The sequence below is a fragment of the Nostoc sp. DedQUE09 genome (genome assembly GCF_034530915.1).
Classification (GTDB): domain Bacteria; phylum Cyanobacteriota; class Cyanobacteriia; order Cyanobacteriales; family Nostocaceae; genus Nostoc.
The window spans coordinates 57,672-114,974 of sequence record NZ_JAVRCE010000003.1 but is presented as its reverse complement, the minus strand read 5'-3'; the positions used below and the strand labels follow the sequence as shown (position 1 = coordinate 114,974).

The following is a 57,303-nucleotide window of genomic DNA, read 5'->3' as shown; positions in this document are numbered from 1 at the left end:
AACAGGCAGATATTGGTGTAGCAATGGGCATAGCCGGGGCAGAGGTTGCCAAAGAATCGGCGGATATGCTTCTAACTGACGATAACTTCGCCTCAATAGAAGCGGCTGTAGAGGAAGGGCGTGGTGTTTACCGCAACTTACGAAAAGCGATCGCCTTCTTGCTGCCGATTAACGTTGGCGAATCCATGACAATTTTGATTGCCATTCTCCTGGCAACTGTGCTTCCCATCTTACCAATCCAAATTCTTTGGTTGAACATGGTTAGTTCAGTAGGGTTGATTGTTCCCCTCGCTTTTGAGCCAAAATCTGGACAGGTGATGGAGCAACCACCACGCAACCCTAGAGAAAAGCTTTTATCAGGTAGTTTACTTAAGCGCATATTAGCGATTTCTGTTTTCAATTGGGTGGTAATTTTCGGGGTGTTTCAATGGATACTTCAAACTACAGGCAATGAAGCCTTAGCTCGCACGATGGCGATTAATGGATTGGTGGCAGCAGAAGTCTTTTACCTGTTAAGCATTACCCAGTTTTTACCATCTCTAGTCGTGAGAATCCAAGGTAAACGCACACCTGTAGCCTATGCACCTGCGATCGGAATTGTGGTTGTGGTGATTTTACAATGTCTGTTCAGTCAGTGGAGTATGATGAATCAAGTGTTTGACACCACACCTTTAACATTTATCCAAGCTCTTATTTGTATGGGTGTAGGTTTGCCAGTAGTGTTCATAGCTCTCATCTTGCAGCGTTTCGATCCACTTAACTAGGGATATAAGACTTTTTTAGTAGTTTCATCCAATGCCAGATGATTACGTTAGAGCTACACCCAAATAAATTAAAAACTCCATCAGTACATTTTGCTAGGTATGATATTTGATCTGAAAGCATTTACCTAGTAATAACCAGCTATGACCGAGAACTACCGCATTACTCTACTCCCCGGCGATGGCATTGGCCCTGAAATTATGGCAGTGGCGGTAGATGTGCTGAAAGTCGTAGGGAAGCAATTTGATCTGAAGTTTGAATTCCAAGAAGCCCTGATCGGTGGTGCAGCAATTGACGCTACAGGGGAACCTCTGCCCTCTCTCACTCTAGATACTTGCCGTAACAGTGATGCTGTATTACTCGCAGCCATTGGTGGTTATAAGTGGGATTCCCTACCATCCAATTTACGCCCAGAAGCAGGTTTGTTGGGATTACGTGCAGGTTTAGGATTATTTGCCAATTTGCGCCCAGCGAAAATTTTGCCCCAGCTAATCGATGCCTCGACTTTGAAGCGCGAAATTGTCGAAGGCGTGGATATTATGGTGGTGCGCGAACTCACTGGTGGGATTTACTTCGGTAAACCTAAAGGGATTTTTGCCACAGAAACTGGTGAAAAACGCGGTGTAAATACAATGGTTTACACCGAATCGGAAATTGAACGCATTGGACGAGTGGCGTTTGAAGCGGCAAAAAAACGCGGTGGAAAACTTTGCTCGGTGGATAAGGCAAACGTATTAGAAGTATCTCAGTTGTGGCGCGATCGCATCACCCAACTTTCTGCCGAATATCCAGATATCGAACTCTCTCATTTATATGTAGATAATGCAGCTATGCAGTTAGTACGCGCTCCCAAACAGTTCGACACTATTGTTACAGGCAATTTGTTTGGCGATATTCTCTCTGATGCTGCTGCCATGCTCACAGGTAGTATTGGGATGTTACCCTCAGCTAGTTTGGGTGCTTCTGGGCCTGGTGTGTTTGAACCAGTTCATGGTTCCGCCCCAGATATTGCCGGACTTGATAAGGCAAATCCTCTCGCACAGGTTTTGAGTGCGGCGATGATGTTACGCTACGGTTTAGACCAACCAGAAGCAGCAGATCGTATTGAGCAAGCCGTATTGCAAGTTTTAGAACAAGGCGATCGCACAGGCGATATAATTTCTCCAGGAAAAAATCTCCTTGGTTGCCGCGCTATGGGAGACTCACTCATCAAAGCGATCGAACAATAATAATTTTGTATAGCAACTTGGGCAATTTGGCAACCTTTGCTATAAGTTTCGGGTAGACTAAAGGGAAATCTAGCAATCAAATAACAGTCGATAGTGTACGCATTACGACAAGGTCAAGTAAATTTTACCGCCCCAAAGAACCAATCGCCTTTGATTGATCCCTCTGTAATTAGAGCTGCTGGGCAGATATACTATACTCACTGTGAAGTTCACCCCGAAATAGCTGGGCAACCTTCCGGTGTAGCAATTAATCGTGTGACTCATCGAGGTAAGGTTATTTTTACTAACCAACCAGTTCTTTTACCTCAAGAGTGTTTTGTGCCCTTAAGTCAAATTGAATCACATATGTATTAGTCATTAGTCATTAGTCATTAGTCACTTGTACTGAGCGTAGTCGTACCCATCCGGGGAAGCAAGCTACGCGTAGCGTCTCCCAGAGAAGTATTGGTCATTAGTTATTGACAAAGCACAAATGACAAAGCACAAATGACACAGGACAAATGACAAAGGACAAATGACTGTATGGACATTTTGTTCGCCATCCCGGCGAGTGTAATGGTCTTTGCTTTGGGTGCATCTATTGGCAGTTTTCTCAACGTTATTGTTTATCGGCTACCTGCTGGGTTGTCAATTCTTTGGCCGCCTTCTCGTTGTCCTAAATGCTTAAACCAGCTAAAAGCTTACGACAATGTACCAGTGTTCGGCTGGATTTCCTTAAGAGGGCGGTGTCGATATTGCAAAAGCAAAATTTCTGTCCGTTATCCCGTGGTAGAAGGGGTAACGGGCATAATTTTTTTACTAATTTTTTTGGTATTTCAAGTTTCGACTTTAACAATAGGCTATTGGGCTTTTTGCAGTTGGTTATTAGCGCTATCACTCATCGACTTAGATACAATGACCCTACCCAATCCACTTATTAAGTCGGGTTTAGTGGTGGGAATTTTGTTTCAAATGGTAGTTGGTTTTCTACCAGAGGGTAGTTTTGTGGCACTAGTAAATCACCTTATGATCGCTATAGTTGGCGCAGTATTAGGCTTATGGCTGTTTGAGGCGATCGCCCTATTGAGTTCAATTGCCTTTAGGAAAACTGCAATGGGTACAGGTGATCCCAAGTTAGCAGCCATGATGGGAGCTTGGTTAGGCTGGAAATATTTGCTCTTAGCTAGTTTTATTGCCTGTGCGTTGGGAGCATTAATTGGTATCGGTATTTTGATTATGCAGCGATCGCGACAAAAATTAGGACAAAAAATACCTTTCGGGCCTTTTCTGGCTTTAGGATCTGTGATTACGCTGTTTAGCGGCGAAGCCATTTTGTCTAGCTACCTGCGGTTATTTTTTCCAGCCTCTTGAATTGAAGTATCAAGCAGGGAGTGGGGAGCAGGGGAGCAGAGGAGCAGAGGAGCAGGCGTGCAGGGGTGCAGGGGTGCAGGGGAGCAGGGAGATGAGGGGACAAGGAGATAAACAAAACTCCTAACTCTTAACTCCTAACTCCTAACTCAGCACTCAGCACTCAGCACTCAGCACTCAGCACTCAGCACTCAGCACTCAGCACTCCCAATGCCCTTTCATAAGAAATATTTATAATTCGTGACTGTAACCAACATTACCCCATCTGCCCTTCACATTTTGATAATATTCAGCTTGTGACTTGTATTACCCTCTTAACGACGATTAACCGTTGGCAAGTACAACTAGTGCAACAGATGCTGATTGTTCAGAACCCAGCAATACAAATAATTGATTAGGGTGGGAGGGGGAGAGCATCTTATTTGGAGGTTGGTATTCTCATGGTTTTGTCACTACGTCCATATAATTAAGTCTGCTGAAAAAAAGAGCAAGAGACTTGTATTGGTATAAGTATTTTCGTTAAGCTGGCAACCAAAGACGAAAATTAAGGTCTGAATTGCTTAAAAACGTAGTTTAACGATGTATTCATCAGTCATTAGTAAAGACAAATGACTTATGACTAAGCACAACCCAATACGGTTTGACATGTTTTCGACCTCATACCCACTTAAAATAAAATAAAAAATGGCTAACAACGAAGAATCACGTGGTTTAAAGTCTCTATTTGATTGGTTTGCAAATCGGCGGAAGTCAGGATCTACCAGCCTCGAACGCCAAGAACGTGAAATTGCTGATGGTTTGTGGCATAAATGTTCCAAGTGCAGCGTGTTGGCATACACAAAAGACCTGAAAGCAAATCAGATGGTTTGTGCCGAATGTGGTCATCACAATCGGGTAGACAGTGATGAGCGCATCCGTCAATTGATAGATAATAATACCTGGAAACCGCTAGACGAGCATTTGCGTCCAACCGATCCGTTGGAATTTCGCGATCGCAAACCTTACAGCGATCGCTTGCGGGAAACACAAGATAAAATTGGCTTGATAGACGCAGTTAAAACTGGTTTAGGTCAAATCAATGGTTTGCCTATTGCCCTTGGAGTTATGGACTTCCGCTTCATGGGTGGCAGTATGGGTTCGGTCGTGGGAGAAAGACTCACCCGGATGATTGAGCAAGCCACTCAACGACGCTATCCTGTAGTTATCGTCTGTACCTCTGGTGGCGCGAGAATGCAAGAAGGTATGCTCTCTTTGATGCAGATGGCAAAAATATCCGCAGCCTTGCAGCGCCATAAAGACGCCCGACTATTATATATTCCAGTTTTGACCAATCCGACAACGGGCGGCGTTACCGCTAGTTTTGCAATGTTGGGCGATATAATTTTGGCAGAACCCAAAGCAACCATTGGTTTTGCCGGTCGGCGAGTGATTGAGCAAACCCTGCGGGAAAAACTACCTGAAAATTTCCAGACTGCTGAAGATTTGCTCCAGCATGGTTTTGTTGATGATATCGTACCCCGTACCCAATTAAAGAACACCTTAGCCCAGCTGATTGCCCTACACCAGCCTGTATTAACAACACCTCACATGGTTTTGTGGGAAACAATGTCCTTAACTTCTAGCGCAGCAGAATAAAGTATGGGGTATGGGGCACAGGAGGCAGAGGGGAAAAACTTACTGCAACTTCTCCCCGGTCACTGAGCGTAGTCGAAGTGCAAGCTCTCTCGTACAGAAGTGCTGCTCCCCTGCTCCCCTGCTCCTTCACCCTCTCCCCGGCTCTTGAAGAAACATGAGTGGAACAAGGGCTACTAGTCGGAATAGACCAGAGAGGGCAAACAAGCCTAGTAAGCCTCCAGACTGAGTAAATTGCACAAGAAAGCTGCCTATAGTTGTGCCCAAAGCACCACTTGCTCCAGCAACGGCAGCTGCGATCGCAAAATAGATAGACTGATTTTTAATTGGTGCAATGCCCAATTGGATATTGTTGCTGCATAAGTCAATCGCTGCCCAAGTCCCTCCAGTCAAGATGTGTAACAGTGGCAACCACAACCAGATGTCAAGGTAGCTAACACCAATCCCCAGCCAAAGCAGTGGTGTGGCTGCAACCAAAATTCCAACACAGATGAGGATGGGACGATTGCCTATCTTGTCTGCTAATTTTCCCCACAAGATGAGCATCAGCAAAGTCGCTCCCGCCTGAAGACTGTTGTAGATAGTCACGTAGCTCACATCCAAATTCAAGGTGTCGAGCATATAGAGGTTAAAAAAAGGACTGCTGAGGTTAACAGCAAGCGCCCAAAAGCTGAAATACAGCAGAAATCTCAAAAAGTTAGAGTTTTTCCAGATGCTGTCAGTTAACTGGTCTTGTGGCGGATGAATTGATTGAGATACTTCAGAAGATTCATCTTTTGCAACCTGTGCCTGAATCTCAGTTGTTTGTGATGAGTTGCCATAATAAGTATTTTGCAATTGCGGATTCATATCCACCTGGAAATACTGGCATCCTAATCCCACAATTCCAAAGACAATGCTTATCAGTAGAACTACTCCATAGCCTTGTATAGTTCCCCCATACCAATGTGATACAACTAGACCGGCCATTGGTACGCAAATCAAATTAGTTAGACTACCAGCACTATTGCGTGCCCCAAAATACCTGCCTCGTAATCGTCGGGGAACTATTATTGCCACCCAACTGAGCCACGATGCGCTTCCTAGTCCTCCCAAAAGATTGCTGAATAGAACAATCAAGAGTGTCAATATGACTAACTGGTGAGCATCAATCACTCCCAAGCTGGCGCTGACAATACCAATTACTAAAATCAGCCATATCAGGCGACCAATTCCGTGTGTCCGAAGCAAATATTGAAAGCGGCTGGTGCTGCGTTCCGACAAGTAAGCACCCAACGGCTGAATGAGATTGACCAACATGGGAATAGAAGACAGCATCCCAAATACCACTGGACTAGCATCCAATTCCACCAATAAATTGCTGAGTAAAATCCCGCCAGTTCCAAGAGAGTAAACCGATGCTAAGACACAATCCGCAGTGGAAGCTTTTAAACTGGTGCGAATAGCATCCTTGGAAATTCGAGAGTTTGAAGAGATTGCTGTTGGTGGTGAGGCAATCTGGGTAAATTCCAGAGTCAGTGGCGCAGTTGTTTCAATCTGAACAGAATCCATCAACATAAATTATGGGTGAAGTATCCTCAGATAAATCAGGTTGGAAAGAGACTCAATGCTTGAATTAGCATTGCTGATAACTGTTCGTTATTTTAGCTTGCAATTTTCAGCCAAAATTTCAAACAAGTAAAATATCATTCCTTAATAACACAAGTTATAAGCGAGGAAAGAGAATAGTATTTGTTTGTGAACAATAAAGGATTATTTAATTTTTTGGCATTGGTGATGGTAATCGCGATCGCTATTATTGCTTGTCACAGCCTACAATTGCCAAGCAAACCGTTAGCATCTACCGCAGTCACCATCAAACTTAGTGGTTGGGGAGGCTCTCCCGTTGAGCAAAAACTATTAAGACAAGTACTGCAAGACTTTGAAGCACAACATCCAACTATTAAGGTCAAATATGAGGTAATTTCCGACCAATACATGGATGTAATCAAAACTCGTTTAGTTGGGGAAGCTGCGCCCGATGTCTTTTATCTGGATGCTCTGGAAGCTCCTTTCTTAATGAATCAGAATGTCCTCGAACCGTTAGAAAGTTACATTACCCCCGAATTTGACCTCACGGATTTTGAGGATGCCCTACTTGACAGTTTCAAATACCAAAATCAGATTTACGGTCTTCCCAAAGACTATTCAACCCTGGCTCTGTTTTATAACAAAAAAGCCTTCGCCGCCGCAGGCTTAAGTAATCCGCCAGCAACTTGGGATGAATTACGTAACTACTCGCAACAATTAACAGGCAAACTTAACAAATACGGCTTTGGCGAAATTCCTGAATTGGCGCGTCAGGCTTATAAAATTAAAGCCTTTGGTGGACAACTCGTAGATAAAAATGGTTATGCTACCTTTGCGAGTGCAGCAGGTTTACAGGGTTTAGAGTTGGTAGTAAACCAGTATCAAAAAGATCGTTCCTCTGCCCAAAAATCTGATGTAGGAACAAACTCAGGTAGTGAAATGTTTGGTCAGAGTAAAGTAGCAATGGTGATTGAAGGTAACTGGGTAATTCCTTATCTAACTGAAACTTTTCCCCAAGTAGAATTTGCTACTGCACCAGTGCCTACGATTAATAATAAAAAAGGCACAATGGTGTTTACAGTTGCCTACGTGATGAATAAGCAAGCACAACACAAAGCCGAAGCTTGGGAGTTGATTTCTTATCTCACAGGTAAAGAAGGAATGCAAAAGTGGACAGGAACAGGGTTTGCTTTGCCAACACGTAAATCAGTGGCAAATAATTTGGGCTACGATCAAGACCCGTTGCGATCGCCATTAGTCGCGGGTGTGAGTTATGCTACACCGTGGCAGGTGGGTAAATATCCAGGTGCGATCGTCAATAACTTTGATAACCAGTTTGTCAGCGCCTTGTTGGGACAACAACCATTAAAGCAAGCGATGCTGAAGGCAGAGAATGAAGCTAATCAGCAAATTAGGGCGATGGAGTAAGCAATCTTTCTTACTTTCACCAAATTACTTCTGAGTAGAAATTTGCTATTTCCCGATCAGATGTAATTATTGCAGCTTGATTACTTCTGGCTAGTGCAACAACAACTCGATCTACTGGATCTCGATGACCCCATTCTAAATTGACACTTTCCATCCAAATATTTTCATCAATGGGTACAATCTGAACGGTACTAGACTTTTTCAGCCTTACTACGTAATCGTTAAGATTGACTCCTAAATCTAGTTTTTTATTTTTGATTTTTATCGCAATTTCCCATATAGCTATGGAAGGGACAAGACCATTTTTATCCCTTTCCATCTGGTTGCACGCTTCTTTAGCTTGTTCAGAAAGTTTGGCTGGATCTAAACTCCACCAGATTAGGGCACAAGTGTCAAGGACTATCTTCACAATTGTGTCCATTCCTCAGTGGTTGGTGTAGTTAAATCCTCAAAGTACTTGACTTTACCGCGTATTTCCCCAAATAACTCCTCTGTTGAAGGTGTTTGTGCGTATTTGGAAATTTTCACGACTGGCTTACCGCGATCGGTAACTACAATTTCTTCTCCTTCTGACTCTACAAGTCGTAAGAACTCAAGAAGTTGAGATTTGAGTTTACTTTTGGAAATGGATTTCATAATAACCGTAGTCATGACTATAGTCATATTCTAATAGGACATAGCATGAACTATTGCTCAATATTTATCGGCTATGACCAAGACCTACTGGGATCGCCATTAGTTGCGGGAGTTAATTACGCTACACCGTGGCAGGTGGGTAAATATCCAGGTGCGATCGTGAATAATTTTGATAACCAGTTTGTCAGCGCCTTACTTGGGCAACAACCATTAAAACAAGCAATGCTGAAGGCACAGAATGAAGCAAATCAGCAAATTAAAGCAATGAATTAAGCAATTAAAAATTCTCCTATTTCTCACTCTCCATTTTCTAGCGAGACTCCACATTTTCGATAAACTTTTGAATTGCTTGTAAATACGAATTTTTTCCAGTCTGATAAATTTGGAAATGTCCTGCTTTTGGAATTAATAAAAGTTGTTTGGGTTTAGGAGCAGCATCATATAACTGCTGACTCATATATGATGGGACAACAATATCAGCAGTTCCATGAATAAACAAGACAGGAATACGTAGAGAACCAACTTTCGAGATGGAATCAAACTTTTGCGTCAGTAGTAAATCGACGGGGAACATCCAGAGCCAATCTCTGTGCTTGACTTCCTCTGCCATTGATGTAAACGAGCTTTGCATAATCAAGGCGTTGGCTTTTGGTTGTTTGATGGCCAAATCTAAAGCGATCGCTCCCCCAAGTGATTCGCCGTAAATGACAATTTGCTCTGGGGGAATTCGGCGGACTTTTACTAAATAATTCCAGGCTATTTGACTATCTTGATAAAGCTGAGACTCACTGGGAAAATTCCCCTGACTGCTGCCAAAACCTCGGTAGTCAATCACCAATACTGAAAAGCCCAACTGCCGCATTCCCTGAAGTCTTGCTACATGATTGTAGTAACCTTTATTACCAGCAGCTCCACAAAAATATAAAATGACCTTTGGCGATTTAAGAATTCTTACAGGCTCATTTGGGATAGCAAAGAGTTTCTCTTGGGCTGATGGCTCTTGAATCCACCAGCCGTGGATGTATTCATCAGAATTAGTAATGGGTAAGCGTTCATCCTTGTAGGGAAGTTTGAAGTCAGGGTAACTCGGTAGTGTTAAAAATTGCGAAGTAGGACGAAAGATAAAATAACGCTGGCGAAAAAATAGTAATAGACAAGTTGAAATGTAGGCGATCGCTACTACTCCTATACTTCTTATCAGCAGTTTTCGAGGATTAAAATATAGCATCTTCACTTTCCTGTTGCCATTTTAAATTGTAAAAATGTTCGGTCTTCATATTTAGCAATAACTGTGACTCAGCCTGAATTTGAGCCTTTTGTACAGGAGTACGATAAATAATCATGCACAACCCATCGCTACAGTCGGGTTAGTGCGGGATTAAGCGGAGGTTTAGTAGTGTTTGAAATTAACCGACGGCGGAGTAACCCCAGGCAGAACATCACAGAAGACTTGGCTGGGTATATGTTCATGATGCCCACCATTCTAGTTTTGGGAACTTTTGTAGTCTTACCCATTCTCTACGCCGTTTTTCTTTCCCTGCAAAAAGTCCAACTTCTCGGCGGTATTGAGTACGAGTTCATCGGTTTTCGGAACTTCACGCGATTAGCTGAAGATGAAAGAGTTTGGATTGCTTTGAGAAACACAGCCGAATATGTATCTATTGTTGTGCCAACTCAAACTATCCTGGCTTTAATTTTGGCGGTAACTCTGAATTCTGGGATTCGAGGTAAAAACTGGTGGCGCATCCTCTATTTTTTGCCGACAGTCACTTCTTCAGCTGTGCTGACACTCATCTTTATGTGGATTTATAACACTGATGGGCTACTAAACGATTTTCTCGCTTTTGTAAGGCTACCTATTTATAACTGGTTGGGCGATCCAGCAGTTGCGCTCAAAGGAATTATGATCATGAACATTTGGTCAACTGCGCCGTTTTTTATGGTGATTTATCTGGCGGCGTTGCAAGATATACCCCAAACACTTTACGAGGCCGCAGAACTTGATGGCGCAAATGGAGGGCAGCAATTTATCCACATTACTCTTCCCTTGCTTAAGCCTGTAACCTTCTTTGTGGCGACTGTGGGGGTAATTGGGACTTTTCAACTTTTTGACCAGTCTTACATCTTTTCTGGCGGTACTGGCGGGCCAAATAACGCTACCTTAACTGTGGTACTGCTGATTTATCAAGCTGTATTTCGGAATTTACAAATGGGATATGCAGCTGCGATCGCATTTCTGTTAGCAGCAGTGATCATTGCCATCACTTTGATTCAGCGGCGACTTTTCGGAGGCGAACGGATTTGACTAACTCCTCTGGCTTATCCTGGCTCAAAGCCCTGTTGTACGTCTTGCTGACACTTTATGCCATCATTACTCTAATTCCCTTTCTCTGGGCATTTTCAGCATCATTTAAGCCCCTAACAGAGATTGTCAGTGGTGAACCCAACTTTCTCCCCAAGAATTTTACTCTTGACAACTACAGGCAAATCTTTCTCCAAGAACCGCTATTTTGGCGCTGGTTGTTCAACAGTGTAGCGATCGCCGTCAGCGTTACGCTTTTAAACTTATTGTTAAATTCTATGGCTGGTTATGCCTTGGCAAGATTGCGCTTTGTGGGCAAGCGCTTTTGGTTCTTCCTAATTTTGGCTGTGCTGGCAGTACCGACGCAAATTACCCTAATTCCGACATTTTTGATTTTAAAAGCGATCGGCTGGCTGAATTCTTACCAAGGCATGATTGTTCCTAGCATGGTTAATGCGACTTTTATCTTCATGATGCGGCAGTTTTTCGTTAATTTTCCTAAAGAACTAGAAGAAGCAGCCCAACTCGATGGCTTAAATACTTTTGGAATTTTTCAACACATTGTCTTACCTTTGGCAAAACCAGCACTAGCAGCACAGGCAGTTTTTGTGTTCATGGGGAGTTGGAATAATTTTTTACTGCCTATAGTTATCCTATTTGACCCAGAAATGTTTACCCTCCCCTTAGGGCTGAACACCTTCAAAGGTCAATACATCAGCTATTGGAACTACATTATGGCGGCTTCTATGGTCTTTACCCTGCCAGCTTTAGGCATTTATGCCTTTTTTAATCGTTACTTTATTCAAAGCGTCACTTTTACCGGGGGAAAAGGTTAATAGGCATTAGTCATTAGTCATTAGTCAAAAATTCTTCCCCTGCTTCCCTTGCCCCCTCCCATTCCCCAAACAGTATTTTGGGCAACAAATTGCACTCCTAACGTGATATTGGTATTACAGCGACTCAATCTCTATCTATCAGTAAACAAGCATTATGGGTTTTGCAGACCTATCGATCGCAGAGATAGCAGCTGACTACAGCATTCCTGTAGAACAAGTGTTTTCTCTGTGCAACCAACTGGGAATCGCCTACAAACACCAAAAGACCCGTTTGGCGTTAGAAGATGCAAGGGCAATTATTTCCCAAATATCGTCTGAAATACGTCCCAAAGGTACTAACGACTTGGTGGGTGATCACGAAGTCCCCTGAAGGGTTATCTCAGAACTTTGGCTAATAACTGATAGCTAATGATAAAAAACAATAAGTCATTAGCAATTAGCAGCTTGGAGATTGAGAATCGCGTTCTTAGCTGTGTTGAGCGTCAAAATCTTTAAGGGGAAACATGTTTATAAGACTAATTGGCGTTGTTGTGGCTACTGTTTTACTCTCGTTTCAGTTGATTGTCGGTAGCGCGACAGCAGTGGAACTAGACGAAGCTACCCGAACAGTGCCATTAAATACTCAGGGTGATACCGTTGTACTCAGCCTTAAACAAGTCAAAGAAGGCAAACGCTTATTTAATTACGCTTGCGCCCAATGTCATGCTGGGGGAGTTACCAAGACAAACCAAAACGTCGGACTCACTCCAGAGGACTTGGCACTAGCAACACCTAACCGTAACAACATTGAAGGTTTAGTAGATTACCTAAAAAATCCCACTACTTACGACGGGGAAGAAGAGATTTCCGAAATACACCCCAGTCTCAAAAGTGCAGATATTTTCACAGCAGTGCGAAATCTGACGGATGATGACTTGGAAGCGATCGCCGGTCATATTCTCTTACAACCCAAAATCGTTGGTACTAAGTGGGGAGGCGGAAAAATCTATTACTAAATCCTGGGGTTGAGTCATTGGGAATAGGGTATTGGGCATTGGGAATAGGGCATTGGGGAGAATTCAGTCCCTACTCCTAATTCCCCGTTCCCCATTCCCCATTTACTACTTATTGGACAGCTTTTTGCAATAAATTGCTCTCCATTATTAAAAAAAAAATTGATCTATGACAGATTGTCATATTTGGTGTTGATTTTATTTAAAATGAGAAAGGGAAAAAAATTGTTTGTTAGGAGAGAGCTATGAAATTAATTTCGGCAAGCTGGCGGCGCCTTAGTTTAGCTGTGTTGACAATCCTTTTAGTTGTTAGCAGCTTTGCTGTTTTTACTCCCAGTGCTTCGGCTGAAACCTACCAGGTGAAATTGGGTAGTGATAAAGGACTGCTAGCATTTGAACCGAAAAAGTTGACCATTAAACCAGGTGACACTATTGAATGGGTGAACAATAAAGTTCCTCCCCATAATGTTGTGTTTGATGCTGCCAAAAACCCCACTAAGAGCGCCGATTTAGCTAAATCTCTATCTCATAAGAAGTTGCTCATGAGTCCTGGTCAAAAGGAAACGACCACCTTTGCAGCAGACGCGCCTGCTGGTGACTACACCTTCTACTGTGAACCTCATCGTGGTGCTGGCATGGTTGGTACAATTACTGTCCAAAGCTAGAAACACCAGCGTTTGACACGAGATGATTACTCAGTGAAATTAGCTCATCGCCACACGCTACACTCCTAGAGTGACGCACAAAATGTAGAAATGGCGGTAACGAGTTCTATCTTTCCCTAAGACGCTAAACAATGTGTAGCGATCGAGGAGTGAACTTGTTACCGCCAATTTTGATCAAATTTGACTTAATCAGGGATTAATCGCGTTTATACTCTTGCTGGAGGCTTGTTGCGAGGAAATACTGTTGAGAATACTTTTATTAATTTTACTGTCGGCGATCGCCCTATTCAAATTTACATTCATTAGTCCAGCACTAGCTGCCGAAACATCTAACGGTGCTAAAATTTTCGAGGCTAACTGCGCTTCTTGCCATATAGGTGGCGGTAACATCCTTATCAGCCAGAAAACCTTGAAAAAGGAAGCATTGTCAAAGTACCTAGAAAATTACAATCAAGACTCAATCGAGGCGATTATCCATCAAGTGCAAAATGGTAAAAATGCCATGCCTGCTTTTAAAGCCAAGTTAAGTTCTGAGGAGATTCTGGAGGTAGCTGCTTACGTTTTTCAAAATGCAGAACAAGGTTGGTAAAGTAGCTATACAGTATAGTTTTTTTGGGGTGAGCGTTTGCCTATCTTTAGTTAATAGCCAGCTAGACGCTCACCCCAAAATATTGGAGAATTTATTTGTTGGAAATCCCTCAGTGCATTTCCTTCTTAGAAGCTTTTAACGAACTTCTAAGTTAAGTATTATGTATGACAAATTAGCGATCGCTAATTTGCCAACTACTAGAAACAATATTTTAAACCCAAAACCCTGATATAGAGACGCAATAAATCACGTCTCTACATCAGTAACTCTTAACCCAAACAAATTGTATTTTAAACGGGACTTACGCAAAAAATAGTCAAAAACAATGATTTTCAGGCAGAACAACACCTTCCGGTTACTCCAGTGGAGAAATCGTAGAGTAGCCGCTTCTTTATCAGACGCTGCAAATGCGTCTAGATAAATCACCGCTACCTGAATCCATCATCAACGGGCGATTATTTTTCTGGATTAGACTTTTGTCTGTTTTCCTTGACTTCACGCAACCGTTCTACTAATTTTTTATCCGATTGAGCAGCAGATGTAGACTGAACTTGATTGATTTTTGGCAACAATAAAGGTTCAGAAGTAGCTGCCGATGAAGACGTAGGCTGGTTATTTTTAATTTGCAGTTCAGATAATGGTTTGGGAGTAGCTGTTGGTACAATTAATGGTTTGAGAGTACCTGTTGGTGAAGATGTAGGTGGGTTATTTCTGATTTGTAAATCAGGTAATGGTTTAAAAGTAGCTGCTGGTGAGGGGGTAATCTGATTGTTATTGATGCCCGGTGCAGATAATGACGAGGGGTTTTGCTCTTGAGTAGTCCCAGTAAGATTGCTCGTGCTGTTTTGGAAACGTAGATTAAATGGATAGGAACTAATCTGTTTATCTCCCTTGGGGGATTGCTTGTTGAAGTATTGCCTTGCTTTTAATTGCAATTCCGGGGAAATTAACTTGTCTTGAAATTTGATATCTAAGACCTTACCATCAGGATCTACCACCAATACTCCCAAAACAGCACCTTCAAGATTTGACTTATTCGTGGATAATGTTTGGCGGATGACTGGTTTTTGTTCAGCGTTGGGGTATTGTCGCTGGACTTCCTTTCTCAGGTTTGCGTAGGAGTCTAGCTGTGCAATGGACTGTTGAGTTCCCTTCGTCGATAAATCCGCTGTTTGTAGCGTGCTTCCCCTAGTTCCAATTAAAGTATCCCCATTCCTTGGAGCTTGTTTTAAAGAATTTATCAGCGGGTTTTGAGCAATTGTAGACGACGCATTCGGAACTGGTTGCGTCATTGGCTGCGAAGTCGTATTTACCTGTGCTGTTGCAACGGGTGCGGTATCAGATAAGATTGGAGGCTGGGGATTGCGCAGAAGATCAGCAGGTATTTGCTGCGATTGCAATTCTGGCAACCTATTTACAGATAGCGGCTTAGGTGGCTCGTATTTGGCGACGCTCTCACTCACATTCGCACGAGGAACTGGTCGAGAGAATCTGGCGCTGGTATTAAATTTAGAACTATCAAATTTGGAAGCGTCGAACCGCAAATTATCACTCGGAATCATCCGCAAAGACTGCCTTGTAGGCAAAGAGGAGACTCGATAGTTATTTGATGATGCCGGTAGCGGAGGTAATACTAGCTGACTGGATGGTGATGGCGCTAATGGGGTTAATCCCGGTTGGACGCTAAAGTTTGGAGCCGCAAGTGGGGCGACTGGAGGTAATTGTTGTAAACCAATCTGGGGCGTGCTTTGCGGCAAACGGTTTTGGTCGGCTTGGCTCAATTCCAAAAGTCCGACTGGCTGGGATGATGCTGTTTCTTTGGGCTTGTTAGACTCCATCGGCATCAATGGTACGATCATCGCGATCGCACCGTGCATACCAAGGGAAGCAATTGCTGCTATCCCAATTGGCTGGCTTAAAATTTCTGGTATATTTTTCAGCAGGGAGACGTAAGACATAGCTGTTATCGTTCACTCACTCAGTTGCAGTTGACTAGCGATTTTCTCTTTTCAGCATTGCAATATCTTGCAAGATATGCGTTCTTCATAAGGAAATAATAACTTCCTCGGTTGGCAATCAAAACGCCAAAATTGCCATTTATTCAAGTTTTTAATTAATCTAATGACGCTGTATCATATCTTCAAAATCCGAGCTTGCTAAAGAGGTATTTGAAAAATTACTACTTTTGATTTTTTATTCTTATGACGCACACAATTAAAATTAATATCTGGAAGTTTTATAAAGTTTAAGTAAACGCACAACTTTGAATACATCAAAACATCTGCCGAAGTTGCCTTGTTTTTTCAACTGTTTTTCAGTCAACTACACTTCTGTAACAGATGACACACGTGTTTGTCTATGACTGGCCCTATTTGAAAATATTACCACATCAGTAGCCCCTCAAACTGTTGCAAATTGTACAATTTTATTGACATTTTAGCCTTAAATTCCACCAAAGCTATTGGTTTTTTCTCTAAGGAGTCAGTCAGACGATCGCAATTCTAGCTCCTGAATATGACTACTTCTTCGTCAAAAAAGTTCAAAATCTCAATCATTGCATCCAAAATTTAAAATGCCGTTACCGACAGTTATTTTGCCTGGATATCTAGAAAGCGCGATCGCTTATCGCCAACTAGAACAATCTTTACAGCAGTTAAATTTTCCCACGGTTACAGTCCCACTGCGACGGCGTGACTGGCTCCCCACTTTGGGAGTAACACCCGTAATACTTATTCTGCAACAACTCGATTACACGATCAAGCATATATTACGTGAACATAATGCTACTCAAATTAATTTAATTGGTCACTCAGCCGGAGGTTGGATATCCCGCATTTATATGGGAGAAAAGCCCTATTTAGCGCGCGGTGATGTCAAACCATTTCTCTGGCAAGGGCATCCCTTGGTTGCTACTTTTGTCACCTTGGGTACACCCCATATCAGCCAAGAACGCTGGACACGCACCAATCTGGATTTTGTTACCAATAACTACCCTGGAGCTTTTTACAAAAACGTTCGTTACGTTTGTGTGGCTGGCAAAACTATCTTTGGGAAAAGGCGGCCTGGTAGTTGGTTAGCTTATAGTAGTTACCAATTAACCTGTGGGAAGGGTAATACTTGGGGAGATGGGATTACGCCCATTGAAGCTGCTCATTTGCAGGGGGCGGAAAATCTGGTGATTGAAGGTGTAAAGCATTCTCCTAGAAGTCCTGGGATTTGGTATGGCTCACCAGAAGCCTTAAAATCTTGGGTACAGTATTTGATTTAAAAAACTTTATTTTTATATAAGAAAAGTAAAAATTATTAAAATTTCTTAGCTAAAATCGTAACAAGAATAAATACTTAGTTAAGAACAGGAGGGGTGAGCTATGCAAAGCACCCAGTTCGATAAGATTTTGCGACGAATAGCGACGATATTATCAGTCGTGATTTTGACTCTGTGTTTAATTTATATCTCTACTGGAATTTTGCTGTCTTTTTACTATGAACCGACAGCAGGCGGAGCTTATAACTCCTTAAAGCTGATTAATACACAACTGCCATACGGTTGGTTGTTTTGGAGAGCGCATGAGATTGCTGGTAACGGGGTAATTGCGATCGCTCTCGTTCAAATTGTGGTGATGTTTTTAGGTCGGCAATTTCGTAAGAGTTGGCTGGCTGCCTGGATTAGTGTAATTTTGTTAACCCTAAGTGCGATCGGGCTGGATTGGACAGCGATGATTTTAGATTGGACTCAGGAAGGGTACTGGCGTTTTAGCATTGAGCTAGGAACCATCGAAGCCATTCCTTTGATTGGTGGACAACTGCGCGAAATCCTAACTGGTGGTGGAGCGATTAACACAATTACCGTCGAACACCTTTACACAATCCACAGTTATCTAATTTCGGTAGCGACGCTAATTCTTGCCATAGTACATTTGTCTGCTTTACTCTGGCAGGAATGGCAAATGTATCAAGAAGCGCCAAAACCAGAAAGCGAATTTATTCCTTCCCAAAGCTAATAAAGAGCCAAGAGTTAGGGGTATTCTTCCCCTGCTCCCCTGCTCCTCTGCCCCCCTGCTCCTCTGCTCCTCATCCCCCAGAAGCCTCACTAGTAGAAAGTTGAGATAATTGGGCGAGGGATAGGTCTTCAACCTCTGGTAACTTTTCTAGAGACAAGGGAGTGGATTGTGTAGCACCAGATAAGCGTTTTAAAAGGCTAGGTCTGGGGTCATGTAACAGATAAATAATGCGATCGCCAATTTCCCAATCTTGGTTCGCTGGCATTACCTGTAAGCGTTCTGCTCGTTCTACCAATAGTGGTATCAACACCCCAGTCCGAATCTTTTCTTGGATGCGATCGCATTGAGTCGAAAACTCCAACTCATCTAACGTAGTTGTCCCTAACTTGACTCGTCCATCATTCAAATATTCATTCCAAGTTTTAATTGCTAAGTCTGGAATAAAAGCTTGATTAACTTTATTACTAGTCGAGGTACTCGCTTGCGGATCGCGGGGAAAAACAGCTAAGACACGGGGGGGTTTAAACTCCTCAGCTGCTCTTTGAGCCAAAACAAAATTCACCTCGCCATTACTTGTCATAGCCAAAAAAGTACCTATAGAGGCAAGTCCTGCCTCTTCTAAAACAGCAGCATCTAGCGCACTGCTGGCAATAACCCGGAGATTTTGTGCCTCGGCTTGCACAAGGCATTCGGGATCAGTATCAATCATCACCACGTTTTCTCCCCGTTCCTGAAAAAACCGGGCAATCACAAGACTCAAGGGATTACAACCCACAATTACTGCCCCAGTTACGTCCTTAGAAGTGATTTGCAGCCATTTAGCAACCCAGCCAGCTGTTAGTCCTTGGCAGACAACAGTCATGATAATTGTCAGGAAAACTAAAGCTTTGATGGAATCACCGCCGTTAATGCCTCGCTGTGTCAGGGAAATCGCAAAAAAAGAAGCTACAGAGGCAGCAACAATTCCTCTCGGAGCAACCCAGCTTAAAAACAGTTTCTGTCGCCAGTTGAGGTCACTGTTCCAGGTACACAACAGGATATTAATCGGGCGAACGACAAACATTAGTACCAAAACAGTGAATAAACTACCCCAACCCAAAGCAAACACACTGGCAATGGATAGGTCAGCAGCTAATAAGATAAATAGCACTGAGACGCTGAGAATTGTCAGTTGACCCTTAAAGCTGCGTAACAGACGTTCTTCTGGGACTGAGGAGTTAGCAAAGACTGCTCCTGCAACTACTGTTGTCATGACTCCCGATTCACTGCGGATCATCTGCGATAAGGTAAACAAGCTCCAAAGTATCGCCAACACCACTAAGTTTTTTAGCTCAAATGACAGAAAACTGGCGCGTTTGAAAATCAAACTCATCAGATAACCGCCAGCACCACCAATTGCTGCGCCAACACCCAGGCGTATAAGTAAACCGACGATCGCATTGATGGGATCAGCATCGCCGTTCAAAATCCTATCGAGGACAACGAAGGCGAGGATAGCCCCTACAGGGTCAATTAAAACCCCCTCCCCTTCCAAAAGTGTTGCCACTTGCCGATCTACATTGATTTGTTTCAGCAAAGGGCCAACGACAGTTGGGCCTGTCACCACGATTATGGAAGCATAGAGAAAAGCTATGTTCCAAGGAAATTCGCCGAGCCAGTGAGCAGCCATACTCCCACCAAGCAATGTGATCAGCGTTCCTTGAGTGACCAGCAATTGCAGGCTGACTGAAACTCTACCTAACTCACGCAGATCCAAGTTAAGTCCGCCTTCGAACAAAATGATTGCCGTTGCGAGGGCGACTATAACTTCCAGTCCAGTGCCTAGCGAATGGGGATGCAATAGCCCTATACCATCAGAGCCAAACAAAATGCCCAACAGCAATAACAAGACGATGCTGGGTACACGAAGGTATGCAGCCAGCACTTGGGCGCTAATGCCTGCAAAGACAGCGATCGCCATCTGTGTGGTAATTTCAAAAGATGCTTCCATATTGTAGATTTTGAGCGATTTATTTCAAAATCTCTTGTAAAAAACCGTAGATATTAACTCTACAGGGTACAACATCATACCCTTTGTTCCTTGCTGTCTTCAGCGTTTTTTAGATATGTGTATACCCCGAAATTTCCAGCGCCCAAGGCTGACGCACCCTGCGGCTGACCGCAGAAGCATCTACGGACTTTCTTATCTGTCTCCATATCTTTGTATCCTCTTCAAGCTTTTGCTTCCACCCAGTTTAGCTGCCACAAACTTTTTTTGGCAAAACCTGTTGACAACAGCAAGAAAATTGGTTAATTTATAAAAGGTCTGAGTCCGATGCCCCCATCGTCTAGAGGCCTAGGACACCTCCCTTTCACGGAGGTAACGGGGATTCGAATTCCCCTGGGGGTACTTAAAAAGAATAAAAAGCAAAAGCTTTTTTATTTGAAATGTAGCAATAAAAACCATCATTCAGGAATACATCTGAATGATGGTTTATTGTTGTTATGCATACGGTTCTTTGCTGGCTAGTTCTTCTACACGTTGGTGAATAGCCAAAAGATTTAACCGCAAATCTTTGCTCAGACGATTTTCAATAATTCCTACTGGCATAGTGAGTTTAGGCCAAACTTGAATTGTGTAGGACAGATTTGTTCCTAAAGACTCACCGAAAGAATAAGGCTCTAAGCACCAGCTACCAGAAAAGCCTTTAAAATCTCCCTCTACCATGCGGAAATTAATTGCTTTAGGGAAGCATTCTTCCAAGTCTAGAACTACCCGTGCACAAAAGTTGAAATTCAGTAAGCGTTGAGAGCCAACTTGCTCCAGTCGAATTCCACCATCGGGATGCTCGATTAGACAACTCTTGGCGAGGTTGGGGAGGAAGTCTGGTAAGGCTTCATAATTTGTCAGAACCTTCCAGATTTGCTCCACTGGGTGGGGAATTTGGACTTTAGCACTGATTTGCCGCTGTCGCTCTGCTATTTTCTCAATTTGAACTTCTACCTGAGCAAGCAAATCCTCTTCTAGGTTGGTGTCATCAGTGGAAGATTGCAAATCAGGGTTCTCTGTTGTGTTCTGTTTTTTAGTCACTTTCAGAATTATGGTTTGCTTTCGTCAGAAAATTGGGGCAGAGTCAAGGTGAAGCAAATTTCGCTCTGTTCAGAATCCGAGATTGGGAGACTTTCAACAGCGATCGCTCCATCTAAATGCTGCACTAAAGACTTGACTAAAGCAAGTCCCAAGCCAGTCCCTGGAGTCCAGCGACCTTTTCCACGGCGGAACTTATCAAAGATGTAGGTCGCTTCTTCTTCAGAGATGGCACGTCCTGTATTCGTCACCTTCATGATAACTTGATCGATTTGCTGCTCGACTCGGTGAGACGCTTCAAGGCGAACTATTGTATCAGACTCTGAATATTTACAGGCATTAGTTAATAATTCTTGCAGGATACGGTCAAAACTCTCCAGTTCAGTTTGCAGTTTGAGCGATTCCTCCGGCAAATCTATAGAAATTTTTAATCCTTTTTCGCCAAGTTTTTTTTCAAAGGATGCTGCTATATCTTGAATTCTAGTATTTAAATCTATAGATTCTAATTGGGGAGCTTCGTGAGGCGACTCTAGCTTTTGGAGTGTCAACAAGTCATTAATCAAGTTGATTTCTTTTGAACATTCCTGCTCAAGAATATCCAGATATCTACCCTGACGCTCTGGCGTTATTCCTGGCAAACGCAAGTTTTTTATTGACATCAGCATATTTGTCAAAGGATAGCGTAGGCGATCGCTCATATTACTCAAAAATTCATCTTTGAGTTCATTAAGTTTCCGCAGCTGCTCGACATACTGTCGGGTTCTTTCATGCAATTTCGCTTGGAGTTCTAGACTACTTTGGAGTTTCGCCGTCCGTTCATCTACCAACATTTGCACTTGGCGCAATGTCTGTGACTGAATTATGGCGTTACTCACTTGAGCGCAAACCATTTCCACAAGATTTAATTCTTCTGGTTGCCAATTGCGAATTACAGCTTGCTGTAGCACTAAAAAGCCTAAAATTTTACCTTGACTTTCCAATGGCACTAAAAGTACCGCAGGCAATTTCTCTATCGCAAATAATGGAGCAGCTGTTAAGGTATTGTTTTGATCTGTATAGTCATCGAAGATTACTGGTTTTCCAGAATCCATGAAGGCACGCTGGCATAAACCACAGTCTGAAATCAAGAAAGACTGATCTAAGGTGTCTAGTTTACTAGTGCCAGAATTTTGTGTTTCTCTAGCCCATTGGGCGATTACACTAGCTTTCGCTTTGGGGATTTGTTTTTTAGCTTGAGTCTTAAATAGTGGATCTGTATATTTCAGTAATATAAGCAAACCCCGATCTGCCTGTAGAGATTCGGCTGTCGAGGCGATAACTAACTGGAGCATTTGATTCAGCTCCAAGTTGCTACGACTCAATAAGGTTAATTGCTTGATCAAGCTTTGATGGTGCTTGCTTTTTTGCAGGGACAGCTCTTGATGAGTAATTTGTTGAGCTTGTGCCACTCCAGAAAAAGCGATCGCGCAAGCTGACTCCACTTCTTTGAGCAATTGTTTTTCTGATTCACTCCATTCATAAGGTTGGAATTTAATCAGATTAATCACTCCATTGTTATTACCACCAAACCGAGTGGGAATTGCCAAAACCGCTTTTATCGGTAGTGGTAGATATTGACACCCAATGACCAGACTATTTTGAATGATGGAAATGTCTTCAATAGTCAATGGTTGGGCAGCACATTGCAGCACTGGCGAGTGCATAAGCAACTGTTCCATTGAAAACATTTCTTCAGGGTGTGGCAACCCTAAATACTCATCAGCACACCAATTAGTAGTAGTTGCTTCGTCAGATGTTTCATCCGCCACTGAAACTAAGCAGCAGCAATCTACTTGAAACGCAACTCCTAGCAATTGGGCAATCTCTTGCAGCATCAAAGCCGTAGCAGAGCTATTAGCAATAATTTGGTTAATCTTTTGTACCAATTCGCGGGCAGGTTCTTCCTGATGCTGCATCAGCTTGACTTGGTAAGGTTTTAGTCGGTCTATGTCATCTACGTAATGTGGCGGTGATGATAAAGGCTTTTTCATTTTTGGCACGCCCTCGGATAATAACCCCATTGTTCTTGCACCCAACCTCTTGGCATATTCTTCACCGTTAGTTGTGTTGCTATACCCTGATAATTGACAAATTTTGTGTAAATACTTTCTCTCACCTGTTATAGCCCTTTTCTATCTCAGATGGCCAAATTTCCACTGCATCAAGCAAATTGCTACATTGATGCATAAGTAATAAAATACTCAAGATATCCTATAAATGCTTAAGTTAGCTTATTTTTAACTGCACTGTCTTGAAATAATTTACCAACTTTATCCTGTCTGTAAGTATACATAAACCGTAATTTCTCTGGAATTACAGCAAAATTCCCCTTTTGAGGGCGTAAAATTACGTAACTTGCTTTATAAAGTTTTATTACATTTATTGAAAAAACTAGTAGGTTTAACAAGTTACTCTTTGATCTCCGTAACTCTCAGTAAAATATCAATAAAAGTAAAGGAGCCAAGAGGAGATTGCTCTTGCAGTGTAGGCTTCTATTCTCTACAAAAGCCTGCACCAATGAGGTGTACTCTTGTTCAGACCTACACTGATAGGTTAACTGTGATAGCGAGTTTGTGAGTATTTTGTTCTTAACCTGTGGCAGAAATTTGGAGTAAAGCTTAAATTTAAATAAATTCTTACTCACCAAAGGTTGCGGCAGTTATAGCTAAATTTTGAATGCAGCCCAGTTATTAGTAAAAATAACTAGGCTGCATTCGTCTGAAATATAAAACTAAACCACATCTATTTTCAGAACTATATTTTTTAAAGTAGTTAAGAGCATTTTTTACTCCCTGCTGGTAGGGCGGGCTAGATGCCCTCCCTACAACAGGTTTCAAAATAGACGAAGTTTATCCAGCCAAGCTCTCGACACTCAGAGGAACCATATCGCCATTCCTCGTTAGTCCTAACAACATCGGTTCTTGGGGTTGAATTAGTTGACCTGTAAGCACACAGCGTTCTTCTTGCTGAGCTGTGGCAGCTATGCTAGCTCGGATGTCGGATCGCGAAAATCGAGGCTTCCACTCACCTGATTTTTGTTGGACATAATTCCAAAGGATATCTCGGATCAGGGCTTGATATCCCTGATTCCCAGCAATTTCTTTGAGCTTATCTTTGAGTTCCCGTTCTAGGCGAATGCTGGTAACTTCCATATCGGTGGTTGGGGTGCGAGCGATCGTATGCATCAGTTTTTCTCCTTAAAGGTATAGACAGGATAGTAATACAAGTGTAGTATGTTTAAAGGAATGTTCAATAGGTGAAATTTTCTGTGAAATCCATTTACCCCATCTCTACTTCAATTTTGTGCGCTACCAATTGCCGAACCAATTGGGAATCAGCTGCTATGGAAGTGGAGTATTTATTTATGGGCGATGGTAGCCGAAATCATGGGCAAATCACAGAAGGTAATGATGATTATAAGTATGTAGGCATTAGTGCACTAATTGCAAAACCACAACTAGATCAACAAAGCGGGGGATACAGGCAAAGGAATCCTGTACCGATATGAGACCAGAAAATTTTCCGGTCAATTCTAACCCCCGCTTCACCGAAAACTTGAAGCGGGGGTTTTTTTATAAGGAGTTAAGCTGTGACGATATCTTCCATGCGCGGCGCGAACGCAATGCAAGTGTTAGAGCAATCTGTGGTGGTGTTTTCTCAAAATTACTTGCCACTATGTCGGGTAAATATCAAGCGGGCAATTGTGCTGTTAGTAACCAACAAGGCGCAACCGCTGGGTTTTACCACAGAAAGCGGATGGCAAGTTCACTCACCCAGTTTGGTAATTGATGTGCCAAAACATATTCGCTTGACAATCACTTCTAATGAGCGGATGTGGAAAGTTCCGCCAGTGAATCGGCGGGAAGTATTGCGACGAGACCATCACAGTTGCCAATATTGCGGCAGCAGCAAACATCTAACGCTAGATCATGTGATGCCGCGTTCTAAAGGCGGTTCTCACACTTGGGATAACGTAGTCACAGCTTGTGAGAGATGTAACTCCCGTAAAGGCGATCGCACCCTGTTTGAAGTTGGTATGCAACTGCGTACCAAACCAAAAGCGCCAATCCACCCCGCGATTTCTTTTGCTGAACAGTTTTGGATAGAGATGCAAGCAAACCTGGAATAACAGGAGAGCATAAGGAATGCTGAAATTAACTTACACTGAAAGCAGTTTTGATTTGGAATGTGTCACTTTGTCGCTAGAAGAATGGGTAGCGCAACGAGTGATTTTAGCCCTGCGAGTTGGGCAAAGTTTATGCATTGAACCCAATACCGCTTCCTTTTTGCTTCCTGTTGATTTGCCAGGAGTAGAAGTGCTGAGGGCTGAAGTAAAAAAAGATGATAGAGAAATCATTGCCCTCTGTACGTGCGATGCCGAATATATGGAAGTCACCCTACGGGGTTCTTGGCTATCAGCTAGTTCTAAGGATTCTGTCGGTGTGTTTGTCACCACTATGAGCGATCGCGCTGAGTTCTTTTTGCACAAACTTTGGCAGGAAGCTCAATCTTGTGCTTCTGTGATGAGCGAATAAATTAAATAGTTGGGTGAGGAGCATTTCTCACCCTTTATTGCGTCATTTTTAATAGTTCAGGAATTGTCACAAATCGGTAGCCTTGCTGTTTGAGTCCGGTGATGATTTGTGGCAAAGCTTCTACAGTTCTGTGGCGTAGACGCATTAGCGAAGCGGTAGCGACGTTCGCGTAGCGTCTCGCAGAGAAGGAGCGTCAGCGGCTTGTCGCTAGACATCGCCACCACCATCATGCATTAAAACAATAAAACCAGGTTTTGCGCCTTTCAGGACATTATTTACAAATGCCTGCGGTTTGGCGTGAGGATCGGTATCAGCGGAAGTTAGCGACCACATAATTACAGCATCTTTCTGGCTTTTGGCGTAAGCGGCTAGTCCGTTGTTTAAAAAGCCTCCAGGAGGACGAAATAGAGAAGTTTTGACTCCTGTAGTTTTGTATATCAAATCGGTTGTGCGATCGATTTCACTTTTAGCTGTGGCTTCATCCATTCGCCGATACCAATGATGCCAAGTATGGTTGCCAATGGCGTGTCCCTCAGCTACTTCACGCTTGGCTAAGTCTGGATTTGCTTGTAAAGCTTGTCCTACCCAAAAGAATGTTGCTTTAACATCATTTTGCTTCAAGATATCCAGCATTTCTAGGGTTGTTTTTGACCAGGGCCCATCATCAATGCTGAGAGCAATAACCTTTTCGTTGTTGCTGAGTTGCACCCTATAAACTGTTTTTCCCTGAAATTTAGCTGGGACTGTAAAAGTAGGGTTTTCTACTTTGGCTGATGGCGGTACCTGGGAATTAATTTGGCCTTTTGCTGGATCTTGAAGTGCAGTATGGATTTTGCTTAGTGGCTGGTTCAACCCCGATTGTGGGGAGATACCTGGAACACTACTACAAGCTGTAATACAAGAGGCGATCGCGACAAAACTAATTATCTGTTGTTGCTTGAAGGAGTTGTCTGTCACGTCAGGCTTTTAAAAACTCAACCAAGCATAACTGTAGTTTTACTTTTCAGAGTGGTTAATTAAGTTCAAACCTAAGCGTAGAAGCTTTTATAGACAATTTCAAAAGTTTTTTCTAAAACCTCTTGACACCTCTTGTAGTATTTTGTAGTATATTTGTAGTGAGGCGAAAGACAAAGCTTCTCAAGGGTCAAAGTTATGTTCTACATCCAACTAAAGGACAGGCGTTGGAATAAACCAAAGTCCTCAGTCAATAAAGCTGTTTCTACTTGCAAACCATCGGCAGTAGAAGCAAGAAACGAAAAAAGTTCTAAGTTTGCACTCATCAAAACCACTGAATACATCCGTAGTACACAACAGGCTTGCTACCTAGAATTTCGGTTGTTTTCCTAACAGTTAAAAGTCAATTATCTGAACCTTGAAAACTAAATAAGAAATGGGCAAGTTCACCAATAAAATCTGTGCCTAAAAACCTCAAAGTTTAAGCACAGATTCTCAAAAATCGGGGTGTAGCTCAACTGGCTAGAGCGTTCCGTTGTCTGCGGAAATGTTGCGGGTTCAAGTCCCGTCACCCTGGTTGCAGTCCTGTAGGCGAATAGTTTAAGCCGTCAGTTTCTCAAGCTGAAGATTGCGAGTGCGAATCTCGTCAGGACTCCCAAATGGCTGAGTAGCCAAGTGGTCGAAGGCATCGGTCTGCAAAACCGACATCGTGAGTTCAAATCTCACCTCAGCCTTTGGTGCCGCAGTGTAGCTTAACGTAAAGCCCCCGGCTCATAACCGGGTCGATGCGGGTTCAAGTCCCGCCACTGCTACCAAATGCAGGGATGGTGTAACGGTAACACCTCGTGACTCCAAATCCGATGTTCTAGGTTCAAATCCTAGTCCCTGCGTCAGACAATTTTAGATTTTTTAGATTAATAAATTTAATCCAAAATCTAAAATTCGGTAAATTATGCCCTCGTGGACAAATGGTTAAGTCAGTGTTCTTTCAAAGCACAGATGCGAGTTCAATTCTCGTCGAGGGAATGATTATGGGTCGGTGGCCGAGTCTGGTTGAAGGCAACAGTCTGTAAAACTGTTCTTATTTGCACGCAGGTTCAAATCCTGCTCGACCCACTGTGGAGAGGTGGCTGAGTGGCTCAAAGCGTCCTCCTGCTAAGAGGAAACGGGTAGTTAATATCCGTCGCAGGTTCAAATCCTGTTCTCTCCGTTTTGAGAGTGTGGTGTAACTGGATAACATCTCAGTCTACGAAACTGAAGACGTGAGGGTTCAAATCCCTCCACTCTCGTTACATGGGAGAGATGATGGAGTGGCTGATTCGAGTTGAATTAAACCAGTCCAATGGGTAAAACCTATCTCTCCTTCTTATCCCTCGGTAGCTCAGTTGGTAGTTAGCGCCTGTCTGAAGAACAGGAGGTCGTCGGTTCGATTCCGACCTGGGGGGCTTCGTTGCCTCATAGCTCAATGGTAGAGCAAGCGGCTGTTAACCGCGCGGTTGTAGGTTCGAGTCCTACTGAGGCAGCCATTCATTGCCGGGTGGACGAATTGGTAAGTCGCATCGCTCTGAACGATGAGGTTGCAGGTTCAAACCCTGCCCTGGCAATAAAGCCCTGTGGTGTAATTGGCAACATAGCGCCCTTTGAAGGCGAAGATTCCAGGTTCGAGTCCTGGTGGGGCTGCCAAACTCTGCTCTTGTAGCCCAACTGGAAGAGGCTGCCGTCTCAAAAACGGTATAGTTGTGGGTTCGATTCCCACCAAGAGTACCAAAATTTGCTCCTGTAGCCCAATTGGAAGAGGTGGCAGACTTAAAATCTGTTTCGTTGTGGGTTCGACTCCCACCAGGAGTACCAACGGGATGTAATTCAGTGGCCAGAAGCCATGCTTTGGGAGCATGGAGTCGCAGGTTCAAATCCTGCCATCCCGATATGCCTCTGTGACGGAACTGGCATACGTGCTGGAATCAGAGTCCAGATTTTGCAGGTTCAAATCCTGTCAGGGGCACTAAGCTCTCGTGGCGGAACGGAAGACGCACTAGACCGAGGATCTAGTTTTTTGCAGGTTCAAATCCTGTCGAGAGTACCAAAATATCTGGGTGTAGCGCAGTTGGGAGCGCGGGAGTTTCGGGAACTCCAGGTCGTAGGTTCGATCCCTACCACTCAGATTTTGCCCTTGTAGCCCAACGGAAGAGGCGCTTCGCTTAGAACGAAGAGGTTGCTGGTTCAAATCCAGTCAGGGGTATTGACTTCTTGCAAAAATTCTTTTGCAAGAGGGGGAAAGGTAAAAGGTAAAAGGTATCTTATTACTCCTTTCTCCTTTACCCCTTACCCTTTTCCCACTTCTGCAAGAAGTCTATTGGTGAATATGCGGGGATAGAGCAACGGTGGCTCGTCAGGCTCATAACCTGAACATCGGCAGGTTCGACTCCTGCCCCCGTCACCAAAACAGTGCTGGTGTAGCTCAATTGGCAGAGCAACTGACTTGTAATCAGTAGGTTGCAGGTTCAATTCCTGTTACCAGCTTGATGCGGGTGTGATGTAACGGCAGCATGAGACGTTTCCATCGTCTTCGTGCGAGTACCCTGCGGGAAGCAAGCTACAAATCTCGCCGTCCGCTCGAACTTGCGGGTGTGATGTAATCGGTAGCATCTGAGTGCGCCATACTCAGCGCGTGGGTTCAAGTTCCTCCACTCGCTTGCGTAGTCCTGTAGCTTCAACGGTAGAGCAAGTGCCTTACAAGCAAGAGGTTGCAGGTTCAAATCCTGCCAGGACTACCAAATCTTGGGAGTGTAGCTCAATGGAATAGAGCTTCGAGCTTCTACCTCGAAAGTTGTGGGTTCAAGTCCTACCACTCCCGCTTGAAAATGTCTTTGATTTTGAATTTTGAATTTTGAATTTTGAATTTTTATGGGGTCATAGCTCAAATGGCTAGAGCGCCTGCCTTGCAAGCAGGAGGTTATGGGTTCAATTCCCATTGATTCCACTGATGGTGTCTGAAGCCAAAGTGGTTGAGGCGCTGGTTTGTGGAACCAGTCATAGCGGGTTCAAGCCCCGTCAGGCACCCCTGAATGGAAGATGCCGCTGAATGGACGGCAACTGGTCTTGAAAACCAGGGTATGGGCAACTGTAGGGGTTCGATTCCTCCATCTTCCACCTATCCACCTGGAGCCGAGAAGCGAGGCGCTGTGCTGATAACACAGAAATAGGAGGGGCAGTACCTCCCTGGTGGATTTATATCTAATGTTGGTATTACAAATCGCACTTGCTCATTTCTTTTTCAAATTAACTAGGGTGGTTGGCATACCGGCTGTGCAGCGGGCTTTTAACCCGCAGAAATAGGTTCGACCCCTATACCACCCACTAAACAATTAAAAATTAAAAATTAAGAATTAAAAATTGCAATCTTAGTTAGTCTGTTGGCAATTGCTAATATGCTACTTGAATGCGTTTTGGGTTATGAATAGCAACTAGCGATCGCTAGTTGAGCATGTTGCAATAATACATCTTTATCCAAAGTATGTACGGGATATTGCGGTGTTACTGCCAGTAGTTTCTCAATTCTTTCTCTGGCTGCTTCTACGACTGCTTCATCTAAACTACCGTTACTGAGGGAATCAGCAAAATCTTCAGCAATCCGATAAGTTCTTTCTATAGATGATGAATTAATATTACGCGACACAATAAACAGATCGCAGCCTGCATTAAATGATCGGGCCACAGTACCAGCTTTCATAAACATATCTGAGATCGCTTTCATATCCAAATCATCAGATACAACTACTCCTTCAAAGCCAAGTTCCTCTCTAAGTATGGTTTTGAGGATAGCCTGAGAAAGCGTTCCTGGCACATCAGGATCTATCTTGGGAAATAAGATATGGACAGTCATAATCAAAGGAATCTGTACTTCGATTAAAGCCTTGAAGGGTATAAGTTCTCGAGGTTGCAGGTCTTCTAGAGTTAAATTCAGTATTGGTAGCTCAATGTGAGAGTCCTTGCTGGTGTCTCCATGTCCGGGAAAGTGTTTGGCACATCCCAAAATTCCGGAATCTCGAAGTCCAAGGTAATAGTCACGCGCACCTTGAGTGGCAGTTTCGGGAGTGTTACCAAAGGCGCGAGGCCCAATCACCGGGTTGTGGGGATGGGAAAAAATATCTGCTACAGGTGCCCAAGATAAATTGATTCCCAGTGATTTGAGTTCTACTGCTGTGGCTTTTGCTACTTCATAAGCATGCGATCGCAGCAATAAGGCGTGAGGAAAGCGGGTAATTGGCGGTGGTGTACGAATTACACGACCTCCTTCATGATCGAGAGTCATGAACATAGAATCACGTTCAGTATATTCTCGTATCTGCCTGTTTAAATCCTTGAAGCTTTCCAGCCAAACTTGATATGGGGTGCCATCCAAAAAGTTCTTAGCAAAAAAGATCGCCCCAATCGGTTTCAATTCATTGAGTGCGCGTTTATCGTCATCACTTAATGTAGTGCCAGAAATACCTAAAATTAAGTGATGTCCAAAGCGCTTTAGCTCCTGCGATACAACCATAATCTTTTACCTATAAGTTGTGCGGTAAACAACTGGGTTGTTCAACCTAGAGGACATAGACTTTTATCCTACACCCTTATAGGGAGAGGAAAGTTTTCAAAGTAGTCTTTGAGCAATACCCCAGATATTTTCTCATACCAAATACACAAATTAGCAAAGAAATCAACTACTTGAAGACAACTTTTAAAAATAGCTATTTTCAGTCAAAGGAAATACTTTTGTTTCTCGAAATCACTTGCATGTAAATATAGATAAAGTGCGCACCGCAAAGCTATTGCCAATAACATTATTGGCAATTTGCTTGGGCAGGTGTGTGTAGGTAAAATTCCCTTTAGCAAAAGTTTTTTGGGGAAGCGATCGCACAATAACTGCCAAATGTAACGGATTGCAACGTATAATGAGAACGATAAAACGGTTAAGAAATATTGAAGAGCAGTAGGGTTACATGCGAGTAGCGATCGCGGGAGCGGGACTAGCAGGACTTTCCTGCGCGAAATATCTTACAGACGCAGGTCACACACCCATTGTCTTGGAACGTCGAGACGTTCTAGGCGGTAAAGTGGCCGCATGGAAAGATGCTGATGGAGACTGGTACGAAACAGGTCTGCACATCTTTTTTGGCGCATATCCCAATATGTTGCAGTTATTCAAAGAACTCGATATTGAAGATCGATTGCAGTGGAAAGAACACACAATGATCTTCAACCAGCCGGATGCACCAGGTACTTACAGTCGCTTTGATTTCCCAGATTTGCCAGCACCAATTAATGGTATAGTGGCAATTCTGCGAAACAACGATATGCTGACATGGCCAGAAAAAATCCGCTTTGGCATCGGGTTATTGCCGGCCATGATTCAGGGGCAAAAGTACGTTGAAGAAATGGACAAATATTCCTGGACAGATTGGCTGCGTAAACACAAAATTCCAGAACGGGTCAATAAAGAAGTTTTTATTGCCATGGCCAAGTCGCTGAATTTCATCGGGCCAGATGAAATTTCAGCAACCATTCTTTTAACTGCCCTCAATCGTTTCCTCCAAGAAAAAAAAGGCTCGAAAATGGCCTTTCTGGATGGCTCGCCAACAGAACGATTGTGTCAACCTCTAGTGGATTACATCACCGAACGCGGTGGAGAAGTCCGTTTGAATGCCCCTTTAAAAGAGATTTTGCTAAACGCCGATGGTAGCGTCAAAGGTTACTTGATGCGGGGGTTGAATGGAGACGAAGATGAAGTTTTCACGGCGGATTTGTATGTATCTGCCATGCCGGTTGACCCTCTGAAGGTGATTTTGCCAGCACCTTGGAAAGAAATGGAGTTTTTCCAAAAATTAGACGGGTTAGAAGGCGTGCCTGTGATTAACGTGCATTTGTGGTTCGATCGTAAACTTACGCAAATTGATCACTTGCTATTCTCGCGATCGCCCCTCCTAAGCGTTTATGCTGATATGAGCAATACCTGCCGTGAATACGCCAACCCCGATCGCTCGATGCTGGAATTAGTTCTAGCCCCGGCAAAAGATTGGATTGCCAAATCCGATGAGGAGATTGTGGCTGCAACTATTGCCGAGTTAGAAAAACTCTTCCCCGACCACTTTGGGGGAGACAATCCAGCAACATTGCTGAAATCTCATGTGGTGAAAACGCCCCGTTCAGTTTACAAAGCGACCCCTGGTCGTCAACAGTACCGTCCTTCGCAAACAACCCCCATTAGTAACTTCTATCTCTCAGGGGATTACACCATGCAACGCTACTTAGCCAGTATGGAAGGTGCCGTACTTTCTGGTAAGCTGACAGCGCAGGCGATTTCTGAGGCCCTCCCGGTAGCAAATTCCTCAAACCTGCAAACGCTCACCCGACCGCCCGCAACGAATGCTGCAACTGCCTGATTCCCCGCCGCGTATGAAAACGCTGGTCTCTGTAGACGAGTCATACAAACTTTGTCGGCATCTCACAGCAAAGTATGCCAAGACTTTTTACCTGGGTACTTTGCTGATGAGTCCGGTAAAACGTCAATCTATTTGGTCAATTTATGCTTGGTGTCGCCGTACAGATGAATTGGTGGATGGCCCCGCATCTGCTATTACCACGCCAGAAACCCTAGACCTATGGGAACAGCAGCTGGAATCGATTTTTGCGGGGCGTCCATTAGAAAATTACGATGTAGCTTTAGTTGATACCCTCCAGCGCTTTCCAATGGACATTCAACCATTTCGGGATATGATTGCCGGTCAGCGCATGGACTTATATCGCAGTCGTTATGAAACCTTTGAGGATTTATACCTCTACTGTTACCGCGTTGCTGGCACTGTTGGCTTGATGTCAACATCAGTTATGGGTGTGGATAACACCATATATGCAGCACCGTGGCAACAGAACAAACAACCTTATGTTCCCATAGAAGAAGCGATCGCTCTCGGAATTGCCAATCAACTCACTAACATCTTGCGGGATGTGGGAGAAGATGCTAAACGAGGAAGGATCTACATTCCCCTGGAAGACCTGGCAAAATTCAACTATACCGAGCAAGACTTCTTCAAAGGTGTGGTAGACGATCGTTGGCGGGCATTGATGCGCTTTCAAATTGACCGCGCCCGCCAATTTTACACCACATCCGATCAGGGAATTACTTATCTAGCATCCGATGCCCGTTGGCCTGTGTGGGCAGCATCAATGCTGTACGGTCAAATTCTAGAGGCGATTGAACGCAACGATTATGATGTATTCAGTCAGCGAGCTTTCGTTCCCCAGTGGAAAAAGTTACGCACCTTGCCTATAGCTTGGATGCGATCGCAAGTCCTTTAAAAAATTAGTCATTTGTCCCTAGTCCTTAGTCATCAGTGTTTTATAAATAACTAATGACCAATGACAAATGACTATTGACTCTTACTGGCAAGTCTGGTAACATTGATATTCGTGAGTCAGGAGAGGTGGCTGAGTGGTCGAAAGCGGCAGATTGCTAATCTGTTGTACGGCAGGCAACTCCGTACCGAGGGTTCGAATCCCTCCCTCTCCGTTTTTCAGGTTTTGATACACAGAGTATATTGTGTGTACAAAAAGTAATACTAATATCAGCGTCAATATTTCTACTCCTAAAGATGGATGATATGATTTATCCTTTGGAGTCTTGATAAGATCCAGCTAAGTTACAAATCTAGTTTGGATCTTATTTTTAGGCTCCTAAATATCTGAGGAGTAAAAGTAATTTATGAGAAAAATTAGCGCCGCCTTAAGTTTAAGTATAGCTACCCTCGCGGCTGGGTTTCTACTTGGGGCTTGTAGTGATAGCAGTACCCCCAACGGCACAGCTAACAACGCAAATACCGCCACCCCAGCGGCAAACTCAACTACTACAAGCAGTACTAAAGGGCTAAAAATTGGTTCCTTGCTACCAACGACAGGCGACTTGGCCTCCGTTGGACAGCAAATGCTAGGTTCCGTCCCTTTACTGGTCGATACGGTCAACGCTTGCGGTGGGGTGAATGGCGAATCAGTTACCTTGGTGCAAGTAGATGACCAAACCGACCCGAAAGCTGGAGCTGCCGGTATGACCAAACTAGCAACTTTAGATAAAGTAGCAGGTGTAGTTGGCTCCTTTGCCAGTAGCGTTTCTAGTGCGGCAGTCTCCATTGCCACGCCGAATAAAGTTATGCTGGTTTCTCCTGGTAGTACCAGTCCCGTCTTTACCGACAAGGCTCAAAAAGGCGACTATAAAGGCTTTTGGGCACGTACAGCTCCTCCCGATACCTACCAAGCACTAGCTTTAGCCCAACTTGCCAGAAAAAAAGGTTTCAAGCGAGTTTCAACAGTCGTAATTAATAATGACTATGGCGTAGGGTTTGAAAAAGCATTCGTGCAAACTTTTGAAAAATTGGGTGGAACTATAGTTAATAAAGATAAACCTGTCCGTTACGACCCGAAAGCCCAGACATTTGATACAGAAGCGGCTGCTGCTTTTGCTGGTAAGCCAGATGCAGTTCTGGCTGTACTCTATGCAGAAACTGGTAGTCTGTTCTTGAAAGCCGCCTATCAGCAAGGTGTGGCGAAGGGAGTACAGATTCTGCTGACAGATGGGGTAAAATCACCGACTTTTCCCGAACAAGTTGGCAAGGGCGATGATGGTAAATATATTTTAACTGGAGCGATCGGTACAGTACCGGGTTCCGATGGTAAAGCATTAGAAGCTTTCAACAAGCTGTGGAAAGATAAAAAGGGTGGTGCGCCAGGGGAATACGCTCCTCAAGCCTGGGATGCAGCTGCTTTATTAACATTGGCGGCGCAAGCTGCTAAGGAAAATACAGGCGTAGGCATAGCCAGCAAAATTCGGGAAGTTGCTGATGGGCCTGGCACAGAAGTTACTGATGTCTGCGAGGGACTGAAGTTACTTAAAGATGGTAAAAAGATTAACTACCAAGGAGCCAGCGGCAACGTAGATGTTGATGCTAATGGCGATGTCGTTGGTGTCTATGATGTTTGGACAGTAGGAGACGATGGCACAATCAAGGTGATTGACAAAGTTACCCCTAAGTAGAAACTTAGGAGTTAGGAGTTAGGAGTGATGAGTTATGAATTTAATCTTAATAACTCCTAATTCCTAACTCCTAATTCTTAAAGTCCACTGAAGTTATAACCAACTCCTAATAACAAGCCCACATCAGTTTGATCGAAGAATCCAGCATTTATAGCAGCCGTTGCCGTAAATTGAGAAGTTAGAGGCACATCAATGCCACCAGACACCAAAAAGGCAAACTGCGAATCATCACCAGTTTTGTAAGCTGCACCTACTCCGACGTAAGGTGCGATCGCTAATGGTTCGCTAAAAGCATCTGCTGATTTGAAGGTAAAATCGTAGGTGATCGGAAGTAGAACTGTGGTGCTGTCCCCAAATATGGCTGAGGGTCGCACTGATATAGAATTTGTCAGTCCGATTTTGCTGACTACTGCAAAGTTACCGTCGCCCAAAGATGTATCACCACCACTCAAACCAATGTTAGCAGCGACGCCAAGATAGCTACTACCACCACTAGTAGTTCTACCTAAATCAATATCCGATTGCGCCACTTTGGGAGCAGATGGTTGAGCAGAAGTTTGAGAAGTCGGTTGTACAGGTTCAGAGGTGAGCGTTGCAGATGAGGTCGCCACTGTGCCTGGAACGGGTATGGGTATTACACTGGCGTTTTTTTGTATCGCAGCGTTAGGCGATTGCTTTACCTTAGTTAAATTTGTGACTGTAAAAGTTTCAACTGTTTCTGTAGAGAGGTTTTGGCTAAACTCTTTGGGAGACGCTACGGTTGCGGAAGGTTCGGTTAATGGCTGATTGCTCAACTTGTCTACTGTCTGGGCGCTTGCAGATAAACCGCTACTCAGGAATGCAAGAGCAGCGATACTTGGCAACCAAAAAACACCTTTACGAAGAAAAATAGTATTCACGTTCACTCCTAAAACAATGTTGCCACGAAAAATAAAGATTTTTGTTGATTTAAGCCAACAAATTCGGGCAATATTCAAAATTTAACATCAAAAAATCGGTTTTTGCATTCTAGCTTTACTTGATTTCTTTAGTTAATATTTACTAGCAAAAAATTAAATTTTATAGTAATCCTGAATCACTTGCGAGAAACAAGATACCCAACAACTTTTACAAAATCGGGGATTTGTGGGTGGCAATTTTCACAAATTAAATAGAATTGATATATTTATTTGAAATATCCTGAATTTGATAGATGACAAATAGTCTCTTTGTTTAAAATCAAGATAGTGTTTGTTAAGAAGGCGATGCCTACGGCGGGCTGCGCCAACGCGATTGCCATCTATTCCATAAACGAAAGAAGTTTGTTAGCAATAACTGCCTTATCGCCAAAGGCAGCTAGATTGTGAAGTGATATTACAAAGCTTGCAAAAATATTTAGAAATTGCCTACAAGGCAAACATAGTTCTAACGTAGAACCTATTAGGAGAGACTTGAGGCAAATGTGATGAGCGAAAATAATATTCAAAAGTACCGCTTTGTCTGTACCCTGACTTTCGGTGATATCTACGGTCAAATAATTGTTTGGTTGATTACAATTACCCTAAGTTTGGCATCAGCCTTGGCGTTGATGGGTGCCAAGCGGCCCGTGTACGCTTTAGCAACAGCGGGTCTCGTTGTTCTGCTATCGCTACCTTTCTTGTTGTTCGCGTTTGTCACTACCTTGTTAAATCATATTGAAGTCAGTCCTGTAGGGCCAGGGACTAAAATGGAACCCATACCAGGTAATGTCTCTCAGCAACAACCTGTACAAGCAACTAGCTAAAGAGTTAGGAGTTATGAATTATGAGTTATGAGTCACTCCATCTGTGCCATAACTCTTTGTTTTTAACTTTTTACTCCTAATTTCAAAATTTGTTACAACCTCCCTGTATAGAAGCAGGGAATTTTTTAGTAAAAATGCTACTGTCACAACCCACTAGCTTATTAATCACGTCTCTACAATAGAACAGCAGTGGTTTGCAATCAGGGGGCTAATTATGCTGGAACACGATGTGATTATTGTCGGGGGTGGATTGGCGGGATGTCGCGCTGCTGTAGAAATTGCCCGCACTGACCCCAATTTAAATATTGCTGTGGTTGCCAAAACCCATCCAATTCGTTCTCACTCGGTTGCAGCTCAAGGTGGTATGGCTGCATCGCTGAAAAATGTTGATTCCGAAGATAGTTGGGAAGCACACGCCTTTGATACTGTCAAGGGTTCTGATTACTTGGCAGACCAAGATGCTGTAGCGATTCTCGCCCAAGAAGCGCCAGATGTGGTAATTGACTTAGAACATCTCGGCGTTTTGTTCTCTCGCTTACCCGATGGGCGCATTGCCCAAAGAGCTTTTGGCGGACATTCTCACAACCGCACTTGTTACGCTGCTGACAAAACCGGTCACGCGATTTTGCACGAATTGGTTAACAATTTGCGGCGTTATGGGGTGCAAGTTTATGAAGAGTGGTACGTGATGCGTCTCATTTTAGAAGAAAATGAGGCGAAGGGTGTGGTCATGTTCCATCTTTTGGATGGACATATCGAGGTGGTGCGGGCTAAGGCGGTGATGTTTGCCACTGGGGGCTATGGTCGCGTTTATAACACTACCTCTAATGATTACGCTTCTTCGGGTGATGGTTTGGCAATGACTGCGATCGCAGGTTTGCCCCTCGAAGATATGGAATTTGTCCAGTTTCATCCCACTGGCTTATATCCGGTAGGGGTGCTGATTTCGGAAGCGGTACGGGGTGAAGGGGCGTATCTGATTAATAGTGAAGGCGATCGCTTTATGGCGAACTATGCACCCAGTCGCATGGAACTAGCTCCTCGTGATATTACCTCACGAGCGATCGCTTACGAAATTCGCGCCGGACGTGGTATTCATCTCAATGGAAGTGCTGGCGGCCCCTTTGTCTATCTGGATCTGCGCCATCTGGGCAAAGAAAAAATTATGAGTCGCGTTCCCTTTTGCTGGGAAGAAGCCCATCGTTTGGTAGGCGTTGACGCAGTAACTCAACCGATGCCAGTCCGCCCGACAATTCATTATTGTATGGGTGGTATCCCAGTTAACACCGATGGTCAAGTTCGCAGTAGTGGCGATGGTTTAGTTGATGCTTTCTTTGCTGCGGGTGAAACATCTTGTGTTTCTGTACATGGTGCAAATCGTTTGGGGAGTAATTCACTACTGGAATGCGTAGTTTATGGTAAAAGAACTGGAGCTGCGATCGCCAAATTTGTGCAAAAACGTAAGTTACCCTCTGTAGATGAGCAACGGTATCTAACAGAAGCCCAGCAACAAATTCAAGCTTTGCTAGAACAACCGGGACAATACCGTATTAACCAAGTCCGTGAAGCTTTTCAGGATTGTATGACTGAGTACTGCGGTGTTTTTCGCACTGAGGCATTAATGACTGAAGGTTTGCAGAAACTAGAAGAAATACAACAAAAATACCCACAAATTTATTTAGATGACAAAGGTAGTTGCTGGAATACAGAACTTGTGGAAGCTTTAGAATTACGAAGTTTGATGGTAGTAGGGCAGACTATTTTGGCATCAGCCCTAAATCGCCAAGAAAGTCGTGGCGCTCATTTCCGCGAAGATTATTCCCAGCGAGATGATACGAACTTTCTCAAACACACAATGGCTTACTATTCACCAGCCGGAATTGACATTCAATATCGACCGGTGGCAATTACTATGTTTGAGCCAAAAGAGCGGAAGTATTAGCCAATAGTGAATTAATGTGAGAAATCGAGGGGACTATCAAAATTTAGTCTACCTCGATTAATAACAGTAAGTGCGAAGATATTTTCTGTATGCCGTAAAATTCTGACTATAAAAACAAGATTTTTATTTAAAATATGAGCAACTCACAAACTTGGTATATTGTCAAGCGCTCTGCTGGAAACTGTGAAATTATCCCTAGCGACCAAGTTGGCGACGATAATTTAGAAATTATAGAACAGTGGGGGCCTTTTAGTTCGCAAGAAGAAGCGATCGCTCGACGTGTCGGACTTATTAGGGCTGGAAAGTGCCAACCAGTTTAAGTTAGTAGTTAGAAGTTGACAGTGACGAAATTTATTCCTAACTCCTCACTATTCACTCCTAACTTTCATTCCTAACTCTTCATTTTTCTGCTGTAGGTATGCCCTTAGCAGCAATTTTTTTACCTATCACTTCCACTGCTTTAGCGAATTGAGGGTCTGCAAGAGTAGCGAGTTTGTCACGTTCATGGAGCCACAAATCCTCCATTTGCTTTTTGCTCAAATCCACCTTCACATCTGGCGAAATGCCTTTGTGATTGATATCTGTACCATTGGGGGTATAGTAATGAGCAATTGTCACCGCTAATCCTGAACCATCTTCCAGGGGGCGTACCGATTGCACTAGTCCCTTACCAAAGGTTTGAGTACCCACCAAAGTAGCACGCTTATTATCCTGCAAAGCCCCTGAGAGGATTTCACTGGCACTAGCGGAACCTTTATCTATCAACACTACCAACGGTTTATTGGTCAAAGCTCGTCCGTTTGCTTCTTCCTTTTCTGCTTCTCCTCGACGTTCAACAGTGGAGACAATCTTACCTTTATCTATCCACATCCGAGCAATATCCACACTGGAGAAGAGTAACCCGCCTGGATTACCACGCAGATCGAGAATATATCCGGCTACCTTTTTGCTTTCTAAATTTTTAATGGCAGTTTGCATTTCTTTACTAGCATTGGCGCTGAACTGGTTCAGGCGAATGTAGCCAACATTTCCGGCTGGGGTTTTCTTTTCAGAAAACTTAACTGGATGGATTTCGATGCGCGCCCGTTTGATGTCAAACTGTTTTGTCTTACCGTCGCGCAAAATTGTCAAGCTGACTTGCGAGCCTGCTTCACCTCTAATCAAGGATACTGCCTGATTAGTATCCATCCCCTTAGTATCTTTGCCGTCAATTTTGAGGATGATATCTTTTGCCAAAACACCAGCTTTAAAGGCCGGTGTATCTTCAATTGGCGCAATTACAACCAATTGCTTGGTTTTTTCATCCTGACTAATGGTGATCCCAATCCCTGTCAATTCTCCAGAGGTATCCACCTGCATATTCTTGAATTCCGACGGGTCCATAAATCGGGTGTACGGATCTTCTAGCTTTTTCAGCATTTCCCGAATGGACTTATACGCATCCTGCGGATTACTGTAGGACTTGCTCAAGTATTCCTTACGAACAGCCTGCCAATCTACCTGATTAAAAGTACCGTCGACATATTGGCGCTGAACAATTTGCCAAACTTCATCTACTAATTCTTTAGGACTTGCTTTAAATAAAGCCTGACCTCGCGAATGAATGCCAAGGCTAGTAACAGCGATCGTGGAGAGTGTAACTGCCGTAGCACCCAAAACAAGCCTACTTTTTGTAATCACCATAATGACAGCTGCGTCAGAGGGAAAATTTATAGTCAGTATGCTCAATCTAACACAGGCTACCACTGTACAGACCGAGTATGTATTCTTAATTTAAACAAAATACTTGACAATCAGGCAACCTTGGTGGTTAAAAGATGCAAAGTTTTTGGGGATTGGGTATTGGGCACAAGAGGCAGAGGTGCAAAGGGGCAGAGGGGAAAAACTGCAACTTCAATTTTTCCCTGCTCCCCTGCTCCCTTGCTTCCCCTGCCCCTCTCCTCTGCCTCTTTTAAGGTTCTACCCAGCGTTCATCTGCCTTAATGAGGTTAATTAATTCCTCTACACCTTTATCTTCTGGGACTTTTTTAATTTCTTCTCTACCACGGTACAAAGAAATATAACCAGGTGTTTTGCCAACATACCCATAGTCGGCATCTGCCATTTCTCCTGGTCCATTGACAATACAACCCATCACTGCAATATCTAGTCCAGTTAAGTGTTTAGTGGCTTCCCGGACTTTGTGCAGTACTTCCTCTAGATTAAACAAAGTGCGCCCACAGGAAGGACAAGCGACGTATTCCACCATCGTTTTTCGCAATCCCAAAGCTTGGAGAATGCTGTAGCAGACGGGAATTTCTTTTTCTGGTGCTTCTGTAAGTGAGACGCGGATTGTATCACCAATGCCATCAGCAAGTAAGGTAGCAATACCAGCCGTAGATTTAATTCGCCCGTATTCGCCATCGCCGGCTTCCGTAACGCCTAAATGTAACGGGTAATCCATACCCAGTTCATCCATACGCTTGGCAATGAGGCGATAAGCGGCTACCATCACCGGGACTCGTGAGGCTTTCATGGAAATTACCAAGTTGCGGAAATCCAAAGATTCACAGATGCGGATGAATTCTATAGCAGATTCCACCATTCCTTCGGGGGTGTCACCGTAGGTAAATAGCATTCTCTCAGCAAGAGAACCGTGATTTACCCCAATTCGCATCGATTTACCTTGATCGCGCAAAGAAACTACTAGAGGTTCTAAGGTTTCGCGGATTTTATCGCCAATTTCGTCAAATTCGCTTTTAGTATATTCAGTTCGATTGATGTTTGGCTTTTCAAACACATACAAGCCCGGATTAATCCGTACTTTCTCTATGTGCTTGGCAACTTCCACAGCGATTTTCAGCCCGTTGTGATGGACATCAGCCACAATGGGCACATCTTGGTAAGTTTTAATTAATTTTTGTTTAATTTCTCCTAAAGCTTTAGCATGAGCCATACTTGGCACTGTGACGCGGACAATTTCGCAGCCTATTTCGTGCAGACGACGAATACCAGCTACGGAACCATCAATATCAAGGGTGTCTTCGTTAATCATTGACTGCACTACAACGGGGTAGCCACCGCCAATGGTGACATTTCCCACCTTTACAGGGCGGGTTTTACGCCGCTTGATGGTTGTATCAAAGGTGGCTTGAGGTGATGTGATGCTTGAAGTGTTTACTGTGGGCAGAGTTTGCATAACCTGATTAGGTAAATTTGCTGTTGCTCAAATATCAGATTTAATAAATCTCTGTTTCCCAGATTGCCACAGCTAGCGCTTTTTTGGACGATTAATATAGAAAAAAATGGAGAATCAGAAAGGCAAAGAAATAAAGAGCAATTGAGGAGTTTTGCTATTTTGTAAAGATATATTGCTTAAAAATCTTTTTAACTGAGTAGCTTGAGTGCGATCGCGCAGGTTTCACAATGGAAAGCAAAACACCGCGATCGCTTTATTACTGGGTCACAAATACTACATAAGCTATCGTAATTTTATGACCCAACCTGCAATAATCTAACTATAAATTATCATTTTTTATACTACTATCAGGCATGATTGGACTTACCTGCATCATAGCGTTTCAATAATTCATCTCGATTCATAAGAGCGATAACTTCGTTAAGCTTCGCTAACGCTAAATTTGTGTTTTATAATACAAGTATATTATTGAATTTAGACTTAAGAAAATTTGGGGATTGAAATTATAGATGTTATTACAGAAAAAAAGCGGCTGTAATTATGAACACCCAAATAACACCCCAACTACCAATTCCCCCACATTTTAATCCTGAAGAAGTCGGCGAAGTCTGGCGCGTACCTTACCAAGAACGTGCCGCTGAAGCTGAAATCTGGGCAAAACAACACGATATCAAACCTGCATCTTTAGATAAAACTCGTATTTGCCTACTTTTAATTGATGTTCAAAATACCTTCTGCATCCCTGGATTTGAATTATTTGTAGGTGGAAAATCTGGGAAAGGGGCGGTGGATGATAATGTCAGATTATGTGAGTTTATCTATCGCAACTTGGGAGTAATTACAAAAATTGTACCTACTCTAGATACCCACACAGCAACTCAAATCTTCCATCCGATATTTTGGGTGAACGCTGCGGGAGAACATCCTACCCCAGCCGCGACTAGCATTACACCAGCAGATATTGAACAAGGTATCTGGAAAGTCAACCCAGCAGTTGCTAACAGTGTTACTAATGGGGATTATGAATTATTAGAAAAACACGTTTACCATTACCTTAAAAAACTTAGTCAAGACGGTAAATATCCCCTTACTGTCTGGCCTTATCATTCTATGTTGGGCGGTATTGGTCATGCTCTAGTTTCATCGGTAGAAGAAGCGATATTTTTCCACGGTATGGTGCGTCAGAGTCAAACGCAATTTGAAATTAAAGGTGAAAATCCCTTAACCGAAAACTATTCCATCTTACGTCCAGAAGTGTTGGAAGATTTTGAGCAACGTCCACTCGCTCAAAAGAATACGCGCCTGATTAAACAACTTTTAGAATATGATGCAGTAATTATTGGTGGTCAAGCTAAAAGTCACTGTGTCGCTTGGACAATTGACGATTTATTAACAGAAATTAAACAGGTAGATGCTACCCTAACGAAAAAAATCTATCTGTTAGAAGATTGCACTTCCCCCGTTGTTGTCCCTGGTGTTGTAGACTACACAGAACAGGCAGATGCAGCATTTACAAGGTTTGCAGAGGCAGGAATGCACATTGTAAAATCTAGTGAATTTGGAAATTGGCCATAGGGCATGGGGCAATACAATTTTGAATTTTGGACTGAGAATTTTGAATTAAATTTCAATCTAAAAAATCTAAAATTCCCTACTTCCCATTCTCTCATTTTTTCAAATAACCTTTGGGATCTTGCGCTACCCAACCCAGAGATGAGCTAGAACGCACTTCAAAATGGAGGTGCGGTTGACTAGAAGTTGGTTTTCCACTAGTGCCTACTGTTCCTAGTAAATCTCCTTTTTTGACTTGTTGGCCGACAGTAACTTTGATACTGTCAAGCTGGGCGTAGCGGCTTTGGAGTCCGCCACTGTGGTTAATAATGACCAATTTGCCATAAGAACCTTGATCGCTGGCAAAGGCTACAGTCCCAGGGGCGATCGCTTGCACATTACTACCAATTGGTGCTAATAAGTCAACACCACTGTGAAAGAAAACTTCACTTGTCGCAGGATTAATTTGCCAGCCGTAAGCTAATCCTAGAGTTGCCACTTCCCCCAAAGGATATCCAGACAAAGATGCACGGTTTGGCGTACCTGCATTAGTAGGTAAAGGGGACTTAGTTACAACACCATTGGGCGACCAATTTACCCCCGGAACAAACACAATTCTGGGGTTTTGTTGGCAGCCATTCACCTCAAACAGGCTATCAGCACGAACTTTGTATTGTGCCGCCACTTGTCGCCAAGTTTGACCACGAGGCACTTCGACTACAATCCCATTGTAGGGAGGAATTTGAAGCACACTACCAACGGCGGCAGCTGCACCGTTCTGCAAAGCTGGATTCATACCAATAATAGTTGTCGGAATGAGATTGTAGCGCTGCGCTATGCTCTCCAAAGTTTCACCACGAAGAACTTTATGGCGTTGGAAGCGAGATAAGGCTGGAGTTGAGCAACCACCCACAGCAGCGTTAGCAATGTTTGAGTTTGAGTATGGCAGTATGCTTACTAGGCCCAAGGCGCTAACTAAGCTACAGAGAAACAGTTGACGAAAGGGTAAAGTCATGTACACAGGTCAAGAGCGCATTAACTTTAGATTTTAGATGGGAAGAGTGGGGAGTGGGGAGTGGGGAGCAGAGGAGCAGAGGAGCAGAGGAGCAGGGGAGCAGGGGAGAATAATTAATGACAAATGCCCAATGCCCCATGCCCAATCCCTAATTTCTCGTAAATTGATCTGTCCACTTGCCGTTCGCTTGACTACACTTAGAAATTAGCAACTGCATTGCTGTTCTTGAGCAAAACAATTATGAAGTTATCCTTAAAGCAACTGGCGGTTTATGTGTTTTTACTGGTAATTGGCGGTGGTGCAGGTTTGTTTGGTAGTCGCTATCTCCTGCCACAAAATCGCTCATTCCAACAGTTAAAAAATGTAACAATGGCTTCGCCTCCAGAATCCATAGTGCCGAATTCTTCTAACGGAGCTATTGGGGCTACTGGTGGCGATAACGTGAATTTTATTGCGACGGCAGTGCAAAAAGTTGGTCCGGCTGTAGTGCGGATTAATGCCACTCGCAAAGTAGCCAATCCCATTTCTGACGCTTTAAAAAATCCTCTCTTGCGGCGATTCTTTGGAGAGGATGAGCAACCAATTCCTCAAGAACGCATTGAACGCGGTACAGGATCGGGATTTATTTTGAGCGAAGATGGGGAATTACTCACCAACGCTCATGTCGTGGCAGATACAGATACAGTACAAGTTACCCTCAAGGATGGTCGGAGTCTAGAGGGGAAGGTAGTAGGAGTTGATTCTGTAACAGATGTGGCAGTGGTAAAAATAAAAGCGAATGATTTGCCGACAGTAAAACTGGGCAATTCGCAAAACCTGATCCCAGGACAATGGGCGATCGCTATTGGCAATCCTCTGGGTTTAGATAATACTGTCACTATCGGTATTATTAGTGCTACCGATCGCACTAGCACTCAAGTTGGTGTCCCAGATAAGCGAGTCAGCTTTATCCAAACTGATGCCGCAATTAACCCTGGTAATTCTGGTGGTCCCTTATTGAACGCCCAAGGCGAAGTGATTGGTATTAACACTGCTATCCGCGCTGATGCTCAAGGACTTGGTTTCGCCATCCCCATTGAAACCGCCGCCCGCATCGCTAATGAACTTTTTACTAAAGGGCGTGCGGAACATCCCTTTTTGGGTGTTGAAATGGCAGACCTTTCTCCTACCAGAAAACAGCAGATTAATCAAGAAAATCAGCTAAATATTCAGCAGGATGCAGGGATTGTGATTAAAGGAGTCACAGATGATTCCCCAGCCAAGCGTGGAGGACTGCTGCCTGGAGACGTGATTCAAAAAGTTGACGGTAAACCAGTCAAAACTTCAGCCCAAGTTCAAAGGCTGGTAGAGTCTAGCAAAGTTGGAGACATAATCGCTATCGAAGTCAACCGCAGCGGTAAAGTTCAAACCTTCAAAGTACAATCAGGAGCTTATCCTGAAAAGAAGTAGTCAACATAATTCGTAATTCCTAGAGTGCATCATTCCGAATTACGAATTAGTAATTGTTTGGTCAATAGTTCCAGAATGTTTGACTACTGACTATTAATTATTGGCCATTAGACAAATGCTCTAACTGCATTCTTTGTTCCATCTGGCGCAGAAAATACCCTGTCATCATGGCTGACGCTAGAAGTCCAGCTAAGTTCTCCCGATCTGTTGTGATTTGCACGTTGAAATTTTCCGCGGGGAGCATTCCCACTAGCCCTTGGACATTTTGCGAGATGATTTGTTTAATTTCGGGACTGGCGGACTGAGCAACCCTAGCTAAAACATCAGGAGACTGATGCTGTAGATATTTGAGTAACTGATTAGGGTATTCCTCAGAGTGGTCGGAAAGAAGTTGATTAGGGTGTTCCTCAGAGTTGTCGTTCAAAAAGTCAGGATTAAACACCATTGGCAGTTTTATTTAGCTTAATTGCTAACTCCACTCTAAACCATAGTACAAGGTTAGCGCATTCACCACGGGTATAAGTCAAGAGGAGGGGAGTGTAATTAGGGGAGAGATGACAAATGACAGGTTATGGGGAATAATCTGCACGCTGTAACCTGTACCCTATTCCCTTCTTTACTCCCCACTCGCCACTGCTTTTAACTCTAGTTCTAGTTCTAGTTGTTCTTCCTTCTGGCTGGTAGAAAGTATTTGCGGGAGTTGTTCAATTTGGAAATACTGATGGAATTTTGGGGTTACTTGAAGTGAGTAGGAGCGAGAATCGCTATCTCGGCGCTTGCGGATGAACCCAAGTTCGACGAGTTCTGGAACGTGCTGATAGACTCCTGAACCGCGCAGGTTAATCAAGTCGCTCTGGAGTATGGGACTATTAAGAGCGATCGCGGCCAAAGTCCGTAATGCACCTACACCCAATTCTACTGGTATCATCGTTTGCACTAAGTCATGAAAATCAGACCGTAGTTGCAAACTATAACCATCTGGGGTTTCTATTACCTCTAGGGCACTATCTCGGTGGGCATAGTTGTCCATGAGTTCAATTATGCCTTCTTTGACAGTGGCGCGATCGCACGCGGCATACTCGGCGATTTCGCCGAGCGACAAGGGTTTACCCTTTAAATAGAGAATTGCTTCTATCTTCGTCGCTGTGGCTGTAATCATTTAGTCATTAGTCATTAGTCGTTAGTCATTGGTCATTAGTCACTTGTACTGAGTTTCGACTTCGCTCAACTACCGCGTAGTTGTAAAGCCTGCGGCATAGCTACGCTTAGGGCGCAGCCTCTCCAAGAGTTGTATTGGTCATTAGTACATGACAACTAACAATCAACAAGTGTGTGGCATTATATCGTAAATTGTCAAAGTATTTTTTTAATTTTCAAATTTGGCATTGGGCAAAACAGTGCTGAGTGCTGAGTGAGGAGTGAGGAATTATTTTCCTTGTCCCCTCCCCTTGTCTCTTTATCCCTCTCATCTCCCCTGCTCCTCTGCCCGTCTGCCCCTCTGCCTCTTCAAAAGCCTCTACTTGTGAGAATAAATTCTGCAATCGCTAAATCTTGTGGAGTGGTCACTTTTAAATTTGTCTCTTCTCCCTCGACAATTCGGACTTCGATGCCGCATTTTTCAAATAAAGCAGCATCGTCAGTTACTTCCCAACCTTGACGGACTCCTTCAGCATGGCACTGTTTCAATAACTTGACATCAAATCCTTGGGGAGTTTGTGCCGCCCATAGTTGTCGTCTGTCGGGTGTTTGTTGAATTATGCCTTGTTCATTGACAACTTTGATGGTGTCTTTGACGGGTACACCAGCAATTAAACCGGGACAGTGGCGAATGGCCTCGGCACAAGAGTTAAATAAATCTGGTGTGGCCAGGCATCTAGCACCATCGTGAATCAACACTTGTTCTGCGGCTACTGGCAGAGATTGCAAACCATTGTAAACAGATTCTTGGCGGGTGGAACCACCTTGAATTAATTCCACGGGTTTAGTCAGCTTCAAATCAGCGAGAATTGCATTGAACTCTGGCCAATCGGTAGACTGAGAAATAATCCCGATCCAACTAATTGTACTAGCGGCTTCTGCGGCTAATAAAGTCCAAGCAATAATTGGTTGCGATCGCACGAGGAGCAGGAGTTTATTGCGGTTACTACCCATTCTTTTTCCGATTCCCGCAGCTGGAATTAGTAAATACACAGAATTCCTCAATCTTTAAGCTATATATTTTCCCCTAAAATAGGGAGCGAGTAAGCGTCAATAAATATTATGCGAGTAGTAGCCCTTGTACCTGGCGGAATTGGCGACCAAGTTCTCTTCTTTCCGACTCTAGATGACCTGAAGCGCCATTACCCTAACGCTCAGATAGATGTCTTTGTTGAACCCCGGTCAAAGGCTGCCTACCGAGTGAGCAAGTCAGTTCACGAGGTGCTGAACTTTGATTTTAATGACCGTAACAGTCTGGCAGATTGGGGTAATTTAGTGGGAACAATTCGCGATCGCGAATACGATGTTGCCATTGCTGTTAAGCAGAATTGGTTGGTAGGTCTTTTACTCTGGTTGACGGGAATTCCTATACGCATTGGCTATCAAGGCAAAGGATCGGGTTTTCTTACCCATGCTGTGCCATTAAAACCATCCCAGTATGCGGCAGCAGTTTACCACGACTTGCTAAAACCATTGGAAATAAATAGCCCTGTCCCAGAGTTAGCAGTAAATGTGCCCAAACCAGATATTGAATGGGCACAAAAGGAACAAAAACGTTTAGGGGTTCATGAAACAGGCTATATCTTGATTCATGGCGGTTCTGGCCAGTTATCCCAGGCTAAAGAACTGGATAAAATCTACCCTGTCGAAAATTGGCAGCAAATTATTCAAGCCTTCCAACAAAAGCAGCCGGATCTGCCTGTGGTTGTTATTAAGGGAGTTGATGATGATCTGTTTGTGCGATCGCTTCTGGAGTCTTCTCCAGATATCAAGGTGACTGCCCCAGATGATATTGGTAAGTTAACTGCCATAATTGCTGGGGCAAATTTGATGTTATCTACTGATAGCGCGCCATTACAACTGAGTGTTGCAGTCCAAACCTATACCATTGCCATCTTGGGCCCCAGCAATCCGGCTAAGTTGTTGCCGAAAAACGATAAATTCCTGGCTATTGAATCCCTCACGGGAAAAACGGCGGATATTTCACCAAACGCAGTTTTAGAGAAAATTTGGGGTGGCTAAACCAGTAATTTTTTGAAGAAGTCAGAAGTCAGAATTCAGAAGTCAGAATCAGAAAGTGGGAGATTCAGACCCGTTATTACGAAAGTTGACCACAAAATCATAGATTTTATGGGGGTGCAATAAATGCTATTGATTTAGCGTTCGACTGAGCTATCATGCCGAAGTCCGCTTTTTAGTTCAGAATTCATACTGAATTCTGGCTCCTGACTCCTGAATTCTTTCTTGTTAAAATATCCCAAAAAAAGCATCATCTAGTTCATAACCCAGCATTTGGGCCATGGACTTTAGGCGCGAGAGGCTGGGGATGTCTTGCTGTTTGAGCCAATCGCCTAAGATAAAGATTTTATGCATCAAAAATATCTCTAAGGCTTCAGGATTGTACTGAATACCTTCTTGGGAACTAAACTGGTGTGGTACAAGCATGGCGGCATAACGAGCAAATTCTCCAGCTTTCCAATCTAGTAAAAATGGCAACCAGGGGTATTTGGCATCTAGGCGCACAAACCACAGGCGTACCTCTGGAATTTCTGAGAGTTCCCGTGGATCGCCAGGTTCGAGATTGTAATTGATATCAAAGCGTAGCTGCTGTTCATGGGATATAACCCCATCTTGCAGCAGTTTTTCAATCACCGTTGACGCAGGCGACAAATCTAGATTGTTAATGAAGTCATTATTGAGTGCGATCGCAATTGTCATTGATTCAGCAGCCACTTTCTTGATGCTCAACTGTAGGATCGAGAATATACAGTAGCAGCTTTCAGGGATTGACGCTACATTGACTTTTAATAGGGGACTTCCAGTTAAAAAAATATCCCATTGTAGAGGCGCAAGGCCTTGCGCCCCTACAAATATATAAATAATTTGGGATAATTTATTTTTTGCAAGTCCCTAGCACAAAGTTTTCTTCACAAATCAATTAGTATTTACTGATACTTTTTTGTTAATAATTTCGTCAACCTATCCAAGGTTGAGACACAAGTCTGACCCGATCAAATTTATTTGATAATTTTGCTTAATTTTTGCTAGTTATAACAAATATACATCCAGTTACTAGCCTGGATATTATGAGCCGCTGGCGATGCTTGCGGTGGCTACTCACTTCACCGATTCTTGCTCAAGTTAAATGTTACTTTTATCATTGCTATAATTACTCGCCTCTAACTAAATAATTACTACACCATTAATAGAGTATGCCATTAGAATTAGCCTACTTGGGTAAGGCAATACCTGCCCCAAGGTGGACATTTACAGCAATTTTAAGTTAAAGTTGTAATGAGTTTGTTTTAGATTAAGGTCTGACAAAGTAGCCGTCAACAAGCAAAAAAAATCATTATCGCCACCTGTCACTTCCACAGGATCAAAAGCCAAAACATAAGTACAGGTAAAATATTGGTATGCAATATACATTGCATATATTAAATAACCAATAAACATTTAGATGGGAAAATTCCCCTAACAGTTAACAAGCTGTAATATGCAAAAACAAACAATTACTACAAGACCAATTCGTTCCTTAGAAGATGCACTTGAGCGTTGTCAAATTCTGGGTATGCGCGTCAGTCGTCAGCGTCGCTTTATTCTGGAATTACTTTGGCAAGCAAATGAACATCTTGCTGCCAGAGAGATTTACGATCGCTTAAACCAACAAGGCAAAGAGATCGGTCATACTTCTGTTTATCAAAATTTAGAAGCATTATCCAGTCAAGGCATCATTGAGTGTATTGAACGCTGTGATGGGCGTTTGTACGGCAATATCAGTGACTCTCACAGTCATATAAACTGTGTGGATACAAATCAAATTCTTGATGTTCATGTGGAACTACCAGAAGATTTGATCCGCAAAATTGAAGAAGAAACAGGAGTGCGGATTACTGACTACAGTATTAACTTTTTTGGCTACCGCAATCCGCAAGAGGGATAGGGAGGAGGGGAGGAGGGGAGCAGGGGAGCAGGGGAGCAAGGGAGTAGGGGAGCAAAGAAAAAGAAGTTGCAGTAAGTTTTCCCCTCTGCACCTCTTCCTCTTGTACCCAATGCCTAATTCCCTATTCCCCAATCGAATTAATTGCCAAAAACTGTCTCATCATCGACATCATCATCTAAATCTGCTGACAAAATTGCGCCTTCACAGCTCTCAATTAGTCCGATCGCAGGGGTTTGGTTCCAATTAACGTTTGTGTTTGGTGTGATTTTCACGGTGTTTAAGAAGTGCTGCTGCGATGCCTGCGGTGGTAAACTACGCAAATGTTTCAGTTTTTGAAACATTTCTTTAGAGAACAAAGCACCATTATCAGCGGCCAATTTTTTGTCAGTGGCAGCAAGTATGGTGTCAAATAAGCAGGCGTTGGTGAGATCGGCAGAATTAAGATTTGTCCCCATCAGGTTTGCCTGTTGCAGGTTTGCGCCTGTGAGATTTGCCTGTTGCAGGTTTGCGCCTGCAAGGTTTACGTTTTGTAAGTTCGCGCCTGTGAGGTTCGCCTGTTGCAAATTGGCTCCAGCCAAATTCGCCCCTGTTAACTCCGCATTAGATAAATTTGTTTGCTCAAGATTTAACCCAGTTAACATCACTTGCGATAAAGAGGCTCCCGATAAATTGAGTCCAGACAGAGACTTGATTCGGGTTGCGAAAGCACTTTTATGCAAAACCGTTGTCCTAGCAATTAGCACACTCACCACTTCTGGGTTGAATTCTGTCAAATTGACTGGATTCCCACAAGGCCAAAATGGAACTTTTGTTTCTCGGTAGCAAGCACAAAGCAATAAAAACACATTCAGTCCTACCGCAGCATTCACCTGTTCAACATTCACAGGGTTTTGCAGTGCGTGAAAATTAGTCAAAGCGTTGTGGGCTATCCCCTCATCTAACCAACGTCCTTGACAGTAAGCACGCCAGAAAGATAAAAGACGTTGAAATAAAACTTCAAACGAAAATTTGTGTTTTTGCTGGCGGCGTAATCCAGCGATCGCTAGTTCTTCGATTTCTTGGCTAAGTATGCCGTAACCTAGTAAATTATAAATATTCTGGGCCACGCTACTGAAATCAAGTACAAAAGTGGGCGTACCATAAGCCTCATCTTGGTACTGAGTTAGAAATTTAAGTTGGGTAGCTATAGCATCTGCACAAAGAGATTCTCCTAACTTGAGATGCGAAAACTCTATTAAACTACTTTTCGCTGTGCTTTCACCTGAGCTTTTTACATTCCAAATTTTAAAATAAAACACTGGTAAAGTATTAAATTCACCAGCTAAATTAATTTGATGACGTTGCGAGTGTAAAATTTTGAGAGCGATCGCTTGCATCTGCTCAAGTAAATCTTGGGGATGACGATCAGCGAGTAAATTAGCGATCGCTTCTGGAGTCCGGTGAATATGAGCCGATCCTGAACGCAGTAGCATCGTCTTGATCCCACCAATTAGCGGATAACCCAACAACCATCGACTCAGGCGATGATGAATTTCCCATAACAGAAAAGACTTTTGGGTATTAGCAGCTAACTGCAATAGTTCATCATCTAGCAATCCCTCTCGGTGCAAGATGCCCAACAAATGCAGCATTAAGGGTTGACGGATAAGGACAGATAATTCTTTTAACTTTGATTGGCTGGTAAATAACCCTGCCTGTTTTAATAATGTAAAGAAATTTTGGGCAATGGGTAATGATTGCACTTTTGCCCACTGTTGAAACCATTGTTTGAGTTCATCCCCATCCAATGGCTGAATAATGATTCGCCTCAATAATAGCGGTAGTTCCGAGACGATTTCTGGTAACGTCGTTGAACGACTTGTCAACACAATTTTGTGGCGGTGTTGAGATTGAAAGTTTAGTAATTGCTGAATAAAAATTGCTTGTGCCCTGATACCCTGAGCAGAATGGGGCAATTCATCTAAACCATCCAGCAGCAACAGACAAGGGAGATTTTCTTGCTCTAACCAAGTTGAAAGATTAACACCAAAGGCAGAATTTAGGGTTTCGATTAGAGTTTTGCCGTATTTTACGTCTCGCAACCTAATTACTATTGGCATCCAAGTAGGGTACAATTCCTGTGCTACCTCTGCTGCCCAAAGTTGGCAAAAACTAGTTTTTCCATAACCAGGTTCTGACTCAATGACAGCGATCGTTTCTAAATCAGTTAGCTGTTGCTGTACCCATGTTTTTAAGTCAACTGGTTTAACAGCTTTTTTATCTTGCTCAGAAATATTTTCCTCTATTGGTAAGCCTTTTTGTGGCACATAGATATCCTTAAGAGCAAAGGATTCCATTAGCAAAGGGATACTGAGGTTTTTAATCAAACTTGCACGGTAATGTTCTCGGTGCAAATCAATTTTTTCACTGACTGTAGAACCAACTTCTGGGGTGATGAAACTGGGAGATAATGAAATCCCCAAACGGAAAAATTTTTGCAGTTGGGCTAAAGGTGCAGCATTCTCGGTGACGACTACCAATATGTCACCAGGAAGTGAGTTAACCAAACGCTGTGTTAGAAGTTTCGCTTCCGCTTCCTCTGCACCATTGGCAACTAACCAAGCTATAGCAGCGTTATTTATTTGTTGCACTAATAATGAATCTGCAACCGAAGATAGTGCTTGTTCAGCTTGAGTATCAGTCAATTTACCTGGGCTGAGAGTTTTCAGCAATCCTTGTAGTTGCGGATCTTCGAGGATGATTTTACCCACATCGTCTTTAAGTATGTGTGGTTGCATGGGTATAATTGCCCGGTCTAACCACGGTTTTTGTAAGCTTGCTTCCTGCTCTAGAATTGCTTGCAAAGCTTGGAGATAGGCAATTTGAAACGCTAGCCATGTGCCTTCGTTACGTTTTAACGGTTTTTTCTGGCTGAGGCTACGCAACAGTTTTTCTGTCAACTGGGAAATGACACTGATTTCTTCCCAAACAATACTTAAGGGCAGTTCTAAAACCTCTACCAAGGTACAGATATCGAAAGGTATGAGGCTTTTGAGTTCCATATCCTGAACAATACGGTAGGCAATACCTGCCAATTGCCCCTCAGAAAAGCCTCTGATTTTATTGATTGCGATATGGCGTTCTGCCAACCAGTGTCGAATACTCAGGTTCATTTAATTACACAGTGAAGGCTGCATAAGGCAATTATGATCGATTTATCAGTTTGCGAAAACAGGTGACAATGGGGAAGACAAAGTTTTGGATCAAAGTTTTTTCTGATTGGTAAAAAACAGTGTCGATCTAACTGAGTGGATTATGAGCGATCGCCCTTTAAAATTATTGTTAATCGACCAAGACCCGATTTTTCGTCTGGGATTACAGGTAGCTTTAGAAGCGATTCCTAACCTAGAAGCGATCGCAGTTGTAGAAACTGATACCATTGCCTTGCAGATTCTAGCAGAAACTGCCGAAAAAGACCCTAACCAGCTAAATTTGTTAGTTTTGGAGTTCGGCAATGGTCGCTCCACCACCAGCCAACAGCTAGGCTTACAATTCTGTCGGCAACTCAGAGCCTTATATCCCAATTTACCAATTTTGCTCCTCAGTTCTATTCAAGAACAAGGACTGCTCTTAGCTGCGAAATCTGTTGGTGTAAATGGCTATTGCCCTAAAGGTACACCACTTCCTGAGTTAGTCGCCGTCATGCAAGAAGTTGCAGATGGTGGTTCTTACTGGTTCCAGGACAGAGAAGCAATAATAACTCCTAACTCCTCACTCCTAACTCCTAATTCCTCACTCCCTTTCTCTAAACTGCGAAATAATTTACGTTTGTCAGGAATCGCTAATATTGATGCTACCCTAGCCGCAGTAACAGCACAATTACAGGTTCCCGGACTACCAATACTAGATCGAGCAATTCTAGCTGGACAGCGGCGAGAACTGCTAGCGGCTCGTTGGTTGATAAATCGATTGTTGGTTTCATCACAAGAAAGGCAAGAGGAACAGATTCCGGTTGCTGAAGAGCCGCCTTTTACTCCTTCATTAAGTAGTACCATTCAACAAAGGCAAGCTGTATCACCTTTACTTAGTCCGGGAACCCTACAATCTGCCTTGTTTACATCTTGCGTTACTAAACTTAAATTTCCTTTACGAAATGTCACAGATATACCTTTAGAAATTGACATCTTTCGTGAAGATAAAAAACGGGAATTACTTTATCTAATACTACAAAAAATAGCTGAACAGTTGGATGAACTGCGTACTTCTCAAATAGAGATAAATCAATTACATGAACTAAGGAATACCTTGATAAGAGATTTATGGCAAGCAGTAATTATAGATTTTTTTGGGAAGTTTTCTCGGATAAAAATAGTTAATCAAAATATAGAAATAGTTAATTTATTGCTGCAAAATCCAGAGGTTGTGCAAAGAGATATTCTTAATAAAATTCCGCTAGTTTGTGAGTTTTATTCTTATCTCTTATTTCAAACGGAATTGAACATTGATAATACCTCATATCCAGTAGTGAGCGCTGAAGCTAAATCCCAAGCATTGATGATTTTAGAAAACTTATTGATTCAGGTAGCGAATGGAGTAGTGCAACCACTGTTAAATTATTTAGCAGATGTAGAAGAGATTAAGCAAAATTTTTATGGGCAGCAATTAATTTCTACAAGAGAAGTTGAACGTTTCAGAAATGATTTGTCATGGAAATATAGATTCAAAAATTATATAAACGAGCCAAAAGAAGTTTTTGAAAGTCGCTATGAACTATTTGTAATTGCGCCTCGCGGCATTGCCAATATTTCAGTTTATGCTCCTCGAAATCAGGAATTAGTAAAACTTTCTAATATTCCTTTAGTAGTCACATTGCTCCTAGAATTTAGTGATGCGATCGCACCGCGTTTAAAATCACTAGTAGCTATTTTCGGTAGCGGTATAGTTTTTATCCTTACCCAAATAGTTGGTCGGGGTTTAGGTTTAATCGGTCGTGGTATTCTTCAAGGTATTGGTAGCGTTTCGCCAGTAGAAAAGAACTTTAGACGAAATAGCGATCGACCTAAGTGAATCAGCAACGCAGAGGGACAACTCTCTGTAGTTCTTTTTCCAATAACAAATGACAAATGACAAATGATTTTATCGGGCTAGCAATTTCTTATGTTTACGCTATCACCCTGCTTGTGATTGGCGAAGGGCTACGTAGGCTATTTGGTGTAAAGCCAGATTTGACCCGCAAGGTAATCCATATTGGTGCCGGGATGTGGGTTTTCGGAGTCTTGCTACTGTTTAAAAATTGGGAAATCGGAATTATACCTTTTGCTACCTTTATCGGACTGAACTACTTGTTTTACCGCTACCGAATTATCGGCGCAATGGATACCCAAGATAGCTCACCCGGCACAGTTTATTTCGCTATCTCAGTGACACTGCTGTTCGGGCTATTGTGGCGACCAGATGGCCCAGTAGATAGCGCCCCAATTGCTGTAGCTGGCATAATGGCAATGACCTGGGGTGACGCACTAGCAGCATTAATCGGTAAACGTTTTGGGCAGCATAAATACCAAGTGGGAAGTTCTGTGCGTTCCTGGGAAGGTTCAGCAGCAATGTTTGTAGCAAGTACAGTAGTAATTTTCTTGG

The 57,303-nt window shown here is 43.2% G+C and carries 49 protein-coding genes, 30 tRNA genes and 2 pseudogenes (2 of these 81 running past the window's edge); 60 read left to right on the top strand and 21 right to left on the bottom strand.

Features of this window, described 5'->3' with window-relative positions; translation table 11 throughout:
- The 5 genes from RMY27_RS02905 to accD form a co-directional block, all read left to right on the top strand.
- Positions 1–764: the final stretch of an HAD-IC family P-type ATPase gene (locus RMY27_RS02905; RefSeq protein ID WP_322660248.1), read on the top strand. 1,984 nt of this gene lie to the left of the window's left edge; 764 of the gene's 2,748 nt are visible here — the last part of the coding sequence; the start codon falls outside the window, past its left edge; it ends in the stop codon at positions 762–764.
- A 141-nt stretch (positions 765–905) separates the two neighbouring features.
- A complete protein-coding gene (leuB, locus tag RMY27_RS02900; RefSeq protein WP_322660246.1) occupies positions 906–1,991 on the top strand; it encodes a 3-isopropylmalate dehydrogenase in 1,086 nt (361 codons plus the stop codon).
- 93 nt (positions 1,992–2,084) lie between these two features.
- Positions 2,085–2,345, top strand: coding sequence for a hypothetical protein (locus RMY27_RS02895; RefSeq protein ID WP_094347451.1), 261 nt, complete (start codon positions 2,085–2,087; stop codon positions 2,343–2,345).
- A 168-nt stretch (positions 2,346–2,513) separates the two neighbouring features.
- A complete protein-coding gene (locus RMY27_RS02890; protein WP_322660244.1) occupies positions 2,514–3,341 on the top strand; it encodes a prepilin peptidase in 828 nt (275 codons plus the stop codon).
- A 681-nt stretch (positions 3,342–4,022) separates the two neighbouring features.
- The gene (gene accD / locus RMY27_RS02885) at positions 4,023–4,973 is read left to right on the top strand and encodes an acetyl-CoA carboxylase, carboxyltransferase subunit beta (protein WP_322660242.1); all 951 of its coding nucleotides are present in this window, start codon (positions 4,023–4,025) and stop codon (positions 4,971–4,973) included.
- Between the two features lie 126 nt (positions 4,974–5,099).
- Here accD and RMY27_RS02880 read toward each other — a convergent pair whose 3' ends face one another.
- Positions 5,100–6,521, bottom strand: a complete 1,422-nt coding sequence (locus RMY27_RS02880) for an MFS transporter (RefSeq protein WP_322660240.1) — start codon at positions 6,519–6,521, stop codon at positions 5,100–5,102.
- A gap of 225 nt (positions 6,522–6,746) precedes the next feature.
- Between RMY27_RS02880 and RMY27_RS02875 the strand changes: the two genes are divergently transcribed.
- Positions 6,747–7,967, top strand: a complete 1,221-nt coding sequence (locus RMY27_RS02875; RefSeq protein WP_322660445.1) for an ABC transporter substrate-binding protein — start codon at positions 6,747–6,749, stop codon at positions 7,965–7,967.
- A 16-nt stretch (positions 7,968–7,983) separates the two neighbouring features.
- Here RMY27_RS02875 and RMY27_RS02870 read toward each other — a convergent pair whose 3' ends face one another.
- Positions 7,984–8,376 carry a type II toxin-antitoxin system VapC family toxin gene (locus RMY27_RS02870; RefSeq protein ID WP_322660238.1) on the bottom strand — a complete coding sequence of 131 codons (393 nt, stop codon included), beginning with the start codon at positions 8,374–8,376 and terminating at the stop codon, positions 7,984–7,986.
- Entirely contained in the window at positions 8,373–8,618 is a 246-nt protein-coding gene (locus RMY27_RS02865; RefSeq protein WP_322660236.1) for a type II toxin-antitoxin system prevent-host-death family antitoxin, read from the bottom strand. Before RMY27_RS02865 ends, RMY27_RS02870 begins: the two co-directional genes overlap by 4 nt.
- Positions 8,619–8,669: 51 nt before the next feature.
- Between RMY27_RS02865 and RMY27_RS02860 the strand changes: the two are divergent.
- Positions 8,670–8,876 (top strand): annotated as a pseudogene (locus RMY27_RS02860) (ABC transporter substrate-binding protein); the annotation flags it as partial.
- Between the two features lie 37 nt (positions 8,877–8,913).
- Here the strand turns inward: RMY27_RS02860 and RMY27_RS02855 are convergent.
- Positions 8,914–9,831, bottom strand: coding sequence for an alpha/beta hydrolase (locus RMY27_RS02855; RefSeq protein WP_322660234.1), 918 nt, complete (start codon positions 9,829–9,831; stop codon positions 8,914–8,916).
- Positions 9,832–9,999: 168 nt separating this feature from the next.
- Between RMY27_RS02855 and RMY27_RS02850 the strand changes: the two genes are divergently transcribed.
- The 6 genes from RMY27_RS02850 (at position 10,000) to petJ (ending at position 13,987) form a co-directional block, all read left to right on the top strand.
- The gene (locus tag RMY27_RS02850) at positions 10,000–10,908 is read left to right on the top strand and encodes a sugar ABC transporter permease (protein ID WP_322660232.1); all 909 of its coding nucleotides are present in this window, start codon (positions 10,000–10,002) and stop codon (positions 10,906–10,908) included.
- A complete protein-coding gene (locus tag RMY27_RS02845) occupies positions 10,905–11,741 on the top strand; it encodes a carbohydrate ABC transporter permease (RefSeq protein ID WP_322660230.1) in 837 nt (278 codons plus the stop codon). The genes RMY27_RS02850 and RMY27_RS02845 overlap by 4 nt, the downstream gene beginning before the upstream one ends.
- 154 nt (positions 11,742–11,895) lie before the next feature.
- Positions 11,896–12,111 carry a hypothetical protein gene (locus RMY27_RS02840; protein ID WP_322660228.1) on the top strand — a complete coding sequence of 72 codons (216 nt, stop codon included), beginning with the start codon at positions 11,896–11,898 and terminating at the stop codon, positions 12,109–12,111.
- A 133-nt stretch (positions 12,112–12,244) separates the two neighbouring features.
- Positions 12,245–12,736 carry a photosystem II cytochrome c-550 gene (psbV, locus tag RMY27_RS02835; protein WP_094347444.1) on the top strand — a complete coding sequence of 164 codons (492 nt, stop codon included), beginning with the start codon at positions 12,245–12,247 and terminating at the stop codon, positions 12,734–12,736.
- A 242-nt stretch (positions 12,737–12,978) separates the two neighbouring features.
- Positions 12,979–13,398 (top strand): plastocyanin, encoded by a 420-nt coding sequence (gene petE, locus RMY27_RS02830; RefSeq protein ID WP_322660225.1) that lies wholly within the window; start codon positions 12,979–12,981, stop codon positions 13,396–13,398.
- Between the two features lie 244 nt (positions 13,399–13,642).
- Positions 13,643–13,987, top strand: a complete 345-nt coding sequence (petJ, locus tag RMY27_RS02825) for a cytochrome c6 PetJ (RefSeq protein ID WP_289795865.1) — start codon at positions 13,643–13,645, stop codon at positions 13,985–13,987.
- Positions 13,988–14,442: 455 nt separating this feature from the next.
- Here petJ and RMY27_RS02820 read toward each other — a convergent pair whose 3' ends face one another.
- Entirely contained in the window at positions 14,443–15,945 is a 1,503-nt protein-coding gene (locus RMY27_RS02820) for a hypothetical protein (protein WP_322660223.1), read from the bottom strand.
- 614 nt (positions 15,946–16,559) lie between these two features.
- Here RMY27_RS02820 and RMY27_RS02815 point away from each other — a divergent pair.
- The gene (locus RMY27_RS02815; RefSeq protein ID WP_322660221.1) at positions 16,560–17,255 is read left to right on the top strand and encodes a lipase; all 696 of its coding nucleotides are present in this window, start codon (positions 16,560–16,562) and stop codon (positions 17,253–17,255) included.
- A gap of 100 nt (positions 17,256–17,355) precedes the next feature.
- Positions 17,356–17,988: a cytochrome b N-terminal domain-containing protein gene (locus RMY27_RS02810; protein WP_322660219.1), complete on the top strand. Its 633-nt coding sequence runs from the start codon at positions 17,356–17,358 to the stop codon at positions 17,986–17,988.
- Positions 17,989–18,058: 70 nt separating this feature from the next.
- Here RMY27_RS02810 and RMY27_RS02805 read toward each other — a convergent pair whose 3' ends face one another.
- Positions 18,059–19,978, bottom strand: a complete 1,920-nt coding sequence (locus tag RMY27_RS02805; protein ID WP_322660217.1) for a cation:proton antiporter — start codon at positions 19,976–19,978, stop codon at positions 18,059–18,061.
- A 326-nt stretch (positions 19,979–20,304) separates the two neighbouring features.
- Between RMY27_RS02805 and RMY27_RS02800 the strand changes: the two genes are divergently transcribed.
- A tRNA-Glu gene (locus tag RMY27_RS02800) sits at positions 20,305–20,377 on the top strand.
- Positions 20,378–20,470: 93 nt separating this feature from the next.
- On the opposite strand, the gene RMY27_RS02795 is transcribed toward RMY27_RS02800, so the two are convergent.
- From RMY27_RS02795 to RMY27_RS02785, 3 genes are all read right to left on the bottom strand, one after another.
- On the bottom strand, positions 20,471–21,058 hold the full coding sequence (locus tag RMY27_RS02795; RefSeq protein ID WP_322660216.1) for an SRPBCC family protein: 588 nt from the start codon (positions 21,056–21,058) through the stop codon (positions 20,471–20,473).
- 8 nt (positions 21,059–21,066) lie between these two features.
- Complete coding sequence (locus RMY27_RS02790) at positions 21,067–23,085, bottom strand: GAF domain-containing sensor histidine kinase (RefSeq protein ID WP_322660214.1); 2,019 nt, start codon at positions 23,083–23,085, stop codon at positions 21,067–21,069.
- Positions 23,086–23,943: 858 nt separating this feature from the next.
- On the bottom strand, positions 23,944–24,279 hold the full coding sequence (locus RMY27_RS02785) for a hypothetical protein (RefSeq protein WP_094347436.1): 336 nt from the start codon (positions 24,277–24,279) through the stop codon (positions 23,944–23,946).
- Between the two features lie 71 nt (positions 24,280–24,350).
- On the opposite strand from RMY27_RS02785, the gene RMY27_RS02780 reads away from it, so the two are divergent.
- The 3 genes from RMY27_RS02780 to RMY27_RS02770 all read left to right on the top strand — a co-directional run bounded on the left by RMY27_RS02780 (position 24,351) and on the right by RMY27_RS02770 (position 25,629).
- On the top strand, positions 24,351–24,602 hold the full coding sequence (locus RMY27_RS02780; RefSeq protein WP_322660213.1) for a hypothetical protein: 252 nt from the start codon (positions 24,351–24,353) through the stop codon (positions 24,600–24,602).
- A 114-nt stretch (positions 24,603–24,716) separates the two neighbouring features.
- Entirely contained in the window at positions 24,717–25,223 is a 507-nt protein-coding gene (locus RMY27_RS02775) for an HNH endonuclease (protein ID WP_322660443.1), read from the top strand.
- 16 nt (positions 25,224–25,239) lie between these two features.
- Positions 25,240–25,629 carry an alr0857 family protein gene (locus RMY27_RS02770; protein WP_322660212.1) on the top strand — a complete coding sequence of 130 codons (390 nt, stop codon included), beginning with the start codon at positions 25,240–25,242 and terminating at the stop codon, positions 25,627–25,629.
- A gap of 34 nt (positions 25,630–25,663) precedes the next feature.
- Here the strand turns inward: RMY27_RS02770 and RMY27_RS02765 are convergent.
- A pseudogene (locus tag RMY27_RS02765) lies at positions 25,664–26,586 on the bottom strand (polysaccharide deacetylase family protein).
- A 200-nt stretch (positions 26,587–26,786) separates the two neighbouring features.
- Entirely contained in the window at positions 26,787–26,909 is a 123-nt protein-coding gene (locus tag RMY27_RS02760) for a hypothetical protein (RefSeq protein ID WP_322660210.1), read from the bottom strand.
- 177 nt (positions 26,910–27,086) lie between these two features.
- On the opposite strand from RMY27_RS02760, the gene RMY27_RS02755 reads away from it, so the two are divergent.
- The 28 genes from RMY27_RS02755 to RMY27_RS02620 all read left to right on the top strand — a co-directional run bounded on the left by RMY27_RS02755 (position 27,087) and on the right by RMY27_RS02620 (position 29,940).
- Positions 27,087–27,160: transfer RNA gene (locus RMY27_RS02755), tRNA-Asp, on the top strand.
- Between the two features lie 4 nt (positions 27,161–27,164).
- A tRNA-Glu gene (locus RMY27_RS02750) sits at positions 27,165–27,241 on the top strand.
- Positions 27,242–27,244: 3 nt separating this feature from the next.
- Positions 27,245–27,317 (top strand) — tRNA-Cys (locus RMY27_RS02745).
- A 7-nt stretch (positions 27,318–27,324) separates the two neighbouring features.
- Positions 27,325–27,398, top strand: a tRNA-Ile gene (locus tag RMY27_RS02740).
- A 3-nt stretch (positions 27,399–27,401) separates the two neighbouring features.
- Positions 27,402–27,473, top strand: a tRNA-Trp gene (locus tag RMY27_RS02735).
- 65 nt (positions 27,474–27,538) lie between these two features.
- Positions 27,539–27,609, top strand: a tRNA-Glu gene (locus RMY27_RS02730).
- Positions 27,610–27,616: 7 nt separating this feature from the next.
- Positions 27,617–27,699 (top strand) — tRNA-Tyr (locus RMY27_RS02725).
- Positions 27,700–27,703: 4 nt separating this feature from the next.
- A tRNA-Ser gene (locus RMY27_RS02720) sits at positions 27,704–27,793 on the top strand.
- A gap of 4 nt (positions 27,794–27,797) precedes the next feature.
- Positions 27,798–27,872 (top strand) — tRNA-Arg (locus RMY27_RS02715).
- Between the two features lie 81 nt (positions 27,873–27,953).
- A tRNA-Phe gene (locus RMY27_RS02710) sits at positions 27,954–28,028 on the top strand.
- Between the two features lie 6 nt (positions 28,029–28,034).
- Positions 28,035–28,109 (top strand) — tRNA-Asn (locus RMY27_RS02705).
- Positions 28,110–28,114: 5 nt separating this feature from the next.
- A tRNA-Gln gene (locus tag RMY27_RS02700) sits at positions 28,115–28,187 on the top strand.
- A 3-nt stretch (positions 28,188–28,190) separates the two neighbouring features.
- A tRNA-Gln gene (locus RMY27_RS02695) sits at positions 28,191–28,266 on the top strand.
- A gap of 6 nt (positions 28,267–28,272) precedes the next feature.
- Positions 28,273–28,350, top strand: a tRNA-Leu gene (locus RMY27_RS02690).
- A gap of 6 nt (positions 28,351–28,356) precedes the next feature.
- Positions 28,357–28,434: transfer RNA gene (locus RMY27_RS02685), tRNA-Leu, on the top strand.
- A gap of 1 nt (position 28,435) precedes the next feature.
- Positions 28,436–28,508: transfer RNA gene (locus RMY27_RS02680), tRNA-Pro, on the top strand.
- A 3-nt stretch (positions 28,509–28,511) separates the two neighbouring features.
- A tRNA-Leu gene (locus RMY27_RS02675) sits at positions 28,512–28,585 on the top strand.
- A 4-nt stretch (positions 28,586–28,589) separates the two neighbouring features.
- Positions 28,590–28,666 (top strand) — tRNA-Leu (locus tag RMY27_RS02670).
- A gap of 6 nt (positions 28,667–28,672) precedes the next feature.
- Positions 28,673–28,745 (top strand) — tRNA-Pro (locus RMY27_RS02665).
- Between the two features lie 4 nt (positions 28,746–28,749).
- Positions 28,750–28,822, top strand: a tRNA-Leu gene (locus RMY27_RS02660).
- Between the two features lie 124 nt (positions 28,823–28,946).
- Positions 28,947–29,023 (top strand) — tRNA-Met (locus RMY27_RS02655).
- Positions 29,024–29,030: 7 nt separating this feature from the next.
- Positions 29,031–29,103 (top strand) — tRNA-Thr (locus tag RMY27_RS02650).
- Positions 29,104–29,281: 178 nt separating this feature from the next.
- Positions 29,282–29,357, top strand: a tRNA-Val gene (locus RMY27_RS02645).
- Positions 29,358–29,363: 6 nt separating this feature from the next.
- Positions 29,364–29,437, top strand: a tRNA-Arg gene (locus tag RMY27_RS02640).
- A 52-nt stretch (positions 29,438–29,489) separates the two neighbouring features.
- Positions 29,490–29,563 (top strand) — tRNA-Ala (locus RMY27_RS02635).
- Between the two features lie 6 nt (positions 29,564–29,569).
- Positions 29,570–29,643: transfer RNA gene (locus tag RMY27_RS02630), tRNA-His, on the top strand.
- 7 nt (positions 29,644–29,650) lie between these two features.
- Positions 29,651–29,733, top strand: a tRNA-OTHER gene (locus RMY27_RS02625).
- 136 nt (positions 29,734–29,869) lie between these two features.
- Positions 29,870–29,940: transfer RNA gene (locus RMY27_RS02620), tRNA-Lys, on the top strand.
- Between the two features lie 94 nt (positions 29,941–30,034).
- Here the strand turns inward: RMY27_RS02620 and RMY27_RS02615 are convergent.
- Positions 30,035–31,123, bottom strand: a complete 1,089-nt coding sequence (locus RMY27_RS02615) for a glycoside hydrolase family 3 protein (RefSeq protein WP_322660208.1) — start codon at positions 31,121–31,123, stop codon at positions 30,035–30,037.
- A gap of 445 nt (positions 31,124–31,568) precedes the next feature.
- On the opposite strand from RMY27_RS02615, the gene pds reads away from it, so the two are divergent.
- The 4 genes from pds to RMY27_RS02595 all read left to right on the top strand — a co-directional run bounded on the left by pds (position 31,569) and on the right by RMY27_RS02595 (position 35,650).
- A complete protein-coding gene (gene pds, locus RMY27_RS02610; RefSeq protein WP_322660206.1) occupies positions 31,569–33,008 on the top strand; it encodes a 15-cis-phytoene desaturase in 1,440 nt (479 codons plus the stop codon).
- Positions 32,992–33,924 (top strand): 15-cis-phytoene synthase CrtB, encoded by a 933-nt coding sequence (gene crtB, locus RMY27_RS02605; protein WP_322660204.1) that lies wholly within the window; start codon positions 32,992–32,994, stop codon positions 33,922–33,924. The genes pds and crtB overlap by 17 nt, the downstream gene beginning before the upstream one ends.
- 119 nt (positions 33,925–34,043) lie before the next feature.
- Positions 34,044–34,135: transfer RNA gene (locus RMY27_RS02600), tRNA-Ser, on the top strand.
- Positions 34,136–34,327: 192 nt separating this feature from the next.
- On the top strand, positions 34,328–35,650 hold the full coding sequence (locus RMY27_RS02595; protein ID WP_322660202.1) for an ABC transporter substrate-binding protein: 1,323 nt from the start codon (positions 34,328–34,330) through the stop codon (positions 35,648–35,650).
- A gap of 77 nt (positions 35,651–35,727) precedes the next feature.
- Here RMY27_RS02595 and RMY27_RS02590 read toward each other — a convergent pair whose 3' ends face one another.
- Entirely contained in the window at positions 35,728–36,549 is an 822-nt protein-coding gene (locus RMY27_RS02590; RefSeq protein ID WP_322660200.1) for a hypothetical protein, read from the bottom strand.
- Between the two features lie 545 nt (positions 36,550–37,094).
- Here RMY27_RS02590 and RMY27_RS02585 point away from each other — a divergent pair.
- The 3 genes from RMY27_RS02585 (at position 37,095) to RMY27_RS02575 (ending at position 39,674) form a co-directional block, all read left to right on the top strand.
- Positions 37,095–37,412, top strand: coding sequence for a hypothetical protein (locus tag RMY27_RS02585; RefSeq protein WP_099102821.1), 318 nt, complete (start codon positions 37,095–37,097; stop codon positions 37,410–37,412).
- Between the two features lie 214 nt (positions 37,413–37,626).
- Positions 37,627–39,354 (top strand): succinate dehydrogenase/fumarate reductase flavoprotein subunit, encoded by a 1,728-nt coding sequence (locus RMY27_RS02580; protein ID WP_322660198.1) that lies wholly within the window; start codon positions 37,627–37,629, stop codon positions 39,352–39,354.
- Positions 39,355–39,488: 134 nt separating this feature from the next.
- The gene (locus RMY27_RS02575; protein ID WP_322660196.1) at positions 39,489–39,674 is read left to right on the top strand and encodes a DDE transposase family protein; all 186 of its coding nucleotides are present in this window, start codon (positions 39,489–39,491) and stop codon (positions 39,672–39,674) included.
- Positions 39,675–39,753: 79 nt separating this feature from the next.
- On the opposite strand, the gene ctpC is transcribed toward RMY27_RS02575, so the two are convergent.
- Together ctpC and ispG are read right to left on the bottom strand one after the other, a co-directional pair.
- A complete protein-coding gene (ctpC, locus tag RMY27_RS02570; RefSeq protein WP_322660194.1) occupies positions 39,754–41,037 on the bottom strand; it encodes a carboxyl-terminal processing protease CtpC in 1,284 nt (427 codons plus the stop codon).
- Between the two features lie 268 nt (positions 41,038–41,305).
- Positions 41,306–42,532, bottom strand: coding sequence for a (E)-4-hydroxy-3-methylbut-2-enyl-diphosphate synthase (gene ispG / locus RMY27_RS02565; protein WP_322660193.1), 1,227 nt, complete (start codon positions 42,530–42,532; stop codon positions 41,306–41,308).
- 540 nt (positions 42,533–43,072) lie between these two features.
- Here ispG and RMY27_RS02560 point away from each other — a divergent pair.
- Positions 43,073–44,107: an isochorismatase gene (locus RMY27_RS02560; protein WP_322660191.1), complete on the top strand. Its 1,035-nt coding sequence runs from the start codon at positions 43,073–43,075 to the stop codon at positions 44,105–44,107.
- Between the two features lie 91 nt (positions 44,108–44,198).
- Here the strand turns inward: RMY27_RS02560 and RMY27_RS02555 are convergent, their stop codons facing one another.
- The gene (locus RMY27_RS02555; RefSeq protein ID WP_322660189.1) at positions 44,199–45,098 is read right to left on the bottom strand and encodes a M23 family metallopeptidase; all 900 of its coding nucleotides are present in this window, start codon (positions 45,096–45,098) and stop codon (positions 44,199–44,201) included.
- A 240-nt stretch (positions 45,099–45,338) separates the two neighbouring features.
- On the opposite strand from RMY27_RS02555, the gene RMY27_RS02550 reads away from it, so the two are divergent.
- Complete coding sequence (locus RMY27_RS02550; protein WP_322660187.1) at positions 45,339–46,547, top strand: HhoA/HhoB/HtrA family serine endopeptidase; 1,209 nt, start codon at positions 45,339–45,341, stop codon at positions 46,545–46,547.
- Between the two features lie 97 nt (positions 46,548–46,644).
- Here RMY27_RS02550 and RMY27_RS02545 read toward each other — a convergent pair whose 3' ends face one another.
- From RMY27_RS02545 to ispD, 3 genes are all read right to left on the bottom strand, one after another.
- Positions 46,645–46,992 carry a DUF760 domain-containing protein gene (locus RMY27_RS02545; protein ID WP_094347414.1) on the bottom strand — a complete coding sequence of 116 codons (348 nt, stop codon included), beginning with the start codon at positions 46,990–46,992 and terminating at the stop codon, positions 46,645–46,647.
- 171 nt (positions 46,993–47,163) lie between these two features.
- Entirely contained in the window at positions 47,164–47,706 is a 543-nt protein-coding gene (gene scpB, locus RMY27_RS02540) for an SMC-Scp complex subunit ScpB (RefSeq protein ID WP_094347413.1), read from the bottom strand.
- Positions 47,707–48,053: 347 nt separating this feature from the next.
- A complete protein-coding gene (ispD, locus tag RMY27_RS02535; RefSeq protein ID WP_322660184.1) occupies positions 48,054–48,737 on the bottom strand; it encodes a 2-C-methyl-D-erythritol 4-phosphate cytidylyltransferase in 684 nt (227 codons plus the stop codon).
- Between the two features lie 69 nt (positions 48,738–48,806).
- Between ispD and RMY27_RS02530 the strand changes: the two genes are divergently transcribed.
- Positions 48,807–49,766, top strand: coding sequence for a glycosyltransferase family 9 protein (locus RMY27_RS02530; RefSeq protein ID WP_322660182.1), 960 nt, complete (start codon positions 48,807–48,809; stop codon positions 49,764–49,766).
- A 225-nt stretch (positions 49,767–49,991) separates the two neighbouring features.
- Here RMY27_RS02530 and RMY27_RS02525 read toward each other — a convergent pair whose 3' ends face one another.
- Positions 49,992–50,462 (bottom strand): CRR6 family NdhI maturation factor, encoded by a 471-nt coding sequence (locus RMY27_RS02525; protein ID WP_322660441.1) that lies wholly within the window; start codon positions 50,460–50,462, stop codon positions 49,992–49,994.
- Positions 50,463–51,240: 778 nt separating this feature from the next.
- On the opposite strand from RMY27_RS02525, the gene RMY27_RS02520 reads away from it, so the two are divergent.
- Entirely contained in the window at positions 51,241–51,687 is a 447-nt protein-coding gene (locus RMY27_RS02520) for a Fur family transcriptional regulator (protein WP_322660180.1), read from the top strand.
- A 137-nt stretch (positions 51,688–51,824) separates the two neighbouring features.
- Here the strand turns inward: RMY27_RS02520 and RMY27_RS02515 are convergent, their stop codons facing one another.
- The gene (locus RMY27_RS02515) at positions 51,825–54,839 is read right to left on the bottom strand and encodes a pentapeptide repeat-containing protein (protein WP_322660178.1); all 3,015 of its coding nucleotides are present in this window, start codon (positions 54,837–54,839) and stop codon (positions 51,825–51,827) included.
- 142 nt (positions 54,840–54,981) lie between these two features.
- Here RMY27_RS02515 and RMY27_RS02510 point away from each other — a divergent pair, with 142 nt between their 5' ends.
- A complete protein-coding gene (locus tag RMY27_RS02510) occupies positions 54,982–56,733 on the top strand; it encodes a DUF3685 domain-containing protein (RefSeq protein ID WP_322660439.1) in 1,752 nt (583 codons plus the stop codon).
- A gap of 56 nt (positions 56,734–56,789) precedes the next feature.
- Positions 56,790–57,303, top strand: the 5' portion of a protein-coding gene (locus RMY27_RS02505) for a phosphatidate cytidylyltransferase (RefSeq protein WP_322660176.1). 194 nt of this gene lie beyond the right edge of the window; the window shows 514 of its 708 coding nt (coding positions 1–514); the start codon lies at positions 56,790–56,792; the stop codon falls past the right edge of the window.

Coding starts and splice junctions, on each gene's coding strand:
- accD (WP_322660242.1), top strand. CDS start 4,023: ATGGCTAACAACGAAGAATCACGTGGTTTAAAGTCTCTATTTGATTGG.
- RMY27_RS02545 (WP_094347414.1), bottom strand. CDS start 46,992: ATGGTGTTTAATCCTGACTTTTTGAACGACAACTCTGAGGAACACCCT.
- leuB (WP_322660246.1), top strand. CDS start 906: ATGACCGAGAACTACCGCATTACTCTACTCCCCGGCGATGGCATTGGC.
- RMY27_RS02560 (WP_322660191.1), top strand. CDS start 43,073: ATGAACACCCAAATAACACCCCAACTACCAATTCCCCCACATTTTAAT.
- RMY27_RS02575 (WP_322660196.1), top strand. CDS start 39,489: ATGAGCAACTCACAAACTTGGTATATTGTCAAGCGCTCTGCTGGAAAC.
- RMY27_RS02550 (WP_322660187.1), top strand. CDS start 45,339: ATGAAGTTATCCTTAAAGCAACTGGCGGTTTATGTGTTTTTACTGGTA.
- psbV (WP_094347444.1), top strand. CDS start 12,245: ATGTTTATAAGACTAATTGGCGTTGTTGTGGCTACTGTTTTACTCTCG.
- RMY27_RS02790 (WP_322660214.1), bottom strand. CDS start 23,085: ATGAAAAAGCCTTTATCATCACCGCCACATTACGTAGATGACATAGAC.
- RMY27_RS02855 (WP_322660234.1), bottom strand. CDS start 9,831: ATGCTATATTTTAATCCTCGAAAACTGCTGATAAGAAGTATAGGAGTA.
- RMY27_RS02805 (WP_322660217.1), bottom strand. CDS start 19,978: ATGGAAGCATCTTTTGAAATTACCACACAGATGGCGATCGCTGTCTTT.
- scpB (WP_094347413.1), bottom strand. CDS start 47,706: ATGATTACAGCCACAGCGACGAAGATAGAAGCAATTCTCTATTTAAAG.
- RMY27_RS02525 (WP_322660441.1), bottom strand. CDS start 50,462: ATGACAATTGCGATCGCACTCAATAATGACTTCATTAACAATCTAGAT.
- RMY27_RS02615 (WP_322660208.1), bottom strand. CDS start 31,123: ATGGTTGTATCGCAGGAGCTAAAGCGCTTTGGACATCACTTAATTTTA.
- RMY27_RS02530 (WP_322660182.1), top strand. CDS start 48,807: ATGCGAGTAGTAGCCCTTGTACCTGGCGGAATTGGCGACCAAGTTCTC.
- ispG (WP_322660193.1), bottom strand. CDS start 42,532: ATGCAAACTCTGCCCACAGTAAACACTTCAAGCATCACATCACCTCAA.
- RMY27_RS02775 (WP_322660443.1), top strand. CDS start 24,717: ATGCAAGTGTTAGAGCAATCTGTGGTGGTGTTTTCTCAAAATTACTTG.
- RMY27_RS02815 (WP_322660221.1), top strand. CDS start 16,560: ATGCCGTTACCGACAGTTATTTTGCCTGGATATCTAGAAAGCGCGATC.
- RMY27_RS02585 (WP_099102821.1), top strand. CDS start 37,095: ATGAGCGAAAATAATATTCAAAAGTACCGCTTTGTCTGTACCCTGACT.
- RMY27_RS02840 (WP_322660228.1), top strand. CDS start 11,896: ATGGGTTTTGCAGACCTATCGATCGCAGAGATAGCAGCTGACTACAGC.
- RMY27_RS02880 (WP_322660240.1), bottom strand. CDS start 6,521: ATGGATTCTGTTCAGATTGAAACAACTGCGCCACTGACTCTGGAATTT.
- RMY27_RS02510 (WP_322660439.1), top strand. CDS start 54,982: ATGAGCGATCGCCCTTTAAAATTATTGTTAATCGACCAAGACCCGATT.
- RMY27_RS02580 (WP_322660198.1), top strand. CDS start 37,627: ATGCTGGAACACGATGTGATTATTGTCGGGGGTGGATTGGCGGGATGT.
- RMY27_RS02875 (WP_322660445.1), top strand. CDS start 6,747: ATGGTAATCGCGATCGCTATTATTGCTTGTCACAGCCTACAATTGCCA.
- RMY27_RS02595 (WP_322660202.1), top strand. CDS start 34,328: ATGAGAAAAATTAGCGCCGCCTTAAGTTTAAGTATAGCTACCCTCGCG.
- RMY27_RS02515 (WP_322660178.1), bottom strand. CDS start 54,839: ATGAACCTGAGTATTCGACACTGGTTGGCAGAACGCCATATCGCAATC.
- RMY27_RS02890 (WP_322660244.1), top strand. CDS start 2,514: ATGGACATTTTGTTCGCCATCCCGGCGAGTGTAATGGTCTTTGCTTTG.
- crtB (WP_322660204.1), top strand. CDS start 32,992: ATGCTGCAACTGCCTGATTCCCCGCCGCGTATGAAAACGCTGGTCTCT.
- RMY27_RS02785 (WP_094347436.1), bottom strand. CDS start 24,279: ATGCATACGATCGCTCGCACCCCAACCACCGATATGGAAGTTACCAGC.
- RMY27_RS02760 (WP_322660210.1), bottom strand. CDS start 26,909: ATGAGTGCAAACTTAGAACTTTTTTCGTTTCTTGCTTCTACTGCCGAT.
- RMY27_RS02770 (WP_322660212.1), top strand. CDS start 25,240: ATGCTGAAATTAACTTACACTGAAAGCAGTTTTGATTTGGAATGTGTC.
- RMY27_RS02810 (WP_322660219.1), top strand. CDS start 17,356: ATGCAAAGCACCCAGTTCGATAAGATTTTGCGACGAATAGCGACGATA.
- RMY27_RS02820 (WP_322660223.1), bottom strand. CDS start 15,945: ATGTCTTACGTCTCCCTGCTGAAAAATATACCAGAAATTTTAAGCCAG.
- RMY27_RS02865 (WP_322660236.1), bottom strand. CDS start 8,618: ATGACTACGGTTATTATGAAATCCATTTCCAAAAGTAAACTCAAATCT.
- petE (WP_322660225.1), top strand. CDS start 12,979: ATGAAATTAATTTCGGCAAGCTGGCGGCGCCTTAGTTTAGCTGTGTTG.
- RMY27_RS02520 (WP_322660180.1), top strand. CDS start 51,241: ATGCAAAAACAAACAATTACTACAAGACCAATTCGTTCCTTAGAAGAT.
- ctpC (WP_322660194.1), bottom strand. CDS start 41,037: ATGGTGATTACAAAAAGTAGGCTTGTTTTGGGTGCTACGGCAGTTACA.
- RMY27_RS02555 (WP_322660189.1), bottom strand. CDS start 45,098: ATGACTTTACCCTTTCGTCAACTGTTTCTCTGTAGCTTAGTTAGCGCC.
- pds (WP_322660206.1), top strand. CDS start 31,569: ATGCGAGTAGCGATCGCGGGAGCGGGACTAGCAGGACTTTCCTGCGCG.